Consider the following 57,671-nt stretch of genomic DNA (forward strand, 5'->3'; position numbering starts at 1 on the left):
CAGCCAACGGCGGGCGTAAGCGAGCCCGCCAAGCCGGCGTCGCCAAGCGCAGCGGCGACGCAACCATCGGCGGCCACACCCAAGCCGCCGACCCCCAAGCCCGCTCCGGCGGCTACGGCCAAGCCGCCAGCCGCCACGCGCTCCCCGGCAGCCACGCCCAAGCCGGACAACGTGGTCACCCTCTCCATCACCGGAGATGAGGAGCATGGTGTGATTCTGGCCGCCGCCCAGTATGAGATCAAGAAGGGCGAGAGTGTGCTGGACCTGCTGAAGCGGATTACGCGGGGGCAGAAGATCCAGATGGAATATCAGGGCAGCAAGGCATTTGCTTACGTGGAAGGTATAGATAATTTGTACGAGAATGATCACGGGTCAGAGAGCGGGTGGATGTACAAGGTCAATGGAGAATTTCCGTCCAAGGCTGCGGGCAGCTGGATCGTCGAGCCCGGGGATACCATCGAGTGGCTGTATACGCTTGATCTAGGCAAAGACCTGGGGGCCAAAGCACCATGAGCAGCGGCTTCCGTTCCATGCATCCGGTAGTAGCCCTGCTGTATTATGCAGGGCTGCTGCTGTTCACTCTGATGATCTTCCATCCGTTATTTCTGGCTACAGAGATAGCCGGACTGCTGGTGTTGCTGCTATTGCAGGGACAAGGGAGGTTGCTTGTGCGCGGCTTGCCTTTTATGCTGCTGATGACAGCTTCCGTGGCCTTGCTGAACCCGCTGTTCTCGCATAGAGGAGCGCATATTCTGTTCTACTGGTTGGATCAGCCTATTACACTGGAAGCTGTGCTGTATGGACTGATGATGATGACAATGCTGCTAACCATTTTTATCTGGTTTATATCCTACAATTACACGGTGACTACAGATAAATTCATGTACCTGTTCGCGGCGGCTGCGCCGAGAACGGCGCTGCTGACGCTGATGGCCATCCGGTTCGTGCCGCTGTTCCAGCGGCGGCTGCGCCAGATTACGCTGATCCAGCGTCTGCGCGGGGTAGATACCGGTACGGGAAGCCTTAAGAAAAGAATGACTGACGGAATGACGCTGCTCAAAGTGCTGCTGACCTGGTCGCTGGAGGAAGCCCTCCAGACTGGAGACTCCATGTCAGCCCGTGGTTACGGCAGCACCAAACGCAGCACTTACACGATATACAAGGCCGATTTGCAGGATAAGCTGGTGATGCTGCTGTTAACCGTTAGCGGTGTGGTTACGCTGCTGTTCTGGGTGCAGGGCTACGGCAAGCTAGAGATCTATCCCCGGATGAGACCGGCGGACTTCGGCTGGCAGGAGGCCGTCATGTACGGCAGCTTCTGCCTGTTCGTGCTCATTCCTGCGGGGCTGGAAGGAAAGGAGAAATGGTTATGGAGATCCTCAAAGCACAGCAGTTATCCTTCCGATACCCTGAAGAAAACAGGGACACACTCCATGAGCTATCGTTCGTCATAGAAGAGGGTGAATTTGTCGTGCTCTGCGGCCCGTCCGGCAGCGGCAAAACCACCCTGCTGCGCCATCTGAAGCGGGAGCTCGCCCCGGTAGGTTCAACCAGCGGAACCTTGACCTACAAAGGGAAACCTCTATCCGGGCTTCCGGCAGCGGTGGCTGCCGGGGAGATCGGGATGGTCTTCCAGAACCCGGATGCACAGATAGTGATGGATACGGTCTGGCATGAGCTGGCCTTCTCCATGGAGAATCTGGGGCTACCGCCTGCTGTCATGCGGACCCGGCTGGCAGAGATCTGTGGCTTGTTCGGGCTGGAGCCGCTGCTTTACCGTCCGGTACATGAGCTGTCAGGCGGACAAAAGCAGCTAATGAACCTGGCCTCAGTGCTGCTGCTTCAGCCCAAGGTGCTGCTGCTTGATGAGCCAACCTCCCAGCTTGATCCCGTTGCTGCGCGGGAATTCATTATGGCGCTGCAGCGGCTGAACGAGGAGATGGCGGTCACGGTGATCATCAGCGAGCACAGGCTGGAGGAGGTGCTGCCGCTGGCTGATCGGGTGCTGATGCTGGAAGACGGCAAGCTGCTGGCAGATGCCGTTCCCCGCTTGTTCGCCCGGCAGACCGGCAGCGGGGCCTTGACCTCGGCTGGGCGTTACCTGTCAGCCGCTTCACGCCTGCACTTGTCGCTCTCTCCGGAGGCAGATTCGACTGCGCCGGAGAATATTCCGCTGACCGTGCGTGAGGGCAGACGCTGGATACATTCCCTGCTGGCTAGAACGGACGCTGCCGCAGGCTTAGAACTTGTTAATAACTTGAATAGTCCCGACGTACCAGCCCCCCTAACTTCCCGCGTAATACCTGCTCAAGGGGCGTCTTCATCCCCAATCCCCGCCGCATCGTCTCTGCTCACCTGCCGCGAAGTGACCTTCCGGTATGAGAAGGAGGGCCGGGAGGTCCTCAGGAAGCTCTCGCTGACACTCAAGCAGGGGGAGCTCCTGGCAGTCATGGGCGGGAACGGCGCAGGCAAGTCCACCCTGCTGCATGTGCTGAACGGGCTGATGAAGCCGCAGCGCGGCAAAATAGAGCTGGCCAAAGGCAAGACTACCGGCCTGCTGGCGCAGAATCCGCTGCTCTATTTCAGTTATGATACAGTGGCTGAGGAGTTACAGCATATGGGCAGCTACGCCGGGTTATCCCCTGAGGCAGCAGCAAGCCGGATTGAGGCTTTACTCGAAGTGTTCCAGCTCCGGGAGGTGCTGCAGAGTCATCCGCATGATCTCAGCGGCGGGCAGCAGCAGCAGACCGCGCTTGCCATGATGCTGCTCATGAAGCCGGATATTCTGCTGCTGGATGAGCCGACCAAGGGGCTTGATCCAGCCGCCAAAGACAGGCTGGCCGCCCTGCTTCAGCAATTGCGCGGGCAAGGGATCAGTATTCTTATCGTAACGCATGATGTAGAGTTCGCGGCTAGGCATGCTACGCGCTGCGCGCTCCTGTTCGACGGGGGAATTACGGCGGAGGGCACACCGGCTAAGTTCTTCAGCAGCAATTACTTCTATACCACGGCAGTCAACCGGATGGTGCGGGACTGGCTGCCGCAGGCATTGACCATAGAGGATGTGATTCGCGCATGGCCCGCTTCCGCGTACCGCTGATAATTGCCCTGGGACTCTTCATCGCCGGGCTTGCGCTTACCGCAGCATTCACTGACCGGCATTATGTACTGCTTAGCGTGGTGCTGCTGCTGGCTGCGCTCCTGCCGCTGTTCATCCGGCTGGAGCGCCGGCCGCTACAGTCCCGTGAACTCGTGCTGCTGGCGGTGTTGTCAGCCATCGCTGCGGTCAGCCGGATACCTTTTGCCGCGCTTCCCGGGGTGAAGCCTGTGTCGGCCGTTGTCATCCTCTCCGCTTATGTCTTCGGGGCAGAGGCGGGATTCGTCATCGGTGCAGTTGCTGCGCTGGTCTCCAATATTTACTTCGGGCAAGGGCCCTGGACGCCATGGCAGATGTTCGCCTGGGGCATGACCGGACTTACAGCCGGGTGGCTGCGGAGGAGCTGGCTATTGCGTAAGCGGGCCGGACTGCTGGTGTTTGGCTTCATCTGGGGGTTCCTGTTCGGCTGGATTATGAATATCTGGGTCCTGCTCAGTCTGCCGGATGCCTTTAGCTGGCGGCTGGTTGCCGTTACGTTTGCCGCAAGCTTTTATTTCGATCTGGCCCATGCCTTGTCGAATGTATTCTTCTTAGCGGTGCTGGCCGGAGGCTGGACCAAGGTGCTGCAGAGATTCCGCAAGAAATATGGCTTGCTTCAAGAGGGAATGGAATTATAATTAATAGATAGCGCTTTACTAAAACGATATTTTTCTTCTTTTTTCGACATTTTTTTTAGCAGGGCCATCAACAATTCGATGTTATTCTCCGATAAATAAGGTTACAGCTAGATTCGAGAAGGCGGGATAACGGGAAATGAGACATCTGAAGATTAAGCATAAAATGATTGTACTGATAGCGGTGGTTATCCTACTGCTGATCGGGATTGGAACAACAGGTATTCTGACGACAACCAGAATGGCGGACAGGTCTGAAGAGACGTACAGGCAGAACCTGCAGCCGATTTATTTCGTAACGGAGATCCGCGGGAATAACCGGGCAATTGAGTCTTTTCTGCTGGAGGATCTGATTACCACGGATGACGCCAAGAAGCAGGAGCTGAAGGCGAGAATTCAGGAGAACATCCAGACGAACAATGAGCTGATGGCCGAACTGAGGAACATTGAATTTAACAATGAGAAGATTGCTGCTTATGTGAACGAATATACCTTGCTGCTGCCGGACTACCGCTCACAGCGTGATAATATTATCCACCTGGCCGATAACGATCTTAACGACGAAGGGTATCAGGTGTTCACGGGCCAGACCTTTAATGAGCTGCGTGACAAAATGGTCAGGCTGCTTGAAGAGACAGCGACGTTATTCATTCAGGATGCGTCTGCCCATAACACACAGACCATAGAGAGTGCCAAGAGCTCTGTTACACTAAGCAGCGTTCTGATTGTGCTGGCCTTGCTGCTCAGTATTGTCCTCAGTATCATTATCACACGGCTGATTACAAGACCGCTGAAGGAATTGCAGGGGCTGATGAAGCGGGCGGAAGAAGGGGATCTGACGGCCTCTGCCGCTTACCGGTCCAGGGATGAGATCGGCCAGATTAATACCTCGTTCAATACCATGCTGGACGGCTTGAAAAATATGATGCGCGGCGTCTCGGAGAGCGCCGAGATTCTCTCGGCTTCCTCCCAGCAGATGAGCGCCAGTGCCGACCAGACCGCACACGCCTCACAGATGATCGCTGAGACCTCAGGCGAGATCGCGGCCGGATTCGATGTGCAGGCAGAGAGCATTACCCTTACTACGCAGTCTGTACGGACGATGTCTTATGAGATTGCCGAAGCCCGGCATAGCGGAAATGAAATGACACGCCTGATGGAACAGGCTGCCTCCTCCACGGAACGCGGTGTGTACGCAGTAGAGCAGATTCTGGCCCAGATGCGGGAGATTGACTCCAGTGTCTCGGCGAGCCGGCTGATTGTGGGCAACCTGGGCAGCCTGTCTGAAGAGATAAATACGATTATTACAACCATCAATGAGATTGCGACCCAGACCAATTTGTTGTCCCTGAATGCTTCTATCGAGGCGGCACGGGCGGGTGAGCATGGCCGTGGCTTCGCAGTAGTTGCCGGTGAGATCCGGAAGCTGGCGGAGGCTACCGGATCAAGCTCGCTGCAGATTACGGAGATCATTAACCATATCCGTCAGCAGACCGCCAGTGCCGTTGAATCGATGGAGCAGGGCTCCGGGATTGTCTCTCATGGCGTAGCACAGAGTGAAGTGGTATCGGAAGCCTTTACAGCGATCCAGACCTCCATTCAGGCGGCCAGTGAGCAGACAGAGCAGATTACAGAGGTTATCGGCCATGTCGCGCAAGAATCGGAGGAAGCAGCCAAGTCTATGTCGACGGTGAATGAAATCTCGCGCAAAGGCGCCGCAGACGTTCAGGGCACCAGCGAAGCAAGCCTGGAGCAACTGACCGCGATGGGAGAGATGTCCTCTTCCGCACAGTATCTGGCTACCCTGGCCGAGGATCTGCAGAAGCATCTGGCAAGGTTCCGGCTGTAACTGCTATAATAGACACGAGCCTGGCCCGATTCGGCCGAGGAACCCTGGAGATTCCCGGGCATCCTCAGCGGAGCCGGGCTTTTGAACGTATTATTATTATTAACCTCAGGGAGGCGGTCTCTATAATGAATAATCGAACATGGAAGCTGGCGGTAGTTCCAGCCTTGTTAATGACACTTGCAGCTTGCAGCTCGAATCAGGCTAGTACTCCGGCGGTTAGCCCCAGCCCGCAGCCAACAGCAGCTCCTGTAGAAGCGTCTGTCCAGCCGACGGAAGGGCCGAAGGCTACACCGGCACCTGCTGAAGCTGCTGGCGTAAAGGTTGGGGAAGTTAAGCAGTATGAGCAAATCGCGATTTCCGACTGGAAAGATGATCACACCATTGTCGTGTCCAAGGCGAACGATAAGCTTGGGCCGATCGCCTCGGGAGAGCTGAAGGGGTCTTATCCGCAGAGCCTGTATTTCTTCCATCTGGATACCGGCAAATACGATTTGATTACTGAGAAGGCGAACATGATGCTGGGGGATGCCAAGCTATCCGCCGATCAGTTGTTTCTGCTGTATAGTGAATTCTCCCTGGGCGATCCTGTCTACAATGTAATGGACCTGGGGTCCAAGAAGACCTTCACCATCAAGGGCGATACCATTGCCGGGGCAATGGGAGCCGAGTGGGCAGATAAGGATACAGTAGTGGGTCCAGCGTACAGTGGCGGCGCTTATACAGCGACTACTTCTATGAAGATTGCGCCGGTGGAGGGACTGGGCGGGGAAGGCCTGATTGTTGTAAGACAAATCAAGAATAAGATCTATTACACCAGTAATTCGAATGACTCGCTGCACACCCTGAACCTGAATACTAAGGAAAAGGCAGACCTAAATATTCCAGGTACCAGCAGCGTAAACCCTTCGCCGGACGAAGAACAAATGCTGATCCTGCAGTATAAGGAGAATACCCAGGCGCTGCTGCTCAGCGGCACAGACGGTAAGAATCCGCGGACCCTGGTGGAAGGCGCTGAACTTGGGTCCGTCTCCTGGTCTCCAGACCAACGTCTGGTCGCCTATAGTGTAACTATTGAGGAGAAGGGGACAACGAAGAATACCTTATATGTCTACGACCTGTCTTCTGATAAGTCCGTTCAGATTGCGGAGAGCAACGGGACGATGACCACCTCATGGAGCCCCAATGGCAAGCAGCTTGCGTATACGGAGCGGGATGACAGCGGCAGCAGCAGCAGTATAGTACAGTTAAAGTAGAACATCAACATGATGGCAATCTTTAAAATCCAAAAAAAGCGGTCCGCACCGGTAAATCTACCGGATACGGACCGCTTTTTTTATAGATTACTTGAAGGAGCATAACGCTCCTCTGCTTCTTAGGTGCTAAGCATACCAGCCCCATACGAAGATGAACAGGGTGCCGAAGATGGTGACCAGGGCCACGAACATGGCATATGCGATGTTGATATACAGTTCTTTTTTGGAATCGGCCGATTCTCCGATGTGCATGAACACAAACAGCTGCAAGGAAGCCTGGATTAGCGCTGTGATTAGCAGCACCACCATATTGGCACTGGAGGACAGGTCTCCATAAATAACAATCAGTGCAGCGGCAGAGAGGACCAGAGAGGCTACATAACCCATCACATGCTTAATTGGGAATAGTTGCTTCATCATGTCACATCAGTCCTTTCAGGTAGACGAAGCTGAAGATAAAGATCCAGACCACGTCTAAGAAGTGCCAGAACAAGGAGAAGATGAACGTTTTGTTGGCGGTAGCGGGAGTAATGCCGCGCTTCCACAGCTGAATCATAATGCCAATTCCCCACAGCAGGCCGAAGCTGACGTGAAGACCATGCGTTCCCAGTAGTATGAACAGACTGGAGAGGAAGCCGCTGGTCTGCAGGGTAGCTCCTTCATGCACATAAGTGAAGAACTCGTCGATTTCGATACCGACAAAAGCAAGACCCATCACCAGCGTAATCGCCATGAAGACCATCATAGCTTTCTTGTAGCCATGCCGCATGGCATGGACAGCCAGACCGATAGTGAAGGAACTCGACAGCAGGAGGAAGGTCTCCATCAGCACCGGGCCGATCTCGAACAGCTCGCTGCCGCTCGGTCCGCTGGCATAGCGGTTAACCATTACGAAATATACAGTGAACAGCGTAGCGAAGAGAGGGATCTCGGCTCCGAGAAAGACCCAGAAGCCGAAGATCTTGTTACTATTCTCTTCCGTTGAATATTCGAGCGGCTTGGACGCATCTATTTTCATACAGTCTCACCCCGCATCAGTTTCTTTTCTGTAGCTATAACCTCTTCTACAGGAATGTAGTAGCCTTGGTCCTTATCGAAGGACATGAAGGCCAGCACGACCAGGATTCCAATTCCGGCAACAATCGCCGGAATCCACATGCTGAATACCAGGAAGAAGCCAAGGAAGAAGAAGACTACACCCAATATGAACGGCTTGCCGGTATTGCTTGGCATATGAATCTTGGTGTATTTGGTGTCTGTATACAGCGGGATATTCTCCTGCTTCGCAGACCATAGAGCATCACGCGTCTCAACCTTAGGCACAATCGCAAAGTTGTAGAGCGGGATCGGGCTATGCGTAGCCCATTCGAGCGTCCGGCCATCCCAAGGATCGTTGGTTGTATCTCTTGGCATGTAGCGGGTACTCCAGTAAATATTGTAGACCAGGATCACGAAGCCGATGGCGAGACCGACAGCCCCGACGAAGCTTAGCATATTGAGCGGACCGAAGCCTGATTCCTTAGAGTAAGTGTACAGACGGCGTGTCATTCCCATCAGTCCCAGGAAGAACATTGGGAAGAAGGTTACGTTAAAGGAAATGATGATCCACCAGAAGGCATGCTTGCCCAGCCGTTCGTTCAGGCGGAAGCCGAACACTTTAGGGAACCAATAGTGGAACCCGGCGATGACGGCGAACACAGCACCCGGAATCAGCACGTAGTGGAAATGCGCAACCAGGAACATCGTGTTGTGATACTGGTAATCGGCGCTGGCCATCGCCAGCATGACGCCCGTTACCCCGCCGATCGTAAAGATCGGGATAAAGGCCAGTGTATACAGCATCGGGGTCGTGAAGGTAATCCTGCCCTTTCGCAGGGTGAATAGCCAGTTGAATATCTTGACCCCGGTAGGTACAGCTATGGCCATCGTTGTTATCGAGAAGAAGCTGTTGACCATGGCACCTTGACCCATCGTATAGAAATGGTGCGCCCATACGAGGAAAGACAGGAGCGAGATGATCAGCATACTGAATACCATGGAGGTATAGCCGTACAGGTTCTTCTTCGAGAAGGTGGCGATAATCTCACTATAAATACCGAACGCCGGAAGGATTACGATATAGACCTCCGGATGTCCCCAGACCCAGAACAGGTTGGCCCAGAGCATATCCATCCCGCCGTTGGCCATCGTGAAGAACTGGGAGCCGAAGAGGCGGTCGAACATCATCATCGCCAGCGCTACGGTAAGAACCGGGAAGGCAAAGACAATAATAACGTTGGTGATCAGTACGGACCAGGTGAACATCGGCATCTTCATCAGCGTCATGCCTGGTGCGCGCATTTTGAGAATTGTTACGATAAAGTTAACCCCGGTGATCAGCGTGCCGATACCGGATATTTGCAGAGCCAGAGAGTAGTAGTTGTTCCCTACGGTCGGGCTGAATTCAAGACTCGCCAGCGGGAAGTACGCTGACCAGCCCGCATCCGGCGAGCCGCCGATGACGAACGAAATGTTCAGCAGCATGGCGCCCATGAAGAAGAGCCAGAAGCTGACGGCGTTCAGCCGCGGGAAGGCAACGTCCCGTGCACCGATCTGCAGTGGAATGATTACGTTCATCAGACCGATGATGAACGGCATGGCCATGAAGAGAATCATGATCAGACCATGGGTGGTGAAGACCTCATTGTAATGCTGCGCATCGAGGAATTTCATTTCCGGCGCAGCCGTCTGCAGACGCATCATCATCGCATCTACACCGCCGCGGAACAGCATCAGCAGCGCCGCGAGGATGTACATGATCCCGATTTTTTTGTGGTCAACCGTGGTCAGCCATTCGCGCCACAGATAGCCCCATTTCTTGAAATAGGTAAGCCCTACGAGAATCCCGATGGTTGCCAGTGCAATACTGATCATGGCCCCGTATATCAAGGGTTCGCCGTGAACCTTAAATTTGTCTAAATCCATTAGGGTAGCTCCTTTCAGTGTGTTGCATTAAGCTCTTCAGAGAGCTAGTGTCCTTCGTGTGTACTTTCATCCACAGGGGAGCTTGGCAGCGGCTGATCGACTTCCGGATCAGGCTTGCTGTCGAATTCCGTTCCGCTGGACGGCTCGGGAGACGGATGAATTTCCTTGTTATCCTGATGCTCCTGATTGCCGTTGTCCATATCCATCTCCTTGCCGCCGCCGCTCATATGCTCGCCGTGGTCTCCAGGAGGCGGGCTGAACTCCAGATGGGTGGAGGAATACGTTTTGCGTCCGAGATAATCCGTGGCCAGCAGGCCCTTGAATTCTTCCTCAGTCAGCTTAGGCGCAGTTTCCTTCACTTCCTTCACCCAGTCCTCGTAACCCTTGTTACTCAGGACAAGCGCTTCGAATTCCATGTGGGCGAAGCCTTTACCGCTGAAGTTAGCGTTCTTTCCGATATAAGAGCCTTCTGTATCAGCGGAGAGATGAAGCGTTGTCAGCATGTCGCTCATGGCGTACTTTTGGCCGGCAAGCTGTGGAATCCAGAGACTGGTAATGGTGCCGAATGAGTACATTCTGAATTCTACCGCACGATGCACCGGCATATTCACGTAGTTAACCGTCTCGATCCCTTCCTCAGGGTAGCTGAAATGCCATTTCCAGTTGGAAGAGGAAGCATAGATGACCAGCGGAGTCTGATCTTGATAGTCCGCAGCCACATTCTCCACTTCGTTAGTCGTCTTGACGGTAACAACGGACAGGAAGGCTACGATGATAATCGGAATGATAATCCAGATGGCCTCCAGTACCTTGTTGCCTTCCTCATGTTCAGGGATGTAGCCCTCATTACTCTTCTTCGCACGATATTTCACCAGTACAAAGATATACAGAATGTAGACAACAGCCAGAACCCCGAGCATTACAAGAATAGAGAGCAAGATGGTGTCAGATAACGTCCTTGCAGACGGCCCCTTCGGGTTCAAAACAGCGATTGAGCTGCATCCCGGCAGGAGAAGGATCAGGCTTAAAAACAAAGCGTATAACGGTCCCTTTTTTTTCATATAGAACTCCTTCCTTCAATACTACTTTTCATTCGCCGTTCATTAACGGGAGTACATTGATCTGTATCTATAGTAAGAACTACTTACCCATAATGCAAAATACATATTTTGTATAAAAGTATAAAAAAGACCTTAAAAATGGCGAACAAGTTAAATATGTGTGATCAAATTGTTACAACTCCCTAAGGGTATGATAAAGATCACTGTAGTGGCGCACTTTAGCTAATTTTAAGGTTGTTCAATTTTTGTTCAAAATATCGATATTGTTATTAATATTGTCACAATTATTCTGCGCCAAAAACCGCTGATTTAACCGTGTAACGCTTGCTGTGACAGCATTCGACGAGATTTGCGTGCTTTCTGAAAATGTTGGCGAACCCTCATTTATCATTGCACAAGAGTAACAATTTTTTAGCTTCCGGTTACAATCTCTCAAATTACGTTGAAAGTATATATGATAAAGTAATAGATAAATATACATAGATTGGAGACTGCTGCTGTGCGTATCAAGAAAATTCTGCTCTTATTCATGTCTTTATTCCTAATCATGGGGCTTGTGCAGGTCCCGGCTAATGCTAAAGGTGATAGCGCTATTCTTAAGCTCGGAGTCAACGATAAATTAAGTAAGGTTGAAGCTGTTTCCGTAAAAGGCACCTATTATGTACCGCTGCGTGCACTTGCGGATGAGCTGAAATGGACCCTTACCGGAATGACGGACGGAATTCAAGTAGCCGGCGGAACGGGTTCGCTTACCCTGCTGAGCAAGGACGGAGGTGCCGTGCTTAAGGATGGCACTACTGTGCCTATGAGCACTTTCGTGCAGGACGGCAAACTCATGGCTCCGCTGAAGGTTAGCGGGTACCTCGGGTATAGCATTTCCTACGCGGGAGATAAATATTTACTTCGTGTGAAGGACGGCTCGGCGCAGCTTACCGATGCAGTGTTTACCGATAAATATGCTGCCGACCTGAAGCCGAAGGCTCCAGTGGCTCCAGTGACTCCTGCCACTCCCGTTACACCCACTGAGCCGGGCAAGCCGGGCCGGACCGTATACCTGACCTTCGACGATGGCCCGTCAGCGACGACTGGTGAGTTGCTGGATATCCTGCACAAATATGACGTACAGGCGACCTTCTTCATGCTGGGGAACAACATGAATGAGCATCCCGCCCAGGTAAAGCGGATTGCTAAGGAAGGCTATGGCTTAGCGCTGCATGGTGTGACCCACCGCAAGGAGAAGTTCTATGCCTCTCCTGCAGCGGCGCTTGCCGAGATGTCAGGGGCCAATGCAACATTGAAGAAGCTGACGGGAGTAAGCACCCCACTGATCCGTACGCCATACGGAAGCAAGCCCTATTTCACCAAGTCCTTCCGCGATAAAGTCCTGACGCAGGGATACCATCTCTGGGACTGGAACGTGGATTCCTATGACTGGAAATACAAACAGAACAGCGACAGAATCTATAACACCGTGATGGATCAGGTGAATAAGCTGAAGGCGTCCAAGACGAATCCGGTAATTCTGATGCATGACCAGAAGGCTACACTCAAGGTGCTGCCGCGTATTCTGGAGAAGCTGAAGAAGGAAGGCTATACCTTCAAGCTCATTACGAAGGATATGGAGCCGCTCAATTTCTGGAAGGATAAACGCTGATCCGCAAGGGTCAATAAAGAAAGAGCAAGCTGCGGGGTACCTGCAGGCTTGCTCTTTTTTTGAGGAAATGTATAGAGAAAAGGCAGTTGTTACTTATACAGATATTGCACCAGCATATGAACCAGCTCTGACTTCAGCCGGTCCACAGCGATCCGCTGCGGCGAGAAGGAGATAAAGTCTACAATCGCGCTCACTGACTCGAACACAATGATCGAAGCTGCCTCCGTATCTTCGGTCTTCAGTTCATCCTGTCCCATCTGAAGATAGGTCAGCGTCTTGAGCCGGCCGGACTCGTACTGGGCATCCATCAGCTGCTTGATAGCCTCATCGCTGTGATACATAATATTCAGATCCTTATGGTACCCGATAAATGCCTTATGCGCGAGCAGAAGCGTGTCTATCAGATGCAGGATCAGGTCCGTACGTTCAATCGTATTGAAATTAATCTCTGCCATCGACCGCTCGACCTCGGCCATCAGCTCATCCCCGTACATGTGGAGCACCTCAATAAATACGGACCTTTTATCCACAAAATAGGAGTAGAAGCTCCCGGTCGAGACCCCGGCTGCCGCTGCAATCTCCTTCGTATTCGTCTGATAGAAACCCTTGTCCGAGAATAGTTGCATCGCGGCCCGGATAATGGCTTCCTTCGTTCGTATACTGCGCTCCTGCTGCGGAGTTCTAATCTTGTCCTCTGTTTCACCCATATCGTAAGGTCCCCCTCATAGTACAGATTGTAGTGGAGTGGTTTTTCGCTGTCAATAAAAGTTGAACCGGAGTTCATTTTTCGATTGACAAATATGAACTATGGTTCATATAATTTGAATATGAACTCTATTTCATATTTCAGGAGATGATCGATATGGGGATTGGGATGCGCAGAGCTTTATCCTTTACGGCGATTGTGCTGGGCTTTTTCATGGCGCTGCTCGATACAACCATTATTAATATTGCCCTGCCGGAGATGACCCGCCAGTTCGGGGGGAGTGTGTCGCAGGTATCCTGGGTGATGAACGGCTATAACCTGGCATTTGCCGTATTCATCCTGACTGCCTCGCGTCTGGCCGATCAATTCGGACGGAAGAAGGTATTCCTCATTGGCGTGGGGGTGTTCACACTGAGCTCTCTGCTTGCCGGACTCTCCACTTCACTTGGCATGCTGATTCTGTTCAGGGTCATTCAAGGCTTGGCGGGAGCCATTATTGTGCCGGTTACAATTCCGCTAAGCACCACCACCTTCCCCAAAGAAATGCACGGGCTGATTATAGGCATATGGGGAGCCGTCTCGGGAGTGGCTGCGGCAAGCGGTCCGGCACTTGGCGGAATACTGACACAGAAGCTGAGCTGGGAGTGGATTTTTTTTGTGAACGTACCGCTTGGGCTGCTGAGTATAGGGCTGACCGCTATGTTCATTCAGGAGTCACGGGATGATTCAGCAGGGCGGTCCATAGACTATGGCGGAATGCTGGGGATTACAGGCGGGATGTTCTGCATTACATATGCCCTGATTAAAGTGCAGGATTACGGCTGGAGCTCGCGCCCGTTCCTGGGACTGATGGCTGCGGGGGTGCTGTGTTTGGTGTTCTTTTTTCTTACGCAGTCTAAGGGGAAGGAGCCGATGCTGCCCCTGTCCCTGCTGAAGATCAGGGCCTTCAACAGTACCTCGGTATCGATGATCGTGCTGGGGGCGGCGCTGATGAATATTTCGCTGCTGACCTCCTTTTATCTGACCCGGGTGATGGGGGTGTCGGAGCTGAGGGCAGGGCTGGTCCTCTCAACTATGGCCTTAGGCTCCATCGCCAGCTCGGCTGTATCCGGGCCGCTGTCTGCGAAATACGGCAGCAGTCTGTTCGCCGCAGCGGGAATGGTGCTGATTGGCGGTGCCACCTATTCCATGAGCGGACTTGAGGCCGACTCTACGCTGGGTGCGGTGATGCTACGGCTTGCAGTGACCGGCTTTGGCGTGGGGCTCTCGATGGCACCAGTGATGTCATCGGCGATCCGGGTCGTTCCTGAAGACAAGGTGGGCATAGCTTCGGGAGTGACTAATATGGCGAAGGCGCTGGGGAGTGTACTCGGCGTGGCTATCATCGTCACTGTGCTCCAGCATAATACAACCCGGGAGCTGAGCGCGGCGAACTCCGCAGACGCAGAGGCCGGGACCGTGGCAATAAGACAGCAACAGGCGGCTGTGGATGCGTTCAGTCAGACCTATAAGTTCGCAGGCTACCTGCTCCTCCCGGGTATAGGCGCTGCCCTGTTCAGCGATGAACGCAGACAGCGGCGTAGCAGCAGCGTTCATGTTCAATAGAAGAGTCCCACTAAGCAATCATAACCCCCATCTGTCCAGGGCAGGCAGGTGGGGGTTATTTGCGTGATACGCTGGAACTAGACAGAGTAAAAGTTAATGATTGACATTAATTCTTATCTGTATTAATAATAGTAGTACAGTTAACACAGTTGAACAGCCGGATCACAGGTCCGAAGAAAGGAGGACTGTCATGTTCGAGTTGGATGTACGCAGCCGCAAGCCGATCTATGAGCAGCTGACCGACAAGGTGAAAGAGTTGATTATGCATGGTATTCTGCGGGCGGATGAACAGCTGCCTTCGGTGCGGGCGTTATCCTCGCAGCTTACAGTCAATCCCAATACGATTCAGAAAGCCTACCGGGAGCTTGAGCGTGAGGGGTATATCTATTCGCTGCAGGGCAAGGGCAACTTCGTAGCCGCGCTGCAGCAGGGCCAAAGTGAGAGCAAACGGGCAGAGCTGAAGGAAGAACTGCTGCGGCTGATGGCAGAAGCAGTCTACCTTGGGTTCACGGAGACGGAAATCAGTTCCCTGTACCGCCAGGCGCTGGATATGAGAAGAGAGGAGAGCAGCCATGATTGAGATACGCGGAGTGAACAAGATTTTTCAGGAGGAAAAGGCTGTGAACGGCCTCTCGCTGACGGTACCCAAAGGGGCCATCTACGGATTGCTGGGATCTAACGGAGCAGGCAAAACCACGCTCCTGAAGATGCTTGTGGGCATCTATCGTCCAGATACAGGGAGTGTCAAGGTAGGCGGGCAGCCCGTCTATGAATCACCGGAGGTCAAGCGAAGTCTGTTCTTCATGCCGGACAGCCCGTACTTCTTCCCGCAGGCTACGATGAAAAGTATGGCGGAATTCTACCGCTCAATCTATACAGGGTGGAGTCAAAAAAGATACGAGGAGTTGGTTACAGTGTTCCGGCTCGATCCCCGGCGCAGACTCAGCCGCTTCTCCAAAGGGATGCAGCGGCAGGCCGCCTTCCTGCTGGCGCTTAGCTGCAAGCCGGATGCGCTGATTATGGATGAGCCGATCGACGGCCTGGACCCGGTGATGCGCCGCCAGATCAAGAATCTGCTGTTCCAGGAAGTCGCCGAGCGCGAGCTTACCGTGCTGATCTCCTCGCATAATCTGCGCGAGATTGAGGATCTGTGCGACCATGTCGGCATTATGCATGAGGGCCGGATGCTGGTGGAGAAGGATCTGGACGATCTGAAGGCCGACACGCACAAGATTCAGGTCGCTTTCCGTGACGTACGTCATGCGGCGGCGCTGGAATCCAAGCTGCAGATCCTCCATCAGGAGCAGCGGGGAAGCGTTAGCCTGTACATTGTAAAAGGAGAGCGGGAGCGGATCAGTCAGGCTTTTCATGTCTATGACCCGTATGTGTATGACCTGCTTCCGCTGACGCTTGAGGAAATCTTTATCTATGAAATGGGGGATGCCGGTTATGACGCGCAGCCGATTATTCTGTAACAGCAGCATTATCCGCCAGAACCTGCGCCAGTATGGCTGGATTGGAATTTTGTACACACTAGCACTCTTATTCATACTCCCGCTGCAACTGTTCATTAATGGAGAAGGGCTAAAAGAGCCTGTCGTATTAGAGGGACTATTCGATCTTGGCATGGACATTCCGGTAATCCTTATTCCTTTTCCGATCATCACCGGATTGTTCCTGTCCCGTTATCTACAGTCCAAAGGCTCCTCCGATCTGATGCACAGCCTCCCGCTGCGCCGCTCGCATCTGCTGTCTTCCTATACGCTGAGCGGTCTGCTTCTGCTGCTGCCGCCCATCTGGATTACAAGTGTGGTTACGATGCTGGTCCGCCCGCTGGAGAGCAATATGTATATCTATCACGGAGCGGAGGTCTGGCAGTGGTGTCTGACCCTTACTGTGCTGACCCTGTTCCTGTTCGCGTTCACGATGTTTGTCGGGATATGCACGGGGCAGACCATTCTGCAGGGAGTGGTGACCCTCATTCTGTTAGTCCTCCCTGCGGCAATGTTAATGTTTATAGATATGCATCTGAACAGATATTTGTATGGGTACCCGGATAGTATAGGATCGAGGGAATCCCTGAAGGATTGGGCGCCGATGCTGCGGATTGCAGATATGTCTTATAGCCCATTTAGTCCTACAGAGCTATGGGTGTATGCTCTACTGTTTGCAGCCTTTTTAACGCTCTCCTTCGTGCTATACCGTAAGCGCCACAGTGAGAAGGCTGGACAGGCAATGGCCTTCACCTATTTCGACCCGCTATTCAAAGCAGGGGTGATGCTCTGCAGTATGCTGCTTGCGCTCAGCTACTTCGGCAGTATCAAGCAGGGAACAGGCTGGATCGTCGGCAGTGTCGTCGCCGGAGGGGTAATCGGTTATATTCTCGTAGAGATGGTTCTCCGCAAAACCTGGCATATCCTGAGCCGCAAGCTGCCGCTTGAATTGGCAGTATATAGTATCCTGCTTGGGTTGCTGCTCTATGTTCCTGTATCCGGCTTGACCGGATATGAGACCCGGGTTCCGGCCTCCGGGAAGGTGAGTGCAGTATTCGCCGGTGGTAATTATGCAGACCTGATGCAACGCCCATTCGGCGCTCAGAGCGCTGCACCTGCGGAGGAGGTTGATATCTATTCCAAGGACGCGAAATATATTGAAGCTGTAACCGCATTGCACCATGCTGTCGTAACAGCCAAGCCTGATCAGGGGCAGGCCATGTGGGATTATGTATATCTCCCCCGCCATCCTTTCACGCTATCATACCAGCTGAAGAGCGGAGGGACGCTCATGCGGACCTATCTGGTTCCGTCAGCGGGCTTCGAGCCGGAGTTGAAGGCGGTCATGGGACATGCGGACTACAAACGTGAGCGATATCAGATCTCCCGGATGAACAAGAACATAGAAAGTATCCGGATGAGCAATCTGGATAAGGCCTTCAGTATTTCCGATCCGCAAGAGGTGAAGGAGTTCAAGGACATCCTGATCCGTGAGCTGCTGAATATGTCCTATAAGGATCAGGTCTCGGATCAGCGGTCACGGGCTTCCATTCAGGTTATTCAAAAACCGGATCAGAACGGGTTTCAGGCTCAATACACTTATAGCTGGTATCCTACCTACCATGAATTAGGGGCTTGGCTGGAGCAGGAGGGATATGCGGATAAAGTCAAAATTACCGTAGCGGATGTCGTGTCCGCCGAGATGTTCAGGGATATGAATCACAATAAGCTGCCACCCGGGCGGATGTATGATCCCGAGACCCGTCTGGAGTTAGCCCGCAGCGAGAAACGGGCGGTCATGGTCACAGACAAGACGCTCATTAACGGTATTCTGGAGCATCGCCGCAATTACAACCGCAGAGAGGGAGGATATGCGGTGAAGATAGTGTATAAGAATGATTCATCTAGTTATATTTCGCTGGATGAGCAGGAGATGTCTCCGGCGCTGAAGGCTCTTCTTCCTTAGTCAGTTTAATCTATTACAGTAAATCAACGGTCTGTTCCCCTCGTTAACGGATGCATATCCTTTGCGGGGGGATTTCTTTGTTGTATTGGGAAGTTAGTGCCGGTGCCAGGTCAGTGCCAGTGTTATGTTCTCTGCTTCTGCTTCAGTTGTACCTGAGTCCGAAGCATGGGTATATTAGATTAGGGTCTGCAAAATAATGCGGCCAGTGTAAGGAGGAACGAACATGGAAGAGGTAAGGGATCATCTGGATCATGGACTGCAGATTGTCTTCATCGGCTTCAATCCCAGCATCCGCTCCGGCGAGCTAGGTCATCATTATGCCAATCCGCGCAATAACTTCTGGCGCATACTGCATAAGTCCGGACTGACGCCGCGGTTATACGAGGCCTCCGAGGACGGGGAACTGCTGAAGCTGGGGTATGGCTTCACCAACATCGTCGCCCGCCCCACCGTAGGCGCTGAAGATATCACCCGGGAGGAGTACGCCAAGGGCCGCGAGCTCCTGCGGGCCAAACTGGAGGAATACCGTCCAGAGATTGCCTGCTTTGTCGGCAAGGGCGTGTACACAGAGTACAGCCGCAGAAGTACAGCCGCCTGGGGCTTCCAGGAAGGAGCCGCTCCCGTGGTGGACGGCGTCAAGGAGTTCGTCGCCCCTTCATCCAGCGGTCTGGTCCGCATGCCGATGCCGGAGATCATCGGAATCTACTCTCAGCTGCGTGACTTCACAGGGGTGCAGGAGCCTTGAAGCCGGGCCCGGGAGGGATCTGGTTCACGAGTAACCGGCCTGAATTTATGCGGAAAACCGAACACAATGCGTAGGCGCGAGCATGAGTGGACCGATGTATGCGAAAAACCGAATATAATATGCTGACGGGCGGAACGTGGACCAAATGCGAAAAACCGAACACAATGCGCAGGTACGAGGGGAAGAGGGCCCAATGTATGCGAAAAACAGCATACATTTGCTAGAGTGCAGGCGTGTGGCCTGAATGTATGCGGAAAACAGCATACATTTGCTGGGGACGGCTCGTGGTCCGAATGTATACAGAAAACCTAACGCATGAGCTGACGCGAGGGCGAAAGGGCGTGTGTAGTGCCGGGTTTGTGGTTTTAAATCGCATCCCGCTTAAACAGCGGTGAGGACGGAACGAATGCGGAAAAGCGATAGCGGTCGCCTTTGTCTCCGGATTTTTACCGATTAAGGAAATAAATAAAATCTGGAGACAACAGCGATTGTAGCGACGTTCCGTTCGCGGAGCGTCCACCCGAGCGCCTGCGTGGATCCTGCTCGAACAAAAAGGCGTCCACCCGAGTGCCCGCGTTGATCCTGCTCAAAAGTAAAAGCCTAAGTAACCATTTCATGTGGAACAACGGTCCGTTCGCGGAGCGTCCACCCAAGCGCCTACGCTGATCCTGCTCAAAAAATCAAAACTAAAAAGGCTGTCCCCGCAGCCATTTCATAACTTGTGGGAACAGCCTTTGACATACATAGTAACTTCATTACGTCTGGATCAGCAGCAGGATAATGGACGACAGGGAGAGGCAGACGCTGGCAAGATAGAGCACGCCGACCACCTGTTTCTGGTTCAGACCGGCCTTGAGCAGACGGTAATGAACCTGAGTGGCGTCCGCCTGATAGATGGCTTGTCCCTTAAGGAAGCGTCTGATAACGACAAAAATATTGTCGAAGATCGGTACGCCCAGCGCGAGAATCGGAATAAACAGCGACAACACCGTGGCCTGCTTGAAGGCACCGTCCAGTGCAATCACCGCCAGAATGAAGCCGAGGAAGGTGGCGCCGGCATCGCCCATGAAGATTTTGGCCGGAGCCTTGTTGAAGCGCAAGTACGCCAGGGTAACCCCAATCAGCGAAACTGCCATGAAGGCTGAAGTAGATTGGCCCATCGTGAGTGCGACGACGAACAGGGTTACTGCCGAGATCGCTGTAAGTCCGCCGGCCAGACCGTCCATGCCGTCAGAGAAATTAATGACCGTAGTGACACCGAAGATCCAGATGATCGTCAGCAGGAACTGCAAAATGAACGGCAGTGAGATATAATCACCTGAGAACGGATTAATGAAGCCGGTGAACGCATTGCCGGAAAAGAACACCAGAACGGCGGCGGCAATCTGTACGATGAATTTGGGCAGAGCCGGGAAATCCTTACCTTTGGTTTTGTACCAGTCATCGATGGTTCCTATAGTCAGCAGAAGCACACCGCCAATGAACAGGGCGAGCGTCTCCAGGGTGAATTCACGTGCGAATAGCAGATATGTAATGAAAAAACCTACGAATATGGCATAGCTTGCCGTTAGCGGGATGGGCTCCCTATGGATTTTGCGTTCAACATCTTCCCTTGGCCTGTCCACGAAATCGAGCCGGAAAGCGAGCTTGGCCAGAGGAGGAATCAGCAGATAAACGATAAAAAATGACACGAGAAAAGCTAAACCGTATAAAATGACAATCACCCCGTTGATTTTTTAAAGGCCTAACTCAGATTATATCGCAGAAGGATGTATGTTGTCGAACTACATAAGCGAGATGGAGGAAATGATGAAATACGAATGTATCTTATTTGATGCCGATGATACACTGTTCGATTATGGAATGGCCGAGAGCCATGCCTTAAGCCATGCCTTCGCCCACTTCGGGCAGAAGACAGGCGCACAGGAGTATGCGGCCAGCTACAAGGAGATTAACCATGCCTTATGGAAGGATTTCGAGCAAGGGAAGATCACCTCTGCCGCCCTGCGCGTAGAACGGTTCAACCGGCTGTTTGCCGCCCGTCAGCTCACGTTCAAGCCGGAGGAATTCAGTGAAGCATACCTGCGCTTTCTCGGCGAGGGTACCTTCCTGATTCAGGGGGCTGCCGAGCTCTGCGGCGAGCTTGCCGGATGCAGGCTGGCTGTGATTACGAACGGAATCAGCGATGTGCAGCATGCCCGGATTAAGGGTTCCCCGCTCAGCGAGGTATTCGAAGCGGTAATTGTATCGGAAGAGACGGGCTACCAGAAGCCGGAGACGGGGATTTTTGATTATGCTTTTGCCAAGCTTAATCTGTCCGATAGACGCAAGGTGCTGATTGTTGGGGACTCTTTGACCTCTGATATCCGGGGCGGGAACAATTACGGCATCGATACATGCTGGTTCAATCCCTTGGGCAAGCCCGGTGATCCTGAGATAGTTCCGACCTATGAAATCCGCAGTCTGGATGAGTTGGTCGAGATCGTGAAGCGCGCGTAAACGGAATATACGGCAGCAGGCAGGTTGAAAGTTTCGCTCCCGTGTTAAATATATAGGGACGCTAAGTTCCTACTTTTTTAACAACAACATACGGGAGAGGATATTATGAAGAAAAAATGGTTGATTGCCGCAGTTGTCACCGGCATGACGGTAACGGGCTCGGCAGGGGTGTATGCGGGCACCAAACTGCAGCAGATTAAGGCTTATCTGAACCATAGCCTGGGTATTGTCGTGGATGGTAACCCGTTTTGGATGAAGGACGGTAATGGCAAAACCCTGACACCGATCACCTACGAAGGTCTCACCTACCTGCCGGTCCAGTCGATCGCTACGGTGCTGAAGGTGCCTATCAATTATGACTCGGTCAACTATAAAGTGAGAATTGGTGCCGGCAGCGCGGATATTCCTGCTCCGACTCCTGCTCCGGGAACCTCTACCGGCGGAGGGAATGCAACTCCTGCTCCAGTAGTGGAGGGAACGGCTAGACCGGTTAATCTGCCTAAGGACTTTCCGATTCCCCAGGATGCCCTGATTGCAATCACGCTGGATACGGATGCTAACGGCCAGAAGAAGGTGGCGTTCACGTATTCAACGCAGGAGACACTGGAGATTATGGGCTTCGTGTACAGTGAATATGCGCGGATTAAAAATCTGGATAATGCTTCGGAGTCTGTATCGGCCAGCAATGTCAAAATTTCGGGCAGACTCGGCGGGACAAGTCCTGTATCCATTACAGGCAAAGCCTCCACGGCCCGGCCCGGCTTCAACCTCTTCACGATCACCTGGTCGGAGAGCTGATCTGAGCTAGTAAGTTAAATTGTTATGCAGGCTTGGCTAACCCAAAAGAAACTCCGGCTTGTAAGTCAGCCGGAGTTTCTTCGTATGCAAACCGCCAGAGCTATTATCACTAGGATGATAACGTTAGACCTGCGGACGGGTATCCAGCGGCTTCAGGTGGGCCTCAATCTGTTCTCGCTTAGATTCCAGGAACGGCGGCAGGGCCAGCGCCTCGCCCAGATGCTCGACTTCCTCATCTGTGGCGAATCCCGGTCCGTCCGTTGCCAGCTCGAACAGAATACCATTCGGCTCCCGGAAGTACAGGGAGCGGAAGTAGAAGCGGTCTACAAAGCCCGAGTTCGGGAGCTGTACGCTGCGGATGCGTTCAATCCACTGCTTCAGCTCCTCTTCGTTATCGACGCGGAAGGCTACATGATGTACACCGCCCCGTCCCAGGCGCTCCTGTGGAAGATCGTTGCGTTCCTCCAGATGGATCTCCGTGCCGGAGCCGCCTTCACCGGTCTCGAACACGATAATATCCGGCTGGCCCGCCACCGGAGAAGGATAACTGCCTGCGCGGCGGAAGCCGAGCAGGTCCTCCAGAATCAGGGCCGTATGCTCAGCGGTCTCGACGGTCAGATGTGCGGGTCCCAGTCCGACAATGGCATACTCGGCAGGAACCGGGCTCTTGGCCCACGGCTTGCCGCCGGGCATGCCCTCGTTATGCTCATCCGAGACGAGGATGAGACGCTGGCCCTCATGGTCGGTGAAGGCCAGCGTCTTGCGGCCGCCGCGTTCGGTGATTTCCTCATGCTCTACGCCCAGTACCGTGAAGCGTTGTGTCCAGAAGAGCAGGGCATCATCGCCGGGAACACGCAGGGAGAGTGCGGAGATGCTGTTGTTGCCATCGCGGTTGCGCCCTGCGTTAGGCAGCTCGAAGAAGGTAAGCTCCGTGCCGGGATTCCCGGTCTCATCCCCGTAGAACAAGTGATAGACAGATACGTCATCCTGGTTGACGGTCTTCTTGATCAAGCGGAGTCCGAGCACTTCTGTATAGAATTTGTAGTTCTCCGGCGCTTTGGCGGTAATGGCAGATACATGGTGAAGTCCTTTTAATGTTAAACTCATGGGAATACCTCCTGAGATTTGAGTTGGTATATAAAAGCTGTAAATTACTTATTAATATTAAGTTACTATAATTTTAATAGTAAATGAGTAATTTTGCAAGGTGTATTTCAAGATCGGTATTTATTATTCAGGAAAGCGGGGTTAATCATGCACACCAGATCAAGTCTGATGAAGCAGCTGGAGAGGATGGGGATCGATCCGCAGGGGACACTGCTGGTCCACTCCTCGCTCAAAAGCATTGGTGAAGTGGAAGGGGGAGCAGATACCGTACTGGATGTTCTCTCAGAATATATGAAGGAGGGGCTACTGGTCCTGCCGACCCATACCTGGTCTTATATCGACGGGCAGAATCCGCGCTTCTCGGTGCTGGAGTCGCCCGTCTGCGTGGGGATTCTGCCGGAGCTGTTCCGTAAGCGGCCGAACGTGATCCGTTCCTGGCATCCCACGCATTCAGTGGCGGCGCTGGGCAGGGATGCAGCGGTGTTCACAACCGGAGATGAGCGCTGGGATACGCCTTGTGCGCGCGGCTCGGTCTATGGCAAGCTGCTGGACCGGGGAGCGGAGATTATGCTGCTCGGTGTGGATCTGCGGAGGAATACGTTCATTCACGGCATTGAAGAGTGGGTGGATATTCCCGGCCGGATGACGGACGGGCATGAGGCGCTCTATACTGTGACGCCGGCAGGGGAGGAGATTGCGGTGCCTTCGCGCAGACACTGCGGATTGTCCTGGTCGCAGCATTTCTGGAAGGTGGAGTCCGTGCTGGAGGACGGCGGAGCGCTGCGCAGGGGCAGCTTCGGCGATGCGGCGGTTATGCTCTGCGGCACAGTAGAGACTACACGTATCCTGAGCGGCATGCTCAGAGAGAACCCGGATCTGTTCTCGGATAACGAGCCGCTCTCCGGGGAGGATGTGCCTGAGGCGCTGCCGAAGACGAAGCGGGGGCAAGCTGTACAGGTAGGACAGGAGCATACCAAGAGTTAATTCCAGCCGGATATTTACGGGTCTCTGGCAGGTCTCTATCAATGTATGGTATATTATTCTCACAAAAACATAGTAAGGAGATTGGAAATGACAAAAACTTTGATCTTTGGTCACAAAAACCCGGATACAGATACGATCTGCTCGGCTATTGCTTATGCGGCACTGAAGAAGGAACTGGGCTGGGATGCCGAGCCGGTCCGTCTTGGAGACATCAGCGGAGAGACACAGTTCGCCCTCGACCACTTCGGGGTAGAAGCACCGCGTTTGGTGGAGAACGTAGCCGCCGAAGCTGAACAAGTGATTCTGGTTGACCATAATGAACGCCAGCAAAGTGCGAATGATATCGATCAGGTTCGTGTGGTTGAGGTTATTGATCATCACCGGATTGCGAACTTCGAGACAGCCTATCCGCTGTATTACCGGGCTGAGCCGGTCGGCTGTACAGCTACCATTCTGAACAAGCTGTACAAAGAGAATGGCGTGGCCATTCCTAAGAACATCGCCGGTCTGATGCTGTCCGCTATCATTTCCGATTCCTTGCTGTTCAAATCGCCGACCTGCACAGAGCAGGATGTGGCAGCTGCGCGTGAGCTTGCGGCTATTGCCGGAGTAGATGCTGAGAGCTATGGCCTGGACATGCTCAAAGCCGGTGCAGACCTGAGCGACAAGAGTATTGCCCAACTGATCTCTTTGGATGCCAAGGAATTCAAGATGGGTGAATATAAGGTGGAGATTGCCCAGGTTAACGCTGTGGATGTGAATGATGTTCTATCCAAGCAGCCGGAGCTGGAAGCGGCACTTACCGCGATTATTGATGACAAGGGACTGGATCTGTTCCTGTTCGTAGTTACCGATATCCTGAACAACGATTCCGTGGGTCTCGCCCTGGGCCGCGTAGCAGAGGCTGTAGAGCAGGCTTACAATGTGAAGCTGGATGATAACAAGGCTGTGCTGAAGGGCGTAGTATCCCGTAAATCACAGATTGTACCGGTTCTTACCGAGACGATCGCCAAGCTGTAATTGCTGCTTCCGGGTGCACCCGGAGCAAGAAGGTTGTCCCGTGACCGGCTGTACCTTTTCCTCAGGAAATTGTGCAGCCGGTTTTATTTTACAATTCACAGCAACTCCTTGACGCCTGAAGGGTATAAACAGCATAGGACATTATATAGGGGGACGGGAATAATGGGGAAGATGCGCAAGCTGGCGATTTCAACAATGTGCCTGATGATGGTCTCGGGAGGAGGCCTGCTGTATGCTGCTGCCGGCAAAACAGATCTCTCATTCTATGTGAATAATATGCTGCTCAAGCAGTCTGCACTATCCTCGGACGGCGGGGTCTATGTGCCTGTGGAACAGCTTTCTGAGAATATGCAGGCGATTGTATCTGTGGACGACTCAGCAGGGACGGTCAAGATCTACAAGCCTAATGTGAACACGGTGCTGCTGGATGAGCAGGGCAAGATTTTTGGCAAAGTCAGAATGGACACCAGCAATACCTTCTCTGCCCTGGTGCAGGTGGATGATCTCAAAACAGATATCTCCGATCTGAAAATTACCATTACAGACCCGGCAGGCAAGACGGATGTTGTGGATAACCAGCCAATAACAGAGAAGAAGGACAGCTTCTGGTTCAAATCGTCAGCGTATAATTATAAGGTTACCGACAAGGGGAACTATATGATTCAGGTGTACTTCAAGGATGCTGCGTCCAAGAAATGGTTCATCGTTTCTGAACTGCAGATATCGACCACTTCATAATAACCACAGGAGGCGGTTCCATTGATTAAAATCTACCCTGCTGCGTCTGCGCACCAGTTCGACTACGGCTGGCTGAAGGGCAGTCATGTCTTCTCCTTCGGGGATTTCTATGATCCGGACAATACGGCCTTTGGGCCGATGCGCGTCTGTAACGATGATACGATCGCTCCGGGCAAAGGCTTCGGCGCCCACCCGCACAGTGACATGGAGATTGTCTCCATTGTACTGTCCGGCGTGCTTCGTCATGAGGACAACCTGGGCAATGTCGCGCAGACGTCCTTCGGCGGCATCCAGCGGATGTCGGCAGGGACCGGCGCGATTCATACGGAGCATAACCCTTCGGACAGTGAGCCGGTCCGCCTGCTTCAGCTATGGTTCATGCCCAAGACCCGGGGGACGGCTCCCTCCTATGCAACCGGACGCTTCGATCCGGCCAAGCTTGAAGGACGCCTGCTTCCGGTAGTAGCGGCCGAAGCGTCGGAGGAGATTGTCGATATAGCCCAGGATATGACGATTTATCTGGGGAAGGCCGAAGCGGGCGGGCAACTGGATTTCCGGCAGGAGCCGGGGCGGCGCGGCTTTGTATATCTGGTTGAAGGACAGCTTACCCTGAACGGGGAGGATGTGCTGAAGCCGGGCGATTCGGCGAGAATCGAGGATACAGCGCAGCTCGAGCTGAAGGCTGATGAGAACATACTGGTCATGGTGATTGATCTGCCGTAATGAGCGGCGGGATACAGACATGAAGGAGGAGCGCGAATGGCAGAACAGGAAAGAGTGCTGGTGAAGCATTCCGTAACCGGGCGCATGCTTGTGAACAGCATGGAGGGAGCCGGGTACACCTTTGATGAGCAGGGCGGGCTAACCTTGATCACCCTGACGAATGTGGCGGCAGATAAGGGCGCTGCGGTGGTGGAGCTGAAGGCGGAGCTTAATGTATTCCGCTTCGAGGAGCCTGCGGACGGGCCGGTCATCAAGCATTGGTACTACGTTGGAGATCAGCCTGTAACCTATGATGCAGACTCCGGGCGCTTAACGATAGCCGTGCAGTCCGAAATCGAATACCGGCCAGATCAATACTGGGCCTAATCCCTTCGCAGACTCCACCCCATGTGCTTACAATAGGCGTGAGGTTCAGGGTCTGCTGCTTCATGTGCTTTTATGAAAATAGATGAAAATGGGACAAATGAACTTGACAATACGTTCCAGAACGACTAGCTTTGTTATGAAACGTAACATGTACATAAGAAAAGACAGGAGAAATGAAGCGGATGGAATTGTTTGCGGCGATGGAGCGGGAGGATTACGAGGAAGTGCTGTTTTGTCAGGATAAGGCATCGGGGCTGAAGGCGATTATTGCGATTCACGACACCACGCTGGGACCTGCGCTGGGCGGAACGAGAATGTGGACCTATGCAACGGAGGAGGAGGCGCTTATCGACGCCCTTCGTTTGGCTAAAGGCATGACGTATAAGAATGCGGTGGCCGGGCTGAATCTGGGCGGCGGTAAGACGGTCATTATCGGTGATCCGCACACAGACAAGAACGAGGCGATGTTCCGCGCCTTCGGCAGATACATACAGGGCTTGAACGGCCGTTACATTACAGCAGAGGATGTAGGCACTACGGAAGAGGATATGGATATTATCCATCAGGAGACCGACTTCGTTACCGGAATATCGGCTTCCTACGGCTCGTCCGGCAACCCCTCACCGGCTACAGCCTTCGGCGTATATCAAGGCATGAAGGCCGCAGCGAAGGCTGCCTTCGGCAGTGATTCCCTGGCAGGCAGAACCGTCGCCGTGCAGGGTGTCGGCAATGTCTCCTTTACACTATGTAAGTATCTGCATGAAGAAGGCGCACGCCTGCTGGTAGCAGATATTCATAGTGAGGCAGTGAACCGGGCCGTCCAGGCTTACGGGGCAACGGCTGTAGACCCGGCCGACATTATTGGGGCAGATTGTGACATCTATGCGCCATGTGCGCTTGGTGCCACCATTAATGATGAGTCGCTGCCGCGGCTTAGAGCCAAGGTGATTGCAGGAGCTGCCAATAATCAGCTCAAGGAGCCGCGTCACGGGGACGCGCTGCACAAGATGGGAATTGTCTACGCTCCGGACTATGTAATTAACGCCGGTGGCGTTATTAATATCGCCGATGAATTGAACGGTTACCACAAGGAACGGGCGTACAAGCAGATAGCCCGAATCTATGACAGCATCACCTGTGTGCTGGAGATTTCCCGCCTTAAGGGGATTCCGGCCTATGCGGCTGCGGATCAGCTGGCAGAAGAACGGATATCCCTGCTGCGCAACAGCCGCAGCACTTTCCTGCGGAACGGACAGCATGCCCTTAGCCGGAGATAAGTCCCCAGTCGGGGCGCCTAATTTCGACTTTATTCTGCTTTTTATCCATTCCTAGTTAGAATTGTGAGAAATGTAGTAGTGCTCACCATGGACAATAAGGAAAATAGAACCAGGAATAATTTTGCATGAATGAAAGGGGAAGACCCATGGGAGCACTGCACATGAATACGGCACCGATGAATTATGGAAGCAGGGAATCTTATTTTGACGGGAAGCTTATTGAGTACATTGGGTGGTGCCTCGCCGGCTGGCTGGTTACGGTCTGTACCTTCGGTATCTGCTATCCTTGGTCAGTAGTAATGCTCTACCGCTGGAAGATCGAGCATACCGTGGTGGAAGGGCAGCGCCTGCGGTTTGACGGTACAGCCGTCAGTCTGTTCGGACAATGGATCAAGTGGTTCCTGCTGACAGTGATTACGCTCGGGATCTACGGCTTCTGGGTGGTTATTAAGCTGGAGCAGTGGAGAACGAAGCACACCCACTTCCAATAAGAGGCAGCATGCTTCAAATATACTTAAGATGCGAAGAAGAGCCATTCTCCGGTTATGGGGGATGGCTCTTCTGTGTGGATTTCGGGATTTTGAAGCAAGACTAGTCTGTGCAGCCAGCTTGCAGGTTGCTTATTGTGCTTTTTGCGGCTCGGGATAAGTAACGCTAAGCGTATCAACGGTGACCTTCTTCATGACCGGCGGCTGATCCGGACGGTCATTCTTGCCACGCGGCAGACTGACGATGGCCTGGACCGTTTCAAGTCCTTCAGTAACCTTGCCGAAGGCGGCGTAATCGCCGTCAAGGCTTGGATAAGCTGCGGCCATAATGAAGAACTGGGAGCCGGCAGAGTCCATATCCTGGCTTCTCGCCATGGATAGTACGCCTTCAGTATGCAGCAGATTATTGGTGAAGCCGTTGTTATTGAATTCTCCGGCAATACTGTAGTCCGGTCCGCCCATTCCTGTGCCATCCGGGTCCCCGCCCTGGATCATGAAGCCTGGAATGACCCGGTGGAAGATGGTTCCGTCATAGAAGCCCTTCTTAATCAATGAAATGAAGTTGTTGACCGTATTGGGGGCAACCTCAGGATACAGCTCGGCCTTAATAACAGCGCCGTTATCCATCTCGATCGTAACCACCGGATGGCTGGCTGTGGCTGAAGGTACGCCTTCTGTAGCAGCGGGGCTCTCCTGCGGTGCTGCGGTGGCCTCACTGCCTGCTCCGGAACTGCTGTTACCATTACCGGCGGCATTATTATTCACTGGCTTATTGCCGCAGCCCGCCAGAATGACGAGCATCATGCACATCACCGCAAGCAGGATGACGGGTTTTCTTGTGATAGACTTCACTTCAGAATCTCTCCTTTTGTCCAAATATAAGAATTTATATGTTGCACACGATAAATTATCCTTCTATTTCTCGCTGAAACGGTACCGTCCTTTAAAAGGACGGCAAAGCCGTTTCCACTTGTTGAATAATCTGGTGCATTCACTTCTGTATCATACCTTCTTTGTCCTGCTTCTGGCAAAGTCTGCTTCTGCGGCCTGCCGGATTCTGCTACTTTGGTGCGGGCTGCTCTTTGGCGGAAGCGAGCGTCGTTCCCTCGGGAACCGGCAGTAAGGCGCTTTTGGAGATGCCGATGAGCTGGGAGCTGTAGATTCCGCTGTGCCCGGAGAACTGATAGCTGATGATGCAGGCGATGAACATATAGACCGCTCCGCCGGAGCCGAACAGCTCGATGCCCATTATGAAGCAGGCAAGCGGTGTGTTGGTTGCTCCGCAGAAGACAGCGATGAAGCCAAGTGAAGCCAGAAAAGGCCCATATAGATGAAGAACTCCGGCCAAGCTGCTCCCCAGGGAAGCTCCGATGGCGAACAGCGGCGTCACTTCGCCGCCCTGGAAGCCGGTCCCCAGAGTGAACGCGGTGAAGATCAGCTTCCATAGAAAAGCGAAGGGCGATACGCCGTTTTCGAAGGAACTACTGATCAGTGGAAGGCCCAGCCCCAGATAGTCCCGGGAACCGGCTATGTAGACCAGGGCGATAATGATCAGCCCGCCGGCGGCGCTTTTGAGCATAGGATTACGGATTATGGCGGTGAAGGTCCGCTTCAGATAATGGGTAAGCTCACTGAACAGCAGGCTGCATAGGCCGAACAAGATGGAGGCGATTATAACCTTGACCAGCACCAGTGCATCCATGCCGGGGAAGACATCTACTTGATAGTGGATATGGTGAACGCCCCACAAGCGGGAGGCTACCAGATCACCGGTGAAGCTGGCGGCAAAACAGGGCAGCAGTGCCTTATGGCTGATCAGCCCGATGGCGATCACCTCGAGGCCGAACACCGTTCCGGCCAGCGGGGTGCCGAAGATGGAGCCGAAGCCGCCGCTGATGCCGCACATCAGCAGGATTCGGCGGTCTAGCGGACCGATTCTGAGCCAGCGGCCGAGTGCTTCTGCCAGACTGCCGCCCATCTGCACTGCCGTGCCTTCACGTCCGGCCGAGCCGCCGAAGAGATGGGTAATCAGCGTCCCGCCAAGGACCAGCGGGGCCATGCGCAGCGGAATCGCTTCGTTGCCCTGGCGGATCTGCTCCAGAATCAGGTTATTCCCCTTGCTGCTGCTCTTGCCGTAACGCATATACATTCCGCTGACGAGCGCGCCTCCTGCCGGAAGCAGGAAGAGCAGCCAGGCATGCTCCAGCCTTACCTGGGTGACCGCGTTCAGACTGGCCAGGAACAAGGCCGAGGCACTTCCTGCCAGCAGCCCGACCATTCCCCCCAGAATCACCCATTTCACGAATGTACTCCAGAGCGCAAGCTGGCTCTGGCGCGCTGCAAGCTCTGCCCACCGTTCATACTTCCTCTTCATTATGGCTAATGCCCCCCGACCCGAAATAAATACTAACCTGAAATCAAAACAGACTCCTACCAGCGTAGTTAACCACTGGTAGGAGTCATTAGCCCCGAAGGGCGGTTATGGCGAACTCCATCGCCGCAATTGAATGAAACTATCGTAAGCCGATTATCTCCAAAAGTCAATATGAACCTGGACTGTGTGTGAACGCTCCGGCAGGAACGCTTAGCCGTATCTATGCGTCACCGTTCGAGCCATTCAGCACATCGGTACCGGGCATGGCATCAGGGTCCGGGGAGACCGGGTCAACGCTGCTTCCGGGAACCAGCTCATCTGCATCCGGGACATCCTCCAGCGGAGCGGATTCCTCCGCTTCTCCTGTCACCTCTTCCTCCGAATCCGAATAATCAATCACGCTGCCGGTTAATCCGGCTGCGCCAGCCGTGTATATAGCATCCGACTCCAGCAGCTCATCCCGCTGCGGACCGGCTGTGGCAGAAGCAGGAGCGGGGCGGTCTGCACGCGGCCCAAGCCCGGCGTCCGGTACATTCAGGCCGATGTCGGCTGCTAGAATAGGATCGCTCTCAAGCGCCGGATCCGAGCCGTCATCCACTACACCGTCGAAATCGATCGGTGTGAAGTGAGCAGGGTCATGACTGGCCAGTGCAGATTCCAACGGGCGGTTCCCGGCGCCAACGGTTTCCTCACTGGGGCTTTGCTCAGTAATCGTGCCAAGCGGACGCAATTCTTCCAGCGGAATATCCTGCTCCGGGGAGACACCGCCCATTTTGGTATAGCGCTCATATGCAAAGTCGGCTTCCGTCTTATTGAATTCATTACCCATCGTCAATCAGCTCCCTTATCCCTTGATGTAAGTTTTCTTCATCTTTATAGTACAACTATACCCGTTTAAGCAGCGGCGAATCTGTCCGGCATCCAGGCTGGCCATCTGATTAATATATTCATTTCTCCGGCAGAATAACCGGAATAGATGAATTAACCGAGCCGTTTCGAGGTTATTTGCAGTCTGAAGGCAGGTATAGTGCAAACGTTGTCGAAAATAAGAATCATATGGACTACATAAATACAACTAACGATTCACTGAGGTGCCACAATGAAGTTAGCATCAACCAAAACAGCCGCAGTCTTCATTATGCTGCTGCTTGTAATAACCATCATTCCAGCGGGAATCGCCATAGAATGGGGCGGACATACAGAAGCGGAAATTCCATCCTGGGAGCTGAAGTGGGAAACGGCTGGGAATAGCGGTATAGAAGCTGCAACGGCAGGGCCGGCCGCCGAATGGACGCGGGTACGGGCCAGGGAGGCCAGGCCCCTTCCGCCATCTGGTACCCCTTCCGCTTGGATGCGGCTTACCTTGCCCCCTACTGGAGCAACTTCCGCTATTCTGATCGATAGAGTATTTGGCGACAACCTGAAAGCATATATAGACAACCGGCTAATCTACGATTCCAGCGGGGATGTGGAATATAGCGGCAACAAGGTGCTGATTCCGATCCCGGCGCTAGACAGTGCGAAGCCGCTCTATCTGTGGAATGCGGGAAGCGGGGAGTTTGGAATCGAGGGGGATGTAAGGGTCGGCAGCTATAATCAGCTGCTGTCCTTTTATGTGAAGCAGGATCTGGTGGACGTTGTGCTCGGAGCCGCCATGATCTTCATGGCTGGAGCGTTGCTGATCTGCCTGCTGTTCCTTAAGCCTGAATTTTTCTACAGCGGTTTCTTTCTGGCCCTGGTCATCCTGTCCTTTGGAGTGCTGCTGCTGACATACTCTCCGTTTCTGACGCTGATTTTAAGCCGGGGGGATCGTCTGAGACAGATCAGCTTCGATTTGGCCCTGTTTACCATTATGCCGGCGTTCACGCTTTATTTTGAACAGTTATTCGGACCGGGCAAGCGGGGCTTCACTACCCGTGTGCGTAAATTTCAACTGGCATATTCCCTGATCTGTACCGCAGCGCTTATTCTGAATGCCGCACTTTCCTTCCGGCTGGACGCGCTGTATGCCGTTCTGACTATTAACGCAACCGGTGTACTAATGATTGCCCAGTTTGTCTACCTGCTGTATCTGGCGTTTTCTTATGCCCGCAGGGGCAATTCAGATGCCATCCTTTTCACTGCCGGCTTCTCCGTATTTGCCTTGGTCTCCGTGGCGGAGCTGCTGCGTTACTTCCTTTCAATGGAGAGATATCATCTGTACTGGTGGAAATGGGGCATGGTGGTATTCATTCTTTCCCTGATTGCTATTCTGGGGAAACGGTTTGCGGGAAGCCATGAGAAGGCGCTGGAATACGCCAGGGAGCTGGAGAAATTCAATAATGAGCTGCAGCGTTCGGAGAAAATGGAGATTATCAGTGAGCTTGCCGCCTCGGTGGCCCATGAGGTGCGTAATCCGCTCCAGGTCACGCGCGGGTTCCTGCAGATTCTGGGGGAGCGCTCCGGCAATAAGGAGAAGGAGTATCTGAAGATGGCTGTGGGGGAGCTGGACCGGGCCTCGGTGATCATTACCGATTTCCTGACCTTTGCGAAGCCGGGCTTGGATATCGTGGATGTATTCGAAGTCTCGGGGGAGCTGAGGCATGTGTCGGGAATCCTGTTGCCGCTGGCTAATTTGCAGGGCGGCTCGATAGATCTGCGTCTGCAGCAGGAGCTTCAAGTGATGGGCAGTCCGGCCAAGTTCAAGCAGGCATTTATTAATCTGATCAAGAACAGCATTGAATCACTGCAGGAGGAGGGGCAGATTGTCGTAACGGCCTGGAGAACAGGCAACTGGGTAATCATCAGCGTGAAGGATAACGGCGAGGGGATGAAGGTCAGCGAGCTGGCCCGGCTGGGAGAACCGTATTACTCCAATAAGACCAAGGGCACGGGGCTTGGCCTCATGGTCACCTTCCGTATTATTGAAGCGATGAACGGCACGATTAAGTTCAACAGCCGCAAGGGCGAAGGGACCGAGGTGCTTATTAAATTGCCGGCCTCCACCAGGAATTAGTAAAAATTTTGGTTTATTCCGTTTTTTTTGAAGGAATGGGCAGAGTATGGGGCGAAATAGTAACACTACAGAACTTTGCTTCTAAAACTATCCTCTGAGGTGCTTGCATGTCTTTGATGGTCAAAAGTTTACATACAGCGTTAGTATTGTTTCTGCTTTGCCTAACTTGCGGAAGCCTCCTGGTGTCCGCGCAAAGTGCCTCCCCTGCCAGTGAGATCAGACATTGGCAGATGAAGTGGCAGGAGGGGCCGGATGATGGCGGACTCCAGGCTCCGGTAACGGAAGACCAGGGGTGGATCGATGTGGAGGCGAAGGCCGAGATGCCGCTCAAGCCTTCCGGGGTATCGTCTGCCTGGACCAAGATTACTTTGCCCTCCTATCATTACGTGTCCCCCTCCGTCTATATTCAGACGATCTATGCGCTGCATGTGAAGGTGTATGTGGAGGACCGGCTGGTTTTTGAAGGGGATCGCGGCTTTATTATGGATAATTATTCCTTGCTTGTGCCTCTGGATATGCGGGATAACGGAAAGACGCTCTATATCTGGACGCAGACGCTCCAGGACCGGATCGGAATCAAAGAGCAGGTGATGCTCGGTGAGCACAGTATTCTAATCAAGGACTATATCAAAAACGGGCTTATAGATGTGATTCTGGGCGGCGCTTTTATCTTTGTGGCGGCGGTTCTGTTTGTGTGCGCATTTTTCCTTAACAAGGAGTATTTCCCCGTGGCAGCTTCGCTCTCCATTGTCATTGCCTCTACCGGTGTGCTATCTGTAACCTACTCGCCCTTCATGTATACCTTCTATAGCTATTTAGGCGGGCTCAATGTAATTTTGTTCGATGTGGCACTGTTGTCCCTGTTACCCGCCCTGACCTTCCTGTTCGAGAAAATATTCGGCGCAGGCAAATACGGCATCATCCGCAGGTTCCGCAAATTCCAGATGGCCTATTCCTTATTCTGCTGTCTTCTCCTTATTATTAATGCTCTATCCGGGGGCCGGTATGTGGAATTCTACTACTTCATCTCCACCAACATTATCGGCATTATTATGATTCTACAATTCATTCTGCTGATCGGCTGCGTAATTGTGTTCTCCCTGAAGCGCAACAAGGATGCGATCATCTTCGCATGCGGCTTCGGTACGGCTGCTCTTACCGGGATCTTGGAGCTGCTGTGGTATTATTTCAGACGCGGGAATTATGATCTCTTCTACTGGAAATGGGCGCTGGTTGTATTCATTCTCTCGCTGATTGTGATTCTGGGGCGGCGGCTGGCGCAGAACCACAGCCAAGTGGTGAAGTATTCGCAGGAGCTGGAGCTGTTCAACAACGAATTGCAGCGTTCGGAGAAAATGGAGATTATCAGCGAGCTGGCAGCATCGGTAGCCCATGAAGTACGTAACCCGCTCCAGGTGACCCGGGGGTTCCTCCAGCTGCTCAGCGAGAAGTCGAGCGGGGACGAGCAGAGATACTTGTCCATGGCGCTCAGTGAGCTGGACCGGGCGGCGAGTATTATTACCGATTTTCTGACCTTTGCCAAGCCGGAATTTGAACATGTCTCCCTGCTGTATGTGAATGAAGAATTCATGCATATCCAGAGCATACTGCTGCCATTATGCCATTTGAACGGGGGCAAAATGATTCTGGAGGTGGAAGACGGTCTGTGGGTCAAAGGGAATTCCTCGAAATTCAAGCAGGCGATGATTAATATCATCAAGAACAGCATTGAATCCCTGGGGGAGGAAGGTACAATTCATCTGCTGGCCTACAGCCGGGGGGATAAGGTGCATATTCATATTAAGGATAACGGGGCAGGCATGGAACCGGCTGTACTTAGCCGTCTGGGCGAGCCGTATTTCTCCTCCAACAAGACGAAGGGTACAGGGCTGGGGCTGATGGTTACCTTCCGTATTATTGAGGCGATGGAGGGCGAAATCCGCTTTATGAGCAAAAAAGGAGCCGGAACCGAGTCCATCACCCTTCTGCCGCGTGCAGAAGGACCGGACGATTCCAACTCCCGATAATAGTATGACTTGAGGATGCTACCAGGTTCCCATTGGGGTGATACGTGTCTTCATTACATCGGAAGACGGGCTTGGGGGAATGACCAGGTAGAATTCATTCGAGCCTTCCTCTACGGTCTTCAGTGTAATGTTGTCAGGAAGGTTAATGCCCAGCGCTTCCTGGAGTGCTGCCTTCGGATCTGCAAGCAGTCTTTGTTTGAATGCCGGATCTTCCCACGCCTTCTGAATTACCTGATTCTTAAGAACTCCTACTGACAATACAATCACCCTTTCAAAATGGTTATAATTGCCTTTTTAGTATAGCATAGGCCATTCTATAATTCTATTGCTATTTGTATAAATTATGAGAGGTTTGCGTGCGTAGATAGCCAGTAATCCAGCCCCCCGCCCAGCAGTAATTGCTTCTGTGCTTCAATGGCAGCGGCGATCTGCTGCAGATTCTGCACGAGCATGAGATGGAAGGATACCAGCAAGGGCAGCTGCAAGCCGGCCTCTTCCAGCATCAGATGGTTGGCCTGGGCCGTTGCCGTATATTCAGTAAATCCGCCTGCTACATATATGAAGTCCTTCACTGCTGCTACGGTCAGCGGTTCTCCCGCGGCAATCCCTGTACAGGATCGTACCAGTGACAGCAGGCAGTTGTAGCTGCCGTCCTCCAGATCCTGCTCCCAATCTTCGTAGTCGTCAAGCAGCTGGAGGGTCAGCAGCACGGTGTGAATCATCTCTTCGGCTTCGGGAATGGACGAGGACTGGCTGGAGAGCAGCAGCGCGGCTGTACTGCTAAGCTTAAGCGGGCTGGCCTTATGAGAGATACGGATACGGTCATTCAGGTAGTAATCGCTGCCGGCTTCACTGCTCACACTGTCTGCCCACTCGCTGATGTAACGGCTGAAGCAGGACCAGAAGGGGGAATCTGCCGGGAATAGCGGAAGGTAGGTAGCCAGAAACTCCACATAGAGCAGATTGGCAAGCGGCAGCGCTTGCGCAGCCGAGGCCTCCGGACTGTCCATCAGGTCATCCTGGAGGAAGAAGTAGAGCATGAGGAAGACGTTACCTGCGGACATCCTGCGGGCCAGTTCAGGATTCAGGCCACAAGGGTCTTGGAGCCAGAAGGGTAGCAAGTAACAGATATAATTCTTGTTGCTGTCCGGGTTGAACACGTTGAACTGATTGAGATACGACAGGCCGCGGGCGTTAAGCGGCTCTGGAAACGCAGAGATCACCCTGCGGTTCTCCTCAAAAACTACACGGAGCTCGTCCTCATAAGCATGAAGCCAATCCATAGGCTTGTCCCCTGTCAATTATGTATTCTCCTTCTAATAATAGGCAAAAAGTGGTTATTCGATCCTATTATAATCCTGCGGTGGTCCTATTTCAATCCAAAGTTTGTTGCTGTGTGGCTCAGTATCACCGGAGGAACAGTAGTGTACCAAAAAAAGAAACCGCCCTTTGGTGAAATGGAGTACTCACACAACCATTTCAAAGGAGAGGTTTCTTAAGTATGTTCCATTGTGTTCTTACGTAATGTAGTCTACCGAACAGCCTCTGCATCCAGCTTGGCGGCAAGTGCGGTATATTCCCCGCGCAGGCGGACCAGCTTCGAGATGCTGCGCTCCAAGCCGCCCGGCCGGTTGCGACGGGTCCATAGCTGGCGATACTGGTGGAGCAGCAGATCCAGGTCATGGATCAGCGCCTGAACCTTCGCTGCCTTAAGCTTCGGATCGGCTGCGGCGAGCTGCTGCTTGAGCCGGGTGAGCTGCACGGCATGCTTCACGAAGTGTATGCCGCTGCGCAGCTCTTCTATGACCAGCCCGGCATCGCTGCATTCCAGAACCGGCTGCTCAAGCCTGGCTTCGAGGCCAAGAATGTATTTCTCCAATTGGTGAAGCTGCTCTACAGGCAGCTTCACAGCCAGCTGAACATGCTCCAGATGGCTGCGCAGCAGCATGGACATCTCTGTATCATTCGGGCGGACTGTGCCCGACTCCAGCTTGTAGTAGTTGCCCAGATCAAGCAGCAGTTGCCCGATGGTTCCTGAGCGGTCTTGGAAGACTGCCGTGTTCAGATAATGAGCCACATCCGCCTCCAGATTCCCCTCTACATTCCAGGCCAACGCTGCCCCGTAAGCGAATCCGGCATAGCTGACCGGCAGATGCTGCCAGTGGCCGAAATCGCCCCAATCGGTAATCAGGTAGCCGATAGCGCCGTTTCTCTTGCCATGTACCGCAGCGCTGCGCAGATTGGCAAGCATGTTGTCGGTCCGCCCGGTGAGCGAGTTCCAGGAGCTGGTTCCCGGACAGACATAGAACGGGATGCCTGCTTCCTTGAATTTGCGGGTATCCGCTTCAAAAGGATGAGCCGCGCTGTACCCCCACTCCATGGCGATGATATCCTTCGGCAGCCGGGGGATCAGCTCGGGATGCTGGATGATGATATCGCCCCAGAACTGCATGGTTTTACCGCGCTGCTTGACCAGTCCATGAATCTTCTGCAGGAAGGAGAGGTACAGCTCGCCTTTGCCGGAAGACTCCGCCAACGCCTGGCTTGCGCCAAGTCCCAGTTCATAGGTCTCATCGCAGCCGACATTGAACATCTCTGAGCTGAAGTAGGGAAGAAGGTCATCGTACATCGAGCCCAGGAGCTGCAATACCTCAGGGTCCTCCGTATGGAAGGTCCCGGGAGGCATGAACAATCCTTCCGGGTATAAATCGCTATCAACCATCTGATCCGGGAGCATGAAGCCTGCGGGGATCTCCGCCAGATGGTTGAACTCCGGCCGGGTCAGCCAGCCCTCCATATGGCCGAAGCTGTTCTGGTTTGGCACCAGCTCAATATACCGCTCGCGGCAGTAGGCATCTAAGCGCAGAATTTCATCGCCGGTGAGCGGAGTTTCCAGTTCCCATACCTGCGTGAAGGACTCGTAAGCAAATGGAGCTCCTTCTATATATAGCTGCAGCTGATTCAGCTTGAGATCCGCCATGAGATCAATGATCCGGTACAGGGTATCCAGCGTGGGGATTTTGTTGCGGCTGATATCAAGCATCAGTCCTCTGGCTGCGAAATCCGGCTGATCGCAGATATGCAGATAAGGCAGCGTCCGGCCGTACTGCTGCAGGAGCTGCTTCAGCGTCGCGGCTGCATAATAAGCACCTTGCGGCGAACCGTAAGCGGCAATTAGGCCTTTTTCGTTAACGTGCAGCTCATAGGCTCCTTCTGCAAGTAGTGCGTTATAGTGGAAAGTACAAGCCGGAACTGCAGCAGACCGCTGCCCTATGGACAGAGGCAAACTGAGACGGACCACCTCGGAAGCGGTCTGTTGAAGCCTGCGGGCTGCGGGAAGGGCGGACAACGGGTCCTCACCGGCCAGCACAATGCTGCCCCGGGAAGGAAGGTGGAACTGTCCTGCGGATACCGTGATCTTATGCGGCCGGGGAAAAAGCTGTAAGTGAACATCATCAGACATAGCGTGGACACCTCTTATTCATGTAGAATATGATCATCTTCATTATCAACATATCACTCCTGAACACATGGAGGAATGCAGTGTATGCCCAAGCTCATGGATTATATGATCAGTCCCTATCCTGTAAGAATTATTGATCCGAAGGTGGAGGCCGCAAGGCTGCGCCTGAAGTCGATCCGTATCGGGCAAGCCGGCCATCTGCCGGGAAGAACGTTGTTTCGTTCGGGTGTCACCTTTGAACACTGGGCCCTTGTATATATAGTCGCAGGAGGCGGAACTTATACGGAGAACGGAGGACCAGAGCAGCAGGTCCGGGAGGGAAGCCTGTTTTTTTTCAGACCCGGCTGCAGCTACAGCTTCGGACCGCCACCTGGCGGGTATTGGGATGAATACTATATTAATTTCAGCGGAAGCCGTGTCACAGAGTGGCTGGAAGCCGGAATGATTGCGGGTGGAGAGGTAACCCGGGGGGATAAGGCGGAAGAGCTGAAAGCCTCCTTTGAAAAGGTTCTGGCGTACATGACCGGGGATGTTCCCGGTGAGGCGGACCGGGCTGCGCTGCTGCTGGAGGAGATGCTGCTGGAATACTCGCTGCAGCTCCAGGGCAGCCGCCGCCCATGGCAGCAGGAAGCCATGCCGCTGATCCGTGAGGCGCTGAATGCCTGCATCTATGAGAAGCCGGATCTGCCGCGCATAGCCGAAGACCTGCACCTGTCCATGTCTACACTCCGGCGCACCGTGCGGCGGAGCAGCGGGTACCCCCTGCATGAATATATCCACCGGCTGAAGATGGCCGAGGCCAAGCATTTGCTGCTAAATACCTCCCTGCAGGTGCAGGAGATAGCGGGAATGCTTCATTATAGGGATAGTTTTTATTTTTCAAGGTTATTCAAAAAATATATGGGCCTCTCTCCGCAGATCTGCCGGAATCATATATGACAAGTGGAAATAGAAGAATAAGGTATCTTGTGAAACATATAAATTCTTATGTTTTATAAAAAAAACGACATTTTTCTACTTATTTCCTCAAAATGATCTTGGAATAATGTCGTATTTTGCAGATTTTTGTTGACACGCAGAAAAAAACAGTGCTATGCTCTAGATAATATTAGCAGTTCTAGAATAGTACTTCTAGACTATGCCGGAGATGAGACTATTGAGAGAGTATTACTGCATCAGTTGCCGCAGTCTCCATAAAGTGGTAGGACCTAGTCATACCTTGCGTATTTTGTCCACCGGGTATCATATCGTTGGCGAACAGCGCTATCAAATTTGTATATGCAATGAGGCCAAGCTGGAGCAGGTTGTTCCGGCGGCGACTGAATAGACTGTGCCGGGTGAACTCACCGGATAACTGAAGACATCCTGTCTTTCGAAGAGCCTGTCCCTGGAGGGAAAGGCTCTTTGTCATGACCGGAGCGGAACTGGATAATATTGCATACGCTATCATTTGAGAAGATGGATAGAGCTGGTTAATTTTTCATGAAAAAAGAATAATTATACCCATTTTATTTTCAAAGTAAACGCTATCATTAGAAATCGAAACTTGTTATTGTGATTTTTCTCATGTATGATGCTTTTAAACATAGCTTAGAATAAACTCGAATTTTCCACAAACTGGAGAATAGGGTGGTGGGATGAACATTAAATTAACAGCAGAAGATCGTACTATCGCCTTTTTTAGAATCTTTTCTTTGTCCCTCACATCGTTTATGTACCTCATGGTTCCTGCGGGACCTTCCGTAATATACAAATCCCTACTAATCATCGTGCTATTCTTATTTGCCCAACTATTCCCGTACTATTACCGGAGGTTTCATGCAAGAGCCCGTCCTCTCATGCTAATGATCAGTATGGAGACGGCACTCATTGCGGTGATGATGTTATTTACTGGAGGATACGATAGTCCTTTTAAGCTATATGTACTGAATCCGGTGCTGTTTGCGGCGGGTGCGCTCTCTCTTTATTTTGCCTGGAGTCTGATCTTGGGCTATATTGCCATAGTGGCGGCATCGGGCTATATGGAATCCGGTTCTCCCGGTCCTTCGATTGCTGAAATTATGCTTGCCAATGGTAACCTGTTTCTAGCCCTGGCTCTCGCGGTTATAGTTATGCAGATGGTTAAGGGGATAAAGCGGCAGCGGGAGGAAGCGAACGCGCGGACCAACGATACCATGGAACATATCAAATCGCTTTATCACATCGTGGAAACATCAAGCCAGCATGACTTCATGAATATTGGCCAAGTGATTACTGACTATGTGGTCAAGCTTACCAAGCTGGAGAAGGCCCTGTTCTGGTTCGCCAAAAAGAGCGGGGAGCCTGCTCCACAGAGCCGCCAGACGGGATGGCAGCATGAGGAGGAGCGCTTTCTGTTCATGGAGTTGGAGAAGCACGAGCATGAATGGAGGCTGCAGCGTGAACCGGTATTCAAAAGTATGCCGGGAATCGGTGACTTCCTGCTGATGCCGGTAAGAATGAGCACCCGGTTCGTCGGTATGATCGGAGTGAAGCTGGAAGCGTCGGAAGGGCTGGAGGGCCGCAGATGGTACATTCAGCAGCTGATGTTCCTGTCGGAGCTGAGTGCGATTATTCTGGAGCGCCACGAGCTGGGCGTGATCGAGAACCGGCTGATCATCACGAACGAGCAGAACCGGATAGCCGATGAGATGCACGACAGTGTCTCCCAGAGTCTTTTCGGCATCGTCTATGCGACCCATTCCCTGAAGCAGACTTGGCGTAAGATGTCTGATAGGGAGCTGGAGGAGCAGATTGAGCTTATCCATGATTCAGCCACCAAGGTGGCCAAGGAGCTGCGGATTACCATCTACAGCCTCAGCTCCAAGAAGAGCGGCGGCCCAAGCTGGCTTGGGATGGTGCGCTCGCATCTGAAGAGCCTCTCCCGGCTTAACGATGTTGAGATTGAACTGAAAATAACGGGGGATGATTTCAGTCTCCCTTATCCTTACCACAAGGCACTCTTCCGGATTATCTCCGAAGCTACCGGCAATGCCATACGACATGGTGCTGCCAGCCGGGTGGATGTAGAACTGTCGCTTAAGCCGAAATGGATTAGACTATCAATTGTCGACGATGGTGTCGGCTTCGAGGCCGATCTGATCTTGGCTGAATCCGAGGATCACTCAGGCGGACTGGGAATGAAGAATATGCAATATCTGGCACAGTCCCTTGGAGGCGATTTCCAGTTAACCAGCAGTGAGAACGCTGGAACCAGAATTTTAATCTCTATACCTGTCGGTGTGGCTGAACTGAAAAATGCATAAACTTTAGGCAGGAGGTCGTTCAAGTGAAAATCGTCATTGTTGATGATCACCCTTTGGTGAGAAGAGGATTGGCATCTGTGATATCGATGCAGTCCAATCTGCAGTTTGCCGGCGAAGCAACGAATGGCCAAGAAGCACTTCTCGTGATTGAGGAGATACAGCCTGATCTTGTGCTGATTGATCTGAAGCTTGCCGATGAATCGGGCTTGGATATTATCAAGGAAGCACGCGTGCGCGGATTCTCATGCAAGTTTATCCTGCTAACGTCCTCAGCCAGCCGGGAAGATTTCCTGAAGGCGGAGGAAGTGCTGGTAGACGGTTATGTACTGAAGGAAGCTCTGCCTGAGGAATTACTGTTCGCAATTCAACTGGTTCACAAGGGCAGGAAGTATTACGATCCCGGGCTGATGGAAGATAAGATGCGTATGAGCGGCAGCAGTCCTACGGATGAGCTTACACCCAAAGAGAAGGAAGTTCTGATTGAGCTGGGACAGGGGGCCTGCAACCGTGAGATTGCTTCACGCCTGTTCATCAGCGAATTCACCGTCAAGAAGCATGTCAGCCAGATTCTGGCGAAGCTGCAGGTGGCGGACCGGACGCAGGCGGCTTTATACGCCAATGCTGTCGGGCTTACCAAATATGAGATGTCATACGATTAATAATCATCCCTGTGAATGATCGGGGACGGAGCACGGACCACGTTGTCCGTGTTTTTTTGCGTTCAGGGAAATCAGGCCGAATGTATGCGGAAAACAGCATACATTGGACTCGCAAGCGGGGGCTGATGTGAAGGCGTACCAGCAGATTTCACCCGGCTGGGTGATTTTTGTGTTTGGGCAAGTAAACAACTGAAGCAGGCAAGGCTCACCGGAGGTGTTAGTATTTTCCATGGATATGGTACTAAAGTATACCATCCGCCCCCTCTAGCGGACCAAACGCAGTCACTCAAAAGTGAAGTGTAAAGTGATGCGAGGGGGCATGTGATAAATCCTGCGCATTGTTAGAATAAAAGCAAGACATCTGAAACTTTCATGATTGCTTTCAAAACGAACACAAGCGGAAGGAGGGTTACTGTGGAAAAGACGATTCTGGATTACATTAACCTGATAAAGAAAAAATTATGGTTAATCATGGTGTTTGTACTTATCTCCTGCGCCACCACCTTCTACGTCAGTAAAAACTTCGTTGCACCCGTCTACTCCGCCTCTGGACAGCTACTGGTCAACAACGTTGTGAATGTCCCCGAGAGCAATAATCTCAACGCGCTGAACTTCAGTCTTAACCTCATCGAGAGCTATAAGGAAATCATGAAGTCCCCAACCATTATGAAGAGTGTGATCGCGGAGCATCCCGAGTTCGGTCTGACGGCGGGCCAACTGGCTGCCAAGCTGCAGATCAAATCCTCGGAGAAAAGCCAGGTGATCAATCTGACCGTGGAGGATAAGGATTACGGCACCGCAGCTACGATTGTAAATGCGGTTTCGCAGACCTTCATCCGCAGCCTGCCGGCACTGATGAATCTGGATAATGTTACATTCCTGACTCCGGCTGATCCTGCAGCCCAGCCTCTGCCGGTCAACGGCGGGGTGACCATGAATATTCTGATTAGCTTCGTGGTGTCACTTATGGCCGCGGTCGGGCTTATCCTGCTGATGGAGACGCTGAACGGTACGCTGAGAAATGAGAAGGAAGCGGAATTCGAGCTTGGTCTTCCGGTCATTGCCAGTATTCCGGCAATCCGCAAACGCGATTTCGGCAGTGCGGATAATGATAAGGCAAGAGTAGGGGAGGGCAAATATGTTACGGCTGAATAGAAGTCTAATCGCGGATATGAACCCGTCATCGCATGTGTCCGAATCCTTCCGCTCGCTGCGCACGTATATCCGCCAGCTCGGCTTGCTGAAGGGACCAGGCGGTCAGGTGCTGCTCTTCACTTCAGCAGAGGGCGGTGAAGGCAAGACCACCATTCTTTCCAATCTGGCCGTATCCTTCGTACAGGACGGCAAGAAGGTGGCGGTGGTGGATTGTAACCTGCGGAAGCCCGGCCTGCATAGCGTCTTCGATGTGGAAGGCAGCCAGGGGCTGGCAGCTTACTTAAGCGGCTACGAGGAAGCTAAGGACGTTCTGGTATACGGCAGCTTGGCGAATCTGGCGGTCATCCCTGCCGGAGTGAGTACGGTCAGTCCGCCGGATCTGCTCGGCAGCGAAAGAATGACCGGGCTGCTTACGGAGCTGAAGGCAAGCTTCGATCTGATTCTGCTGGATTCTCCGCAGGCGGTTGATTACAGCGATGCACGGATTCTGGCCCCGCTCTCGGACGGGGTGGTCATTGTCGCCAGACACGGCCGGACGAAGCGCGAAGCTCTCCGCAAGCTGAAGGGTCTCATGGAACAGACAGGTGTAAGGATTCTCGGAATAGCAATGAACCAGACCAAGTAGAACACTGAAGCGGCAATGTGAACGAAACTATTGGGAGGTATGTGTGATGAAAAAGGTAAAAAAGGTAATTATCCCGGCGGCCGGGTTAGGCACACGTTTCCTTCCGGCGACCAAGGCAATGCCCAAGGAAATGCTGCCTATTATCAACAAACCGACGATCCAGTATATCGTGGAGGAGGCCATTGCCTCCGGGATTGAAGACATCATCATTGTAACCGGTAAGGGAAAGCGGGCGATCGAGGATCATTTCGATAACGCCTTTGAGCTTGAATCCCGGCTGCTGGAGGACGGTAAGCTGGAACTGCTCAAAGAGGTGCAGCGGTCCTCCAAGGTGGAAATTCACTACATCCGGCAAAAGGAACCCAAGGGTCTCGGCCACGCCGTATGGTGTGCCAGACGGTTCATCGGCGACGAGCCGTTCGGTGTTATGCTCGGCGATGATATTGTAACCGGACAGGTCCCTTGCCTGAAGCAGCTGATCGACCAGTATGAGGAGACTCAGAACTCGGTAATCGGGGTACAGGTGATCCCGGATGAATTCACGAACCGCTACGGGATTATTGAGCCGGATATGCAGGACGGGAAGCTCTACCGGGTGAACAACTTCGTGGAGAAGCCGGCACTCGGCACGGCGCCTTCCAATCTGGCGATCATGGGCCGTTATGTATTTACCCCTAAGATCTTCAAGTATCTTGATCTTCAGGAGAAGGGCGCGGGCGGCGAGATTCAGCTGACAGATGCCATTCAGAAGCTGAACCAGAGCGAACGTGTCTACGCTTATAACTTCGACGGTACCAGATATGATGTCGGCGAACGGCTTGGTTATATTTTGACCACACTGGAATTTGCCTTAGAGAGCGAGGATCTGCGTTATCAGGTCATGGATGCTATGGCGGAATGGCTGAACAAAGCGGGACAGACCACGCTCAGCAGCTGAGACGGTTCCCCGCAAGTGAGCGGCACAAGCCGGAGTCAAGAAGTAAGGCTGCATAAACCTTTACGAGAAATGAGGAGAGATGAGCATGCAAAAACTGCCGGAAGACTATGAGGCCGTCCTGCCGAAACTTTACATGCTGCATTCGGGTGAAGAAAGCAAGGGAATGGAATCCTATCTGGTTATGAAGCGGATCATCGACATCTTGTTCTCTGCCCTGGGGCTGCTGTTCCTGCTCCCGCTCTTCGCAGTGGTGGCTGTCCTGATTAAGCTGGAAGATCCGAAGGGCAAGGTGTTCTTCCGCCAAATGCGGGTCGGCAAGGACGAGAAGCTGTTCCCTATGTACAAGTTCAGATCCATGGTCTCTAATGCCGAGGAGCTGAAGGAGAGTCTCATGGCCTATAACGAAGTAAGCGGCGCGATGTTCAAGATCAAGAATGATCCCCGTATTACGCGGATTGGAAGATTCATGCGCAAGACCAGTATTGATGAACTGCCGCAGCTCTGGAACGTGCTGATGGGGCATATGAGTCTGGTGGGTCCCCGTCCTCCGCTCGTTGAAGAGGTGGAGCAGTATACGGAATACGACAAGCAGCGGCTGATGGTAACCCCCGGCTGCACCGGCTACTGGCAGGTGAACGCCAGAAACAGCGTCGGCTTCGACGAGATGGTTCAGCTGGATCTCACGTATATCCACATGCGCAGCACAATGCTCGATCTGAAGATTATCGTCAAGACCGGCCTGATGCTGCTCGGTTCCAAAAATGCTTATTAAAAATATGGAAATTAGGTGATGCCGATGTTCGTACACGGAGCTGTACCTGAGATTTCCATTATCATATGCACCTATAACCGGTCGGCGCTGCTGGTGAAGACTCTTCATTCGCTGCTGCCGCTGGAGAATCTGCACCAGGCCGAAATCATCGTCGTGGATAACCAGTCCACGGATGATACGGCGGCCGCCATTAAGGGGTTCATCGAGACCTATGGTGCCGATATGGATATCCGTTATCTGCTGGAGCCGGTTCAAGGGCTGTCGGCAGCCCGGAACACAGGGATTCTGGCTTCCAAATCGCAGCTCATCGCCTTCCTGGATGATGATGCGATCCCTTGCCGGACCTGGATTACAACCATTGTGAACACCTTTGCGGATAAGCCGGAGGTGATGGCAATGGGTGGCAAGATTGCTCCGATCTTCGAGAGCAAGCGCCCGGATTGGCTGATCAAGCCGTTCGAGCTTCCGTATACGATTGTCGATCTGGGCAGCCGGATCAAAGAGTATCCGAAGCGCCTTCACCCCTGCGGTGCCAACATGGCGATGCGCAAGCCGGTGTTCGATATCAGCCTGTTCCCGCTTGAGCTGGGACGCAAGGGAGATTCGCTGCTCTCAGGTGAAGAGACCTGGTTGTTCAGCCAGCTACAGCAGGAAGGACATTCCATTCTCTATCATCCTGAGATGGCCGTGGATCATTTCGTTCCCGCTAACCGGCTGACGGAAGATTGGATCATGAAGCGGTACTACAGCCAAGGCATATCGAACGCTATGAAAAGTGAAGGAATGATAGGGCATCTGCTGCTCCTGGGCAAGACGGGCGCCAAAGTGATCTACATCCTGGCAGATTCCGTTCTTTCCCGCAGTAAGGGAAGGAAGCTGCTGAATAAATGCCGGCTGGAGAGTATTCGCGGAACTCTCCATATGATTCTTAACCGGAAGAGGGAATCCGCAGCGGGGTGAGGGGAGGACGCGCGATGATCAATTTTGAGTGGGGCTCCAAAATAAATAGTCTGCCATACGGAATGCTCTATCTCGTAACTGCACTGTTCCTGGGAACAGCTGTCATCTTCCAGCCGGTCATCGCAGTAGCGGCCGTATTCTTCATTCTGCTGCTGGTTGCCTCCCTATCACGCCCTGAGCTGATCAGCTATTTCGTTCTGCTGACCACGGCGGTCTCGATTAACTTCTTGTACAGCGGGAGTATGTTCGGTATTGAGATCCTGTCGCTCTACAAGCTGGTTATTCTAATGCTGCTGGTGCCGTGTATCCTGGTCAATGGCCTCAGGTTCAAGCTCAGCCCTCCCTTATGGGCGATGCTGGCCCTGATTCTGCTCACCTTCAGCTTCTCCATCTGGCTGCCGGAGATGAGCACATCGATTGCGGTCAAAGCTTTCATCGGACTGTCTCTGCCCTTCGTACTTCTGCTGATCAACTGGAAGAAGGAGGTCGCCGAGAAGCAGATTCGGATCATTACCCTGCTGCCGCTGGTCAGCATGCTGCTGGGTGTAGTGCTTCAAGCGGCGAATATACATTCACTGGTAGCCGTTGAGTTCACAGGCGCGGTGCGGGTGCAGGGGGCGAACATTCCGCCTCACCTGGCGATGCTGGCCTTCATGGGAGTAGCGATCGCATTCATCGAGATCAAGCGCAGTCCGCAGTATATCCGGTTCAATTACATCATGCTGGGGCTGAATTTCTTCATTCTGGTGATTACAGGCACGCGGGGGCCGATTCTCGCCCTGGTGCTGATGGTACTCTATTACTTCTATGACATCTCCCGCGCTTTTCTGAAGGGCAAGAAGAAGTACCTGCTCCCGCTACTGGGCTCCCTGCTGATCATTACCTCGGCGGTGTATATGCAACTCGACAACATCAAGAAGCGCTCCTTCGAACGGACGACCGAGACGGGAATTGACCTGTCAGGGCGGGCGGAGGCCTGGGAGTACTTCCTGAACAAGGCGGCGGATTCGCCGGTGGCAGGACGGGGTCTTGGAGCCGTAACGGTGGCTAATGACGGAACGCTCTACGGAGGGTTCGTGGTTCCGCATAACGAATATATCCGCTTTTATTACGATGGGGGATACGTCGGGGCCATCCTGCTGCTGCTGTCCTTGCTCGCTGTGTTTTTTATGGTATACAAAGTTCTTTTGCCGGCGGTCAAACCTTATTATCTGCTCTTTATTGCAGCATTTCTAATCTATTCTTTCACGGATAACACGCTGTCGACGGTCCAATTCATCATTCCGTTCTGTTGGTACCTGAACTGCCTGTACCGATCTTCACAGCTGACCGATTCCCCACAAAAAGAAGTGATACGATGAACCAAGTGAATATGTTCGATGTCAATTTCGATAACTATGATTTCATGGACCTGCTGGATTATATCGACAGAACCATTCAGGAGAGGAACCAGTCCTACATCCTGACCTGCAATGTCGATCATGTGATCAAGCTGCGCAAAGACAAAGAGTTCCGGGAAGTATACTCCGAAGCAGGTGCCGTAGTCGCAGACGGGATGCCGCTGATCTGGGCGTCCAAGATGCTCGGCAAGCCGCTGAAGCAAAAGGTGTCCGGGGCTGACCTGTTCAGCCGCCTGGGCAATGCGTTCGAGCAAAGGCAATACCGGTTGTTTTTCCTCGGTGCTGCCGAGGGTGTGGCGGAGCAGGCTACGAAGAATCTGAAGGCCGCCTTCCCTGGCATTAACGTAGTGGGCTGTTATTCGCCTTCCTACGGCTTCGAGCATAACGAAGAAGAGAACCGGCATATTATCCGGTTGCTGACCGAGAGTCAGCCCGATATCGTGTTCGTAGGAGTAGGCGCACCGAAGCAGGAGAAGTGGATCTACCGTCACTATACCTCCTACCAGGCGCCGGTCTCCATCGGCGTAGGTGCCACCTTCGACTTCCTGTCCGGCTCGGTGAAGCGGGCACCGGATTTCATGCAGAGAACTGGCATGGAGTGGCTATGGAGACTTAGCCAGGAGCCGGGCCGTTTATGGAAAAGATACCTTGTCGACGATGCCCAGTTCCTGGTGCTGCTGCTCAAGGAGATGCGCAAACGGGGTAAGGTGAAGAACAGCAGTACGGATTGAAGAAAGCGGCGAAAGACGGGAGGCAGGGAATGAAGATGCTAAGCAGAGATGAGAATAGTCTGAATCTTCCATCGGCACAGGCCGTGAAGTCGGCTGTAATGATGACCTTGATCTGCGCTGCGGCGCTGGCCCTGCCGCTTGCGATCGGCTTCGCCAGTGCGAACCTGAGCGCGTCGAACAGCCTGCAGGGCATTATTCTGGCGGGCATTCTCTTTCCGGCCTTGCTGCTGGCCCTGCTGAATACACGGATGCTTATCCCGTACACTCTGCTGATCTGGGCGATTGCCCCGGAGCTGCGGCGGATTGCAGACTGGTACGAAGGGGTCTATCACTCCGTATCCCTGCTCAGTCTGGCCCCGCTGCTGACCGGAGCGACCTTAGCCATTCCGGTGCTGCGGGAAATTCACCGGATTCGCAAGTCCTCCACCCGGATCATACTGTTGTTCTCCATCGCACTCGCCTACGGCGCATTGATTGGCCTGGCGAAGAACGGTATCGGCTCGGTATACGATCTGGCGAATTACATCGTACCGCTGCTGCTGATTCCCTTCTTCGCGGTCACGCCGTTTAAGCCGAAGGATATCGACCGGCTGCTGTACGCTTTTGCCAATATTGCCGTGCTGGTTGCGATCTACGGGATCGTGCAGTATCTGACCGTTCCTCCCTGGGACGCCTTCTGGATGCGGAACGCTGATATGATCTCCATCGGGACTCCCTATCCGCTGGAGATCCGGGTCTTCTCGACCCTGAACTCTCCGGGTCCGGCAGCAACCTTCTTGGTCTTCGCCCTGGTGCCGATGATTCTGGAGAAAAGATGGCAGGGTACCCTGCGCTGGCTCGGTGTTCTGCTCGTAGTAGTCTGCCTGCTGACTACGCTCGTCCGGTCCGCCTGGCTGGTCCTGCTGGTGATGCTGCTGGTTTACATCGCTTCCTCTCCCTCCAAGGGTAAATGGAAGACGCTGCTCCAGCTCGCCTTCGTGGCAGCCGCGCTGTTCTGGATCGTTCCGAAGCTCCCTGGAGCAGAGGGGCTGGTGGCCCGGATGGAGACCCTGACCTCCGTGCAGGAGGATCATTCCTACAATGAACGCCTCAGCCTCTGGACCAATATGCTGCCCATGGTGGCTGGCAATCCGGTAGGGCAGGGGATCGGCAGTGTAGGCCAGGGCACCAAGCTCGGCAACGGCGGAGAGCTGGGGGAATACGGAAACATGGATAACGGCTTCATCGCGCTGCTGCTCACCTTCGGCGTACTCGGTGCATTGTTCTTCTTCGGAGCCCTCGGTGCGGTCATCAAGGAGATCGGCGCCAGAGTCACCCGCAGGAATGAACTTCAGCCTTACGCCAGACTGGCGCTGGCGGCGTGGATGGGAGCTGTAGCCAGCCTGATCTCGGATAATGGCTTTCCCGGTCTTAAGGGGTATCTGATCTGGATGCTGATCGGACTTGGCCTCAGCGCCAAGGAGCTCACTCAAAGCAGAAAGAAGGGACTACCGCATGCAGCAGTCAAGCGCCAAATCACTACCCGCTAACCGGGTATGGTCCACCTTCCGGAGATTCACGAAGAGTAAGGACAATAGCTCGGCTGCTGTCAAAACGATGTTCGTCAGCGTGCTGATCCTGCTGGTCAATATGCTGACCGGCGTACTGACCGCCCGTTATCTCGGCCCGTCAGGCCGGGGGGAGCAGACAGCGATGGTGAACTGGTCGCAGTTCCTGGCCTTCAGCATGAGCTTCGGCATTCCCTCGGCGCTGATCTATAACGCCAAGAAGAATCCGGAGGAAGCCGGGGTGCTGTACCGGATCGCCCTGCTGATCGGCCTAACGTTCGGAACCATCGCCATGACCGTCGGAATACTCGTGCTGCCGTATTGGCTGGGGTCCTTCAGTCATGAGGTAGTGGTCTTCGCCCAGTGGTCGATGATTCTCTGCCCGCTGATTGTGGTGTCGCAGATCAACAACGCGGCCTTCCAGTTCAGAGGGGATTATAAGACCTTCAACTGGATGCGGTACCTGGTACCGCTGCTGACGCTGGGAGCCATCGGGATTCTGATCCTGACCGGCTACATGAATCCTTATACAACTGCACTGGCTTATCTGGTTCCGTCGGCTCCGCTGTTCATCTGGATGACCATCCTGCTGCTGCGGACCTACAAGGTCAAGCTCCGGGATTCCTATCTTAATTTCAAAAGATTGTTCACCTATGGTCTGGGCTCCTACGGAAACGACCTGCTCGGACAATTCTCAGTATACATAGACCAGATCATCATTGCCGGATTACTCAGACCGGCAGATCTGGGGCTCTATGCGGTAGCGGTCAGCCTGTCGCGTATGGTGAACTTCTTCGCGAATTCGATCACGGTGGTGCTCTTCCCGAAGGCCTCCGAGATGGCGAAGGACGAAGCGGTTGCCCTTACCTTCAAAGCTTTCCGGATCAGTACTACCTGTACTCTGCTTGGCGCAGTGTTCCTGATGCTGGTAGCGCCCTTTGTCATCCCGCTGCTCTACGGCAAGGATTTCAATACCGCGCTTACCGTGTTCCGCCTGCTGCTGCTGGAAGTGACCATCAGCGGCGGGACGCTGATTCTGGCTCAGGTGTTCATGGCGCTGGGCAAGCCGAAGTTCGTATCCATCCTGCAGGGGGTCGGCCTGATCCTGGTGATTCCGCTGCTCTTCCTGCTGGTGCCGAAGTTCGGATTGTTCGGAGCCGGGGTGGCTATGCTCTCATCAGCTGTACTGCGGTTCCTGTTCATTATTCTCAATATCAGGTACAACCTGAAGGTTAAGCTTCCGCGGCTGCTTATTAACGCCCAGGACCTTCAGTGGATGAAGACGACGATGAATTCGTATATTCGCAAGAAGCCTATGGATGTGTAGAAGATGTCTAGGCAGTTAAGGGTTTGATTCAAGTGTTTTGCTTATGAATCAAATGGTTTGTATTTGTTTCAGCGAGCAGAGACACGATGCGAGCCCCTATCTGCTTAAAAAACCATGGGACGGTGCTTGGAGGAGCGCAGAGAAAATTTGGAGCTGTAGAAGCGTCAGCGTTCGCCTGAAAGCTTTTCGAAGAAAAGCTCGCATCGGAAGCATAAGCTGTCTTCTGATTTCTACCGCAGTAAGCGGTCCTAATCAGGAAATCAGAAGACAACAGCGATCGGAAGCCCAAACTTTTCTCGGAGCGACGACACACACCGGACCCTACCAGGCAAAGGAGGATACCTATCATGGATTCAGTAACAAGCGTGCTTGGCGGCCGGGGCAGTTACCCGATCTCGGCAGTCATCATTGCCCAGGACGATGAAGTTCGGATATCCAAAGCGATTCAGTCCTGCCGGTTATTCGCCGATGAGGTGGTTGTAATCGACGGAGGAAGCAAAGACGGGACAGTAGGGCTATCCGAGAGCCTGGGATGCCGGGTGTATGTCAACCCATGGCCCGGATATGCGAAGCAAAGGGAATTCGGAGTGGAACGTGCCATCCATGATTGGGTCTTCCTGATTGATACCGACGAAGTGGTCAGCGAGGAGCTGGCCCGGGATATCCTGGAGCGCAAGCCGGGACTGACCGATGCTACAGTGGCGTTCTCGCTGTACCGGATTGGCGACTTCCTTGGCAAATGGCTGGATAAAGGCGAATATCTGGTGCGGCTGTATAACCGCAAGGAATACGGTATCCGCAACTCTCTGGTGCATGAGATGCCCGAGGTGTCCGAGGAGCGGACGGTGAAGCTGAACGGAACGCTGTGGCATCAAGGCTTCCGCAGCATCAACGATCATGTGGCCCGGTTCAACAAATACACTGATCTGGAAGCAGAGAGTGCGTTCGCCAGCGGCAAGCCGTTCAAGCTGAGCCACCTGCTGCTGCGTCCGCCGGCACGGTTCCTGCAGAAGTATTTCCTGCATGGCCTGTTCAAGAAAGGCATCTCGGGCTTCGCAGTATCCGTCTTCTGGGTGATGTATGAATTCATGGTCGGCTTCAAGCATTACGAATTGCACAGCGCAGGCAGGCTGGCCCGGCATAACGAAGCGGGTCAGGCCGAGAAGGAGAACAAGGGGGAGAGAAGCTATGTCGTACAATGACGGACTTAACATTATGACGACCGGCCTCAGCTGGCCCTCGTTACAGCCCGGAGGACTGAACACCTATTTCAAATCTGTGTGTGAGCAGCTCTCCTTGCGGAACCAGGTGCATGCCCTAATCTGCAGCCAAGAAACGCCGGAGACGCCGAAGGAACTGATCATCCACAATGCCGGTGATCCGAAGGAGACCATCTGGAAGCGCAAGGACGCCTTCCAGCGTAAGGCGGCCTCCCTGATGGGGGATGGCAGCGGGCGGATTGATATCCTCTACACTCACTTCGCCCCTTACGGCATCGGGCCGGCGATTGAAGCGAAGAAGCGGGGAATTCCGGTCATTATGACCTTCCACGGTCCATGGAACGAAGAGATGAAGATCGAAGGTCAAGGCATCAAGCATAAAGTCAAAACAACGATTGCCAAATCGATTGAACATAAGGCTTACAAGCTGGCAGACAAATTCATTGTCCTCAGCGATTACTTCCGTAATATGCTGCACGAGCTGCACGGCGTGCCCCTGCACAAGATTACCGTCATTCCCGGAGCGGCCAATGTCGAGCGGTTCACGCCCGCCACGAACCGGCTGGCGGTCCGCCGGACGCTGAATCTGCCGGAAGGCGCAACAACGGTCCTGACCGTCCGCAGACTGATGAACCGGATGGGGCTGCTGCAGCTGCTTGAAGCCTGGAAGCAGGTATCCGAGCGGTTCCCGAACGCGATTCTGCTGATCGGGGGCAAGGGTCCGCTGCGCGGGGAGCTGGAAGAGAAAATATCCGATTACGGGCTGGGGAACAAGGTCCGGCTGCTCGGCTACATTCCCGATCATGAGCTGGCCTCCTATTATCAGGCAGCGGATATGTTCGTTGTTCCTTCCCAGGCGCTGGAAGGCTTCGGCCTGATCACCGTTGAGGCTTTGGCCTCGGGGCTGCCGGTGATGGCTACGCCGGTCGGCGGCAACAAGGAGATCCTCCAGGGCTTCCGGCCGGAGCTGCTGTTCAAGAGTGCAGCCAGCGAGGATATGGCGGAAGGTATGATTCATATGCTGAGTAACCGCAAGCTGCTGCCGGGCCGGGACGAATGCCGGAATCACGTGCTGGAGAAGTACACCTGGCAGCATGTAGGCGACAAGATTGAGTCTGTATTCCTCGAAACCTTGGGAAAGGGTGTGAGCGTAGGATGATCAAAGTCGCTTATATCGACCACACCGCCAAATGGAGCGGAGGAGAGGTCGCCCTGTTCAACATCCTCACCAACATCGGTGAGCAGATTGAGCCGCTGGTCATCCTGGCGGAAGAGGGGACGCTTGCTGAACGCCTGCGGGAGAAGGGCATCGATGTCCGCATTATCCCGCTGGATGAGAGCATCCGCAGCCGCGGCCGCAACGCCGTGAACCTCGGGGCTCCGGCTGCTGCGATGAAGCTGCTGGCTTACGGCCGTAAGCTGGCTCCGCTGCTGAAGGAGGAGAAGGTGGACTGTGTGCACACCAATTCCCTGAAATCAGCCTTTTACGGAGCCGTCGCCGCCAAAAAAGCAGGCGTGCCGCTGATCTGGCACATCCGGGACCACATCGGGGCGCCTTATCTGAAGCCGGTTGTCGCCAAGGCGATCCGGCTGCTGTCACGCCTGCTGCCGAACGGGGTCATTGCCAATTCCCACTCCACGCTGAATGCGCTGGAGCTGCCGCGCTCGAAGAAGACGCTGGTCGTCTACTCGGCCTTCGCTAAGGCGATCGGCGAAGGGATCGGCCGGCGGGAGCGGAAGGACTTCAACGTTCTGCTGGTCGGTCGGCTTGCCCACTGGAAAGGCCAGCACATTGTGCTGGAAGCGGCCAAGGCCTTCAAGCAGGACAGCCGCGTGAAGTTCTGGCTGGCCGGTGATGCCCTGTTCGGAGAGGAAGAATACAAGCAGGAATTAATTCAGCAGATGCAGCGGGACGACATCACCAATGTCAGCCTGCTGGGTCATGTGGATGATATACAAGGACTGATGAACCAAGCGGATTTACTGATTCATACGTCGATTACCCCTGAGCCGTTCGGCCAGGTCATCGTCGAAGGCATGGCGGCCGGACTGCCGGTCATTGCCTCCAATGAAGGCGGACCGGTGGAGATCGTGGTTCCTGGTGAGACAGGACTGCTGATCCCGCCGGGAGATGCTACTGTACTTGCAGACTCCATCACCTGGATGCTGAACCATCCCGAAGAGCGTAGACGGATGGCGGATAATGGCATGAGACGGGTGAAAGAGCATTTTGTCATCGAGAACACGGTCAAGGATATTGTCGCTTACTACAAAGGTCTGCTGGCAGTTACCTGACCTTCCCGCTCCATAATGCTTAAGGCTTGCATCATATCTGTCTCTAGCCATGCGTGTACTGCTTAATGATGCTGCTCCATAAAACTTTGAGGATGATTCACATGAAAATTGCGATCGCGCACGATTATTTAATCCAGATGGGCGGGGCGGAACGGGTGGTGGAGGTTTTCCATCACATGTACCCGGAAGCTCCGATCTTCACAACGGTTTTTAACGGAAGCCGCCTGACCGATAACCTCAAAGATGCCGATATCCGGGCCTCCTGGCTGCAGAAGATTCCGGGAGTGAAGCGTAACTTCAAAGGGGTGCTCCCGCTCTACCCCATGGCTGTCCGCGATTTGGACTTCAGCGGGTATGATATCGTTCTTAGCTCCAGCAGTGCTTTTATGAAAAGCATTCAGGTGCCCGAGTCCACCTTCCATCTGTGCTACTGTCATACGCCGATGCGTTTCGCCTGGGACTATGACACGTACATGGAGCGGCAATCGAATTCAGGTTTATTCAAAAGACTGCTCAAGGTGTATATGCAGCGGCTCAAGAACTGGGACCAGCGCACCTCCAAAAATGTGAACCAGTTCGTCGCCAACTCCTCCGTCGTGAAGACGCGGATTCAGAATTATTACCACCGGGATTCCGATGTGATTTTCCCGCCGATCAATACAGCCCGCTTCACCAGCTCCCCGAGCATTGGGGATTATTATCTGATTGTCTCGCGGCTGGTCTCCTACAAGCGGATCGATCTGGCGGTGGAGGCGTTCAACCGTAACGGGCTTAAGCTGTATATTGTCGGGGACGGACCGGACCGTAAGCGTCTGGAAGGCATGGCCAAGGGG

52 protein-coding genes and 1 riboswitch (1 of these 53 running past the window's edge) are annotated in these 57,671 nt (G+C 53.4%); of the genes, 39 read left to right on the forward strand and 13 right to left on the reverse strand.

Going from position 1 to position 57,671, the window contains the following annotated elements; genetic code table 11:
• The 6 genes from C162_RS08605 to C162_RS08630 form a co-directional block, all read left to right on the forward strand.
• Positions 1 to 513, forward strand: a 513-nt coding sequence (locus C162_RS08605) for a DUF4430 domain-containing protein (RefSeq protein ID WP_156949580.1), incomplete at its 5' end; no start/stop codon positions are given.
• Positions 510 to 1,454 carry an energy-coupling factor transporter transmembrane component T gene (locus C162_RS08610; protein WP_051493330.1) on the forward strand — a complete coding sequence of 315 codons (945 nt, stop codon included), beginning with the start codon at positions 510 to 512 and terminating at the stop codon, positions 1,452 to 1,454. The genes C162_RS08605 and C162_RS08610, both read left to right, overlap by 4 nt.
• Complete coding sequence (locus C162_RS08615; RefSeq protein ID WP_063828997.1) at positions 1,370 to 3,100, forward strand: ABC transporter ATP-binding protein; 1,731 nt, start codon at positions 1,370 to 1,372, stop codon at positions 3,098 to 3,100. Before C162_RS08610 ends, C162_RS08615 begins: the two co-directional genes overlap by 85 nt.
• The gene (locus C162_RS08620; RefSeq protein ID WP_036693554.1) at positions 3,076 to 3,774 is read left to right on the forward strand and encodes an ECF transporter S component; all 699 of its coding nucleotides are present in this window, start codon (positions 3,076 to 3,078) and stop codon (positions 3,772 to 3,774) included. The genes C162_RS08615 and C162_RS08620 overlap by 25 nt, the downstream gene beginning before the upstream one ends.
• Before the next feature lie 136 nt (positions 3,775 to 3,910).
• The gene (locus tag C162_RS08625) at positions 3,911 to 5,620 is read left to right on the forward strand and encodes a methyl-accepting chemotaxis protein (RefSeq protein WP_036693556.1); all 1,710 of its coding nucleotides are present in this window, start codon (positions 3,911 to 3,913) and stop codon (positions 5,618 to 5,620) included.
• A gap of 125 nt (positions 5,621 to 5,745) precedes the next feature.
• Positions 5,746 to 6,873, forward strand: coding sequence for a TolB family protein (locus tag C162_RS08630; protein ID WP_036693557.1), 1,128 nt, complete (start codon positions 5,746 to 5,748; stop codon positions 6,871 to 6,873).
• Between the two features lie 126 nt (positions 6,874 to 6,999).
• On the opposite strand, the gene qoxD is transcribed toward C162_RS08630, so the two are convergent.
• Genes qoxD through qoxA form a run of 4 tightly spaced genes read right to left on the reverse strand, consistent with a single transcriptional unit; the run spans position 7,000 to position 10,898 of the window.
• Positions 7,000 to 7,293, reverse strand: a complete 294-nt coding sequence (qoxD, locus tag C162_RS08635) for a cytochrome aa3 quinol oxidase subunit IV (protein WP_036693559.1) — start codon at positions 7,291 to 7,293, stop codon at positions 7,000 to 7,002.
• 1 nt (position 7,294) lies between these two features.
• Complete coding sequence (gene qoxC / locus C162_RS08640; RefSeq protein ID WP_036693560.1) at positions 7,295 to 7,891, reverse strand: cytochrome aa3 quinol oxidase subunit III; 597 nt, start codon at positions 7,889 to 7,891, stop codon at positions 7,295 to 7,297.
• Complete coding sequence (gene qoxB / locus C162_RS08645; RefSeq protein ID WP_036693561.1) at positions 7,888 to 9,837, reverse strand: cytochrome aa3 quinol oxidase subunit I; 1,950 nt, start codon at positions 9,835 to 9,837, stop codon at positions 7,888 to 7,890. The genes qoxC and qoxB overlap by 4 nt, the downstream gene beginning before the upstream one ends.
• Before the next feature lie 44 nt (positions 9,838 to 9,881).
• The gene (qoxA, locus tag C162_RS08650) at positions 9,882 to 10,898 is read right to left on the reverse strand and encodes a cytochrome aa3 quinol oxidase subunit II (protein WP_036693562.1); all 1,017 of its coding nucleotides are present in this window, start codon (positions 10,896 to 10,898) and stop codon (positions 9,882 to 9,884) included.
• Positions 10,899 to 11,397: 499 nt separating this feature from the next.
• Here qoxA and C162_RS34270 point away from each other — a divergent pair, with 499 nt between their 5' ends.
• Positions 11,398 to 12,552, forward strand: coding sequence for a polysaccharide deacetylase (locus C162_RS34270; protein ID WP_051493332.1), 1,155 nt, complete (start codon positions 11,398 to 11,400; stop codon positions 12,550 to 12,552).
• Between the two features lie 89 nt (positions 12,553 to 12,641).
• Here the strand turns inward: C162_RS34270 and C162_RS08660 are convergent, their stop codons facing one another.
• Positions 12,642 to 13,259 (reverse strand): TetR/AcrR family transcriptional regulator, encoded by a 618-nt coding sequence (locus C162_RS08660; protein ID WP_036693564.1) that lies wholly within the window; start codon positions 13,257 to 13,259, stop codon positions 12,642 to 12,644.
• 155 nt (positions 13,260 to 13,414) lie between these two features.
• On the opposite strand from C162_RS08660, the gene C162_RS08665 reads away from it, so the two are divergent.
• The 5 genes from C162_RS08665 to C162_RS08685 all read left to right on the forward strand — a co-directional run bounded on the left by C162_RS08665 (position 13,415) and on the right by C162_RS08685 (position 19,067).
• Positions 13,415 to 14,863: an MFS transporter gene (locus C162_RS08665; protein WP_063828998.1), complete on the forward strand. Its 1,449-nt coding sequence runs from the start codon at positions 13,415 to 13,417 to the stop codon at positions 14,861 to 14,863.
• Positions 14,864 to 15,053: 190 nt separating this feature from the next.
• Positions 15,054 to 15,443 carry a GntR family transcriptional regulator gene (locus tag C162_RS08670; protein WP_036693565.1) on the forward strand — a complete coding sequence of 130 codons (390 nt, stop codon included), beginning with the start codon at positions 15,054 to 15,056 and terminating at the stop codon, positions 15,441 to 15,443.
• A complete protein-coding gene (locus C162_RS08675) occupies positions 15,436 to 16,338 on the forward strand; it encodes an ABC transporter ATP-binding protein (protein WP_036693567.1) in 903 nt (300 codons plus the stop codon). The genes C162_RS08670 and C162_RS08675 overlap by 8 nt, the downstream gene beginning before the upstream one ends.
• Positions 16,292 to 18,322: a hypothetical protein gene (locus C162_RS08680; RefSeq protein WP_143804284.1), complete on the forward strand. Its 2,031-nt coding sequence runs from the start codon at positions 16,292 to 16,294 to the stop codon at positions 18,320 to 18,322. The genes C162_RS08675 and C162_RS08680 overlap by 47 nt, the downstream gene beginning before the upstream one ends.
• Before the next feature lie 223 nt (positions 18,323 to 18,545).
• Positions 18,546 to 19,067 carry a mismatch-specific DNA-glycosylase gene (locus tag C162_RS08685; protein ID WP_036693571.1) on the forward strand — a complete coding sequence of 174 codons (522 nt, stop codon included), beginning with the start codon at positions 18,546 to 18,548 and terminating at the stop codon, positions 19,065 to 19,067.
• Between the two features lie 755 nt (positions 19,068 to 19,822).
• Here the strand turns inward: C162_RS08685 and C162_RS08690 are convergent.
• The gene (locus C162_RS08690; RefSeq protein WP_372238069.1) at positions 19,823 to 20,782 is read right to left on the reverse strand and encodes an MraY family glycosyltransferase; all 960 of its coding nucleotides are present in this window, start codon (positions 20,780 to 20,782) and stop codon (positions 19,823 to 19,825) included.
• A 94-nt stretch (positions 20,783 to 20,876) separates the two neighbouring features.
• On the opposite strand from C162_RS08690, the gene C162_RS08695 reads away from it, so the two are divergent.
• Positions 20,877 to 21,566 carry a YjjG family noncanonical pyrimidine nucleotidase gene (locus C162_RS08695; RefSeq protein ID WP_036693787.1) on the forward strand — a complete coding sequence of 230 codons (690 nt, stop codon included), beginning with the start codon at positions 20,877 to 20,879 and terminating at the stop codon, positions 21,564 to 21,566.
• A gap of 105 nt (positions 21,567 to 21,671) precedes the next feature.
• Positions 21,672 to 22,364 (forward strand): hypothetical protein, encoded by a 693-nt coding sequence (locus C162_RS34275; RefSeq protein WP_051493334.1) that lies wholly within the window; start codon positions 21,672 to 21,674, stop codon positions 22,362 to 22,364.
• A gap of 123 nt (positions 22,365 to 22,487) precedes the next feature.
• On the opposite strand, the gene C162_RS08705 is transcribed toward C162_RS34275, so the two are convergent.
• A complete protein-coding gene (locus C162_RS08705) occupies positions 22,488 to 23,471 on the reverse strand; it encodes a ring-cleaving dioxygenase (protein ID WP_036693573.1) in 984 nt (327 codons plus the stop codon).
• Between the two features lie 147 nt (positions 23,472 to 23,618).
• Between C162_RS08705 and C162_RS08710 the strand changes: the two genes are divergently transcribed.
• The 7 genes from C162_RS08710 (at position 23,619) to C162_RS08740 (ending at position 29,070) form a co-directional block, all read left to right on the forward strand.
• Positions 23,619 to 24,455, forward strand: a complete 837-nt coding sequence (locus C162_RS08710; RefSeq protein ID WP_084648866.1) for an AAC(3) family N-acetyltransferase — start codon at positions 23,619 to 23,621, stop codon at positions 24,453 to 24,455.
• Between the two features lie 87 nt (positions 24,456 to 24,542).
• Positions 24,543 to 25,475, forward strand: a complete 933-nt coding sequence (locus C162_RS08715; protein ID WP_036693574.1) for a manganese-dependent inorganic pyrophosphatase — start codon at positions 24,543 to 24,545, stop codon at positions 25,473 to 25,475.
• A 162-nt stretch (positions 25,476 to 25,637) separates the two neighbouring features.
• A complete protein-coding gene (locus C162_RS08720; RefSeq protein WP_036693576.1) occupies positions 25,638 to 26,213 on the forward strand; it encodes a hypothetical protein in 576 nt (191 codons plus the stop codon).
• Positions 26,214 to 26,234: 21 nt separating this feature from the next.
• Positions 26,235 to 26,936 carry a pirin family protein gene (locus C162_RS08725; protein WP_036693578.1) on the forward strand — a complete coding sequence of 234 codons (702 nt, stop codon included), beginning with the start codon at positions 26,235 to 26,237 and terminating at the stop codon, positions 26,934 to 26,936.
• Positions 26,937 to 26,972: 36 nt separating this feature from the next.
• Complete coding sequence (locus C162_RS08730) at positions 26,973 to 27,302, forward strand: hypothetical protein (RefSeq protein WP_036693580.1); 330 nt, start codon at positions 26,973 to 26,975, stop codon at positions 27,300 to 27,302.
• 182 nt (positions 27,303 to 27,484) lie between these two features.
• A complete protein-coding gene (locus tag C162_RS08735; RefSeq protein ID WP_036693581.1) occupies positions 27,485 to 28,579 on the forward strand; it encodes a Glu/Leu/Phe/Val family dehydrogenase in 1,095 nt (364 codons plus the stop codon).
• Positions 28,580 to 28,725: 146 nt separating this feature from the next.
• The gene (locus C162_RS08740; RefSeq protein WP_036693583.1) at positions 28,726 to 29,070 is read left to right on the forward strand and encodes a DUF898 family protein; all 345 of its coding nucleotides are present in this window, start codon (positions 28,726 to 28,728) and stop codon (positions 29,068 to 29,070) included.
• A 129-nt stretch (positions 29,071 to 29,199) separates the two neighbouring features.
• Here the strand turns inward: C162_RS08740 and C162_RS08745 are convergent, their stop codons facing one another.
• From C162_RS08745 to C162_RS35295, 3 genes are all read right to left on the reverse strand, one after another.
• Complete coding sequence (locus tag C162_RS08745; protein ID WP_036693584.1) at positions 29,200 to 29,919, reverse strand: peptidylprolyl isomerase; 720 nt, start codon at positions 29,917 to 29,919, stop codon at positions 29,200 to 29,202.
• Between the two features lie 208 nt (positions 29,920 to 30,127).
• A complete protein-coding gene (locus tag C162_RS08750; protein WP_036693586.1) occupies positions 30,128 to 31,441 on the reverse strand; it encodes a voltage-gated chloride channel family protein in 1,314 nt (437 codons plus the stop codon).
• A gap of 72 nt (positions 31,442 to 31,513) precedes the next feature.
• Positions 31,514 to 31,575: riboswitch (Fluoride riboswitch) on the reverse strand.
• Positions 31,576 to 31,661: 86 nt separating this feature from the next.
• Positions 31,662 to 32,270: a hypothetical protein gene (locus C162_RS35295; protein ID WP_036693588.1), complete on the reverse strand. Its 609-nt coding sequence runs from the start codon at positions 32,268 to 32,270 to the stop codon at positions 31,662 to 31,664.
• Between the two features lie 270 nt (positions 32,271 to 32,540).
• On the opposite strand from C162_RS35295, the gene C162_RS08760 reads away from it, so the two are divergent.
• Both C162_RS08760 and C162_RS08765 read left to right on the forward strand, forming a co-directional pair.
• Positions 32,541 to 34,436, forward strand: coding sequence for a sensor histidine kinase (locus C162_RS08760; RefSeq protein WP_036693590.1), 1,896 nt, complete (start codon positions 32,541 to 32,543; stop codon positions 34,434 to 34,436).
• Positions 34,437 to 34,618: 182 nt separating this feature from the next.
• Entirely contained in the window at positions 34,619 to 36,463 is a 1,845-nt protein-coding gene (locus C162_RS08765; protein ID WP_235218383.1) for a sensor histidine kinase, read from the forward strand.
• Positions 36,464 to 36,481: 18 nt separating this feature from the next.
• On the opposite strand, the gene C162_RS08770 is transcribed toward C162_RS08765, so the two are convergent.
• The 3 genes from C162_RS08770 to C162_RS08780 all read right to left on the reverse strand — a co-directional run bounded on the left by C162_RS08770 (position 36,482) and on the right by C162_RS08780 (position 39,926).
• Positions 36,482 to 36,730, reverse strand: a complete 249-nt coding sequence (locus C162_RS08770; protein ID WP_372238068.1) for an NHLP leader peptide family RiPP precursor — start codon at positions 36,728 to 36,730, stop codon at positions 36,482 to 36,484.
• Positions 36,731 to 36,804: 74 nt separating this feature from the next.
• Positions 36,805 to 37,746, reverse strand: a complete 942-nt coding sequence (locus C162_RS08775; RefSeq protein ID WP_036693794.1) for a hypothetical protein — start codon at positions 37,744 to 37,746, stop codon at positions 36,805 to 36,807.
• A gap of 248 nt (positions 37,747 to 37,994) precedes the next feature.
• Positions 37,995 to 39,926 carry a beta-N-acetylhexosaminidase gene (locus C162_RS08780; protein WP_051493337.1) on the reverse strand — a complete coding sequence of 644 codons (1,932 nt, stop codon included), beginning with the start codon at positions 39,924 to 39,926 and terminating at the stop codon, positions 37,995 to 37,997.
• 84 nt (positions 39,927 to 40,010) lie between these two features.
• On the opposite strand from C162_RS08780, the gene C162_RS08785 reads away from it, so the two are divergent.
• The 16 genes from C162_RS08785 to C162_RS08860 form a co-directional block, all read left to right on the forward strand.
• A complete protein-coding gene (locus C162_RS08785; RefSeq protein ID WP_036693594.1) occupies positions 40,011 to 40,865 on the forward strand; it encodes an AraC family transcriptional regulator in 855 nt (284 codons plus the stop codon).
• Between the two features lie 899 nt (positions 40,866 to 41,764).
• A complete protein-coding gene (locus C162_RS08790) occupies positions 41,765 to 43,210 on the forward strand; it encodes a sensor histidine kinase (protein WP_235218384.1) in 1,446 nt (481 codons plus the stop codon).
• A 23-nt stretch (positions 43,211 to 43,233) separates the two neighbouring features.
• Positions 43,234 to 43,869: a response regulator gene (locus C162_RS08795; RefSeq protein WP_036693598.1), complete on the forward strand. Its 636-nt coding sequence runs from the start codon at positions 43,234 to 43,236 to the stop codon at positions 43,867 to 43,869.
• A 414-nt stretch (positions 43,870 to 44,283) separates the two neighbouring features.
• On the forward strand, positions 44,284 to 45,024 hold the full coding sequence (locus tag C162_RS08800; RefSeq protein ID WP_036693600.1) for a YveK family protein: 741 nt from the start codon (positions 44,284 to 44,286) through the stop codon (positions 45,022 to 45,024).
• A complete protein-coding gene (locus tag C162_RS08805) occupies positions 45,008 to 45,649 on the forward strand; it encodes a CpsD/CapB family tyrosine-protein kinase (protein WP_036693602.1) in 642 nt (213 codons plus the stop codon). Before C162_RS08800 ends, C162_RS08805 begins: the two co-directional genes overlap by 17 nt.
• 46 nt (positions 45,650 to 45,695) lie before the next feature.
• Positions 45,696 to 46,586: a UTP--glucose-1-phosphate uridylyltransferase GalU gene (galU, locus tag C162_RS08810; protein ID WP_036693604.1), complete on the forward strand. Its 891-nt coding sequence runs from the start codon at positions 45,696 to 45,698 to the stop codon at positions 46,584 to 46,586.
• Positions 46,587 to 46,665: 79 nt separating this feature from the next.
• A complete protein-coding gene (locus C162_RS08815; protein ID WP_036693606.1) occupies positions 46,666 to 47,358 on the forward strand; it encodes a sugar transferase in 693 nt (230 codons plus the stop codon).
• A gap of 24 nt (positions 47,359 to 47,382) precedes the next feature.
• Entirely contained in the window at positions 47,383 to 48,318 is a 936-nt protein-coding gene (locus tag C162_RS08820; protein WP_036693797.1) for a glycosyltransferase, read from the forward strand.
• A 14-nt stretch (positions 48,319 to 48,332) separates the two neighbouring features.
• Positions 48,333 to 49,679 carry an O-antigen ligase family protein gene (locus C162_RS08825; protein ID WP_036693608.1) on the forward strand — a complete coding sequence of 449 codons (1,347 nt, stop codon included), beginning with the start codon at positions 48,333 to 48,335 and terminating at the stop codon, positions 49,677 to 49,679.
• Positions 49,676 to 50,449, forward strand: coding sequence for a WecB/TagA/CpsF family glycosyltransferase (locus C162_RS08830; protein WP_036693609.1), 774 nt, complete (start codon positions 49,676 to 49,678; stop codon positions 50,447 to 50,449). The genes C162_RS08825 and C162_RS08830 overlap by 4 nt, the downstream gene beginning before the upstream one ends.
• A 98-nt stretch (positions 50,450 to 50,547) precedes the next feature.
• Complete coding sequence (locus C162_RS08835) at positions 50,548 to 51,978, forward strand: O-antigen ligase family protein (RefSeq protein WP_156949594.1); 1,431 nt, start codon at positions 50,548 to 50,550, stop codon at positions 51,976 to 51,978.
• The gene (locus tag C162_RS08840; protein WP_036693612.1) at positions 51,944 to 53,323 is read left to right on the forward strand and encodes an oligosaccharide flippase family protein; all 1,380 of its coding nucleotides are present in this window, start codon (positions 51,944 to 51,946) and stop codon (positions 53,321 to 53,323) included. The genes C162_RS08835 and C162_RS08840 overlap by 35 nt, the downstream gene beginning before the upstream one ends.
• Positions 53,324 to 53,670: 347 nt before the next feature.
• The gene (locus C162_RS08845; protein WP_036693614.1) at positions 53,671 to 54,525 is read left to right on the forward strand and encodes a glycosyltransferase family 2 protein; all 855 of its coding nucleotides are present in this window, start codon (positions 53,671 to 53,673) and stop codon (positions 54,523 to 54,525) included.
• Positions 54,512 to 55,702: a glycosyltransferase family 4 protein gene (locus C162_RS08850; RefSeq protein WP_036693616.1), complete on the forward strand. Its 1,191-nt coding sequence runs from the start codon at positions 54,512 to 54,514 to the stop codon at positions 55,700 to 55,702. The genes C162_RS08845 and C162_RS08850 overlap by 14 nt, the downstream gene beginning before the upstream one ends.
• Positions 55,699 to 56,838 carry a glycosyltransferase family 4 protein gene (locus C162_RS08855; RefSeq protein ID WP_036693617.1) on the forward strand — a complete coding sequence of 380 codons (1,140 nt, stop codon included), beginning with the start codon at positions 55,699 to 55,701 and terminating at the stop codon, positions 56,836 to 56,838. Before C162_RS08850 ends, C162_RS08855 begins: the two co-directional genes overlap by 4 nt.
• Positions 56,839 to 56,939: 101 nt before the next feature.
• Positions 56,940 to 57,671 carry the 5' portion of a glycosyltransferase gene (locus C162_RS08860; RefSeq protein WP_036693619.1) on the forward strand. 369 nt of this gene lie beyond the right edge of the window, so 732 of the gene's 1,101 nt are visible here — the first part of the coding sequence; the start codon lies at positions 56,940 to 56,942; its stop codon lies off the right edge, out of view.

Origin of the sequence: Paenibacillus sp. FSL R7-269 (genome assembly GCF_000517865.1) — a bacterium.
GTDB lineage: Bacteria > Bacillota > Bacilli > Paenibacillales > Paenibacillaceae > Paenibacillus_AQ.

Coding starts and splice junctions, on each gene's coding strand:
- C162_RS08610 (WP_051493330.1), top strand. CDS start 510: ATGAGCAGCGGCTTCCGTTCCATGCATCCGGTAGTAGCCCTGCTGTAT.
- C162_RS08615 (WP_063828997.1), top strand. CDS start 1,370: ATGGAGATCCTCAAAGCACAGCAGTTATCCTTCCGATACCCTGAAGAA.
- C162_RS08620 (WP_036693554.1), top strand. CDS start 3,076: ATGGCCCGCTTCCGCGTACCGCTGATAATTGCCCTGGGACTCTTCATC.
- C162_RS08625 (WP_036693556.1), top strand. CDS start 3,911: ATGAGACATCTGAAGATTAAGCATAAAATGATTGTACTGATAGCGGTG.
- C162_RS08630 (WP_036693557.1), top strand. CDS start 5,746: ATGAATAATCGAACATGGAAGCTGGCGGTAGTTCCAGCCTTGTTAATG.
- qoxD (WP_036693559.1), bottom strand. CDS start 7,293: ATGATGAAGCAACTATTCCCAATTAAGCATGTGATGGGTTATGTAGCC.
- qoxC (WP_036693560.1), bottom strand. CDS start 7,891: ATGAAAATAGATGCGTCCAAGCCGCTCGAATATTCAACGGAAGAGAAT.
- qoxB (WP_036693561.1), bottom strand. CDS start 9,837: ATGGATTTAGACAAATTTAAGGTTCACGGCGAACCCTTGATATACGGG.
- qoxA (WP_036693562.1), bottom strand. CDS start 10,898: ATGAAAAAAAAGGGACCGTTATACGCTTTGTTTTTAAGCCTGATCCTT.
- C162_RS08660 (WP_036693564.1), bottom strand. CDS start 13,259: ATGGGTGAAACAGAGGACAAGATTAGAACTCCGCAGCAGGAGCGCAGT.
- C162_RS08665 (WP_063828998.1), top strand. CDS start 13,415: ATGGGGATTGGGATGCGCAGAGCTTTATCCTTTACGGCGATTGTGCTG.
- C162_RS08670 (WP_036693565.1), top strand. CDS start 15,054: ATGTTCGAGTTGGATGTACGCAGCCGCAAGCCGATCTATGAGCAGCTG.
- C162_RS08675 (WP_036693567.1), top strand. CDS start 15,436: ATGATTGAGATACGCGGAGTGAACAAGATTTTTCAGGAGGAAAAGGCT.
- C162_RS08680 (WP_143804284.1), top strand. CDS start 16,292: ATGAAATGGGGGATGCCGGTTATGACGCGCAGCCGATTATTCTGTAAC.
- C162_RS08685 (WP_036693571.1), top strand. CDS start 18,546: ATGGAAGAGGTAAGGGATCATCTGGATCATGGACTGCAGATTGTCTTC.
- C162_RS08695 (WP_036693787.1), top strand. CDS start 20,877: ATGAAATACGAATGTATCTTATTTGATGCCGATGATACACTGTTCGAT.
- C162_RS34275 (WP_051493334.1), top strand. CDS start 21,672: ATGAAGAAAAAATGGTTGATTGCCGCAGTTGTCACCGGCATGACGGTA.
- C162_RS08705 (WP_036693573.1), bottom strand. CDS start 23,471: ATGAGTTTAACATTAAAAGGACTTCACCATGTATCTGCCATTACCGCC.
- C162_RS08710 (WP_084648866.1), top strand. CDS start 23,619: ATGCACACCAGATCAAGTCTGATGAAGCAGCTGGAGAGGATGGGGATC.
- C162_RS08715 (WP_036693574.1), top strand. CDS start 24,543: ATGACAAAAACTTTGATCTTTGGTCACAAAAACCCGGATACAGATACG.
- C162_RS08720 (WP_036693576.1), top strand. CDS start 25,638: ATGGGGAAGATGCGCAAGCTGGCGATTTCAACAATGTGCCTGATGATG.
- C162_RS08730 (WP_036693580.1), top strand. CDS start 26,973: ATGGCAGAACAGGAAAGAGTGCTGGTGAAGCATTCCGTAACCGGGCGC.
- C162_RS08735 (WP_036693581.1), top strand. CDS start 27,485: ATGGAATTGTTTGCGGCGATGGAGCGGGAGGATTACGAGGAAGTGCTG.
- C162_RS08740 (WP_036693583.1), top strand. CDS start 28,726: ATGGGAGCACTGCACATGAATACGGCACCGATGAATTATGGAAGCAGG.
- C162_RS08750 (WP_036693586.1), bottom strand. CDS start 31,441: ATGAAGAGGAAGTATGAACGGTGGGCAGAGCTTGCAGCGCGCCAGAGC.
- C162_RS35295 (WP_036693588.1), bottom strand. CDS start 32,270: ATGGGTAATGAATTCAATAAGACGGAAGCCGACTTTGCATATGAGCGC.
- C162_RS08760 (WP_036693590.1), top strand. CDS start 32,541: ATGAAGTTAGCATCAACCAAAACAGCCGCAGTCTTCATTATGCTGCTG.
- C162_RS08775 (WP_036693794.1), bottom strand. CDS start 37,746: ATGGATTGGCTTCATGCTTATGAGGACGAGCTCCGTGTAGTTTTTGAG.
- C162_RS08780 (WP_051493337.1), bottom strand. CDS start 39,926: ATGTCTGATGATGTTCACTTACAGCTTTTTCCCCGGCCGCATAAGATC.
- C162_RS08785 (WP_036693594.1), top strand. CDS start 40,011: ATGCCCAAGCTCATGGATTATATGATCAGTCCCTATCCTGTAAGAATT.
- C162_RS08790 (WP_235218384.1), top strand. CDS start 41,765: ATGCTAATGATCAGTATGGAGACGGCACTCATTGCGGTGATGATGTTA.
- C162_RS08805 (WP_036693602.1), top strand. CDS start 45,008: ATGTTACGGCTGAATAGAAGTCTAATCGCGGATATGAACCCGTCATCG.
- galU (WP_036693604.1), top strand. CDS start 45,696: ATGAAAAAGGTAAAAAAGGTAATTATCCCGGCGGCCGGGTTAGGCACA.
- C162_RS08815 (WP_036693606.1), top strand. CDS start 46,666: ATGAGCATGCAAAAACTGCCGGAAGACTATGAGGCCGTCCTGCCGAAA.
- C162_RS08820 (WP_036693797.1), top strand. CDS start 47,383: ATGTTCGTACACGGAGCTGTACCTGAGATTTCCATTATCATATGCACC.
- C162_RS08825 (WP_036693608.1), top strand. CDS start 48,333: ATGATCAATTTTGAGTGGGGCTCCAAAATAAATAGTCTGCCATACGGA.
- C162_RS08830 (WP_036693609.1), top strand. CDS start 49,676: ATGAACCAAGTGAATATGTTCGATGTCAATTTCGATAACTATGATTTC.
- C162_RS08835 (WP_156949594.1), top strand. CDS start 50,548: ATGATGACCTTGATCTGCGCTGCGGCGCTGGCCCTGCCGCTTGCGATC.
- C162_RS08840 (WP_036693612.1), top strand. CDS start 51,944: ATGCAGCAGTCAAGCGCCAAATCACTACCCGCTAACCGGGTATGGTCC.
- C162_RS08845 (WP_036693614.1), top strand. CDS start 53,671: ATGGATTCAGTAACAAGCGTGCTTGGCGGCCGGGGCAGTTACCCGATC.
- C162_RS08850 (WP_036693616.1), top strand. CDS start 54,512: ATGTCGTACAATGACGGACTTAACATTATGACGACCGGCCTCAGCTGG.
- C162_RS08855 (WP_036693617.1), top strand. CDS start 55,699: ATGATCAAAGTCGCTTATATCGACCACACCGCCAAATGGAGCGGAGGA.